Below are 47,574 nucleotides of genomic sequence, written 5' to 3'. Positions count from 1 at the left end.
GGCCGCCGGGCCGCCGCGCCGCCGGGCCGCCGCGCCGCCGGGCCGCCGCGCCGCCGCGCGGCTGGTGCCCGGGCGCCGTTCGTCGGCCTGCGCCGCCGGGGCGCGGGTGGCAGCTACCGGTCAGTGGCGGGCGTAGCGCAGCAGCAGGGTGCCGTCGTCGGCGTGTAGGACGTGGCGCAGTGGCAGCTGGCGTGCCGGGCTCGGCCCGCCGGCGGTGATCCGGCCGGCGCCGGCGCCGGCGAGCAGCGGAGCCACCGACAGGCACACCTCGTCCACCAGGTCGGCGGCGGTGAGCGCGCCGAACAGCAGCGGGCCGCCCTCGCAGAGCACCTGGTCGAGCCTGCGCCGGTGCAACTCGGCGAGACCGGCGGCCAGGTCGACCCGACCGCTGCCGCAGCGCACCACATCGGCCACGGCCGCCAGGTCGGGTGCTGCCGGTGCGTCGTCGCGGGTGAGCACCACCGGGCGTACCGGCGCGTCGGCGAAGGCGGCCTGGGCGGGGTCGAGGTCGAGGGTGCCGGAGACCACCACGAGCGTCGGATATTCGGCCAGCCCGTGCGCCCGCCGCCAGGCGCGGCGTCGGTCGTCGAGCCGGACCGCCCGGTAACCCTCGTGGCGTAGCGTGCCGGCGGCCACCAGCAACACGTCGCAGAGCATCCGCAGCAGCCCGAAGACCCGCTTGTCCGGCTCGCCGGACAACCCGGCGGAGTAGCCGTCGAGACTCACCGCGCCGTCGACACTGGTCACGAAGTTCATCCGCAGGTGCGGGCGGTCGGCCCGGCGGTAGAGCGTGGTGAGCGTGTCGTCGTCCAACGGTGTGGGCGACGGTTCCGGCCAGAGGACGGAAATCGGCGTTCTGTCGTTCATTCGCCGGCCGGACCGGTGACCGGAGGGGTGGGTCGGGGGGTACGGTGCTGGCAGTCGCACCAGTTCCGGCCCGGGCAGTCGTCGTGCCGCCGCGTCCGGCACGCTCGGCAGATCATGCTCGCAGCCTATGCCGAGGGAGGACGGGACAGCATGCCGCGTCAGATCTTCCAGTTGAGGATCTCCCTGTCCGGGGTCCGTCCCACGATCTGGCGTCGGGTGCTCGTTCCCGGCGGCTACACGCTGGATCGGCTGCACCGGGTGGTGCAGCACGCGATGGGTTGGCGCGACTGCCACCTGCACTCGTTCGAGATCGACGGTGTGCAGTACGGCGAGCCGGACCCCGACGGCGACCTGGCCCTGCACGACGACCTGACCCTGCACGACGAGTTGGACGTGCGGCTGGACGCGGTGGCGGGCAAGGGCAGCCGGCTGCACTACACGTACGACTTCGGCGACTGGTGGGAGCACGACCTGCTGGTGGAGGACGTCGTCACCGCCGATGCCGACGAGCGCTATCCGACCTGTCTGGACGGCGAGCGAGCCGGCCCGCCGGAGGGTGTCGGGGGCCCGCAGGGCTACCTGTTGTTGCTCGCCGCCCTCGCCGACGCGGGCCACCCGGAGCACGCGGCGATGCGGGAGTGGGCCGGCGCGGGCTTCGATCCGGCGGCCTTCGACGCCGGTCGGGCGACCACCTTGCTGCGCCGCTTCTGCTGATCGCCGCCGTTCTCCGGGCCGGCGGGCCCGCCCGTCGGCCCGGTTTTCGGCTGGGGTAACCGGCGCTGCGGTAACGATCTGGGAACGCTCCCAACGGCCTATTGACACTCCTGATACCTCCCGGCAATCTCATGGGAGCGTTCCCAAGAGGCGTGGATCACAATCCCGCGCCCAGGGCGCCGAGACCCGGCTGACCAGCCGGTTGCCGGCAGACGCTGCGGCACCCCCCACCACGTAAACCAGCCTCACATCGAAAGAGGGGTCAGGATGAACCTCACCACCCGGCGTACCCGCCTGGCGGCGGCCGCCCTGGCGGCGGTCGTCGCCGTCGGTGGCCTCGCGGCCTGCGGTAACGACGACGACACGCCGGCGGAGGGCGAGAAGCCCGCCAAGCTGGTCGTCGACACCTTCGGCGAGTTCGGCTACGAGGAACTCGTCAAGCAGTACGAGCAGCAGACCGGCATCAAGGTCGAGCTGCGCAAGACCGCCCAGCTCGGTGACTACCGCCCCAAGCTGGTCCGCTACCTGGCCACCGGCCGGGGCGCGGCTGACGTGACCGCCCTGGAAGAGGGCATCCTCAACGAGTTCAAGGCCAACCCGGGCAACTGGGTCGACCTCACTCCGCTGGTCGCCGACCACTCCAAGGAGTACCTGCCCTGGAAGTGGGAGCTGGGCAAGACGCCGGACGGCAAGCTGCTCGGCCTGCCGACCGACGTCGGCAGCCTCGCGGTCTGCTACCGCAAGGACCTGTTCCAGGCCGCCGGGCTGCCCACCGAGCGGGACCAGGTGTCGGCGCTCTGGCCGGACTGGAACTCCTTCCACCAGACTGGCCAGAAGTACAAGCAGGCCACTGGCAAGGGCTTCGTCGACTCGATCACCGCCGTCTCCAACGGCGTGTTGTTCCAGCAGGGTACGGACCTGTTCTACGACAAGGAAAACAACATCATCGCGGACACCAGCCCCGCGGTGAAGACCGCCTGGGAGACCGCGACCTCGATGGCGGACATCTCCGCCAAGGCGTCCACCTGGTCGCAGGAGTGGTTCGGCGGCTTCAAGCAGGGCACCTTCGCCGCGACCTTCTGCCCGTCCTGGATGCTCGGCATCGTCCAGGAGAACTCCGGTGAGGAGAACAAGGGCAAGTGGGACGTTGCGGCCGTGCCGGCCGGCGGCGGCAACTGGGGCGGCTCGTGGCTGGCCGTGCCGGAGCAGAGCAAGTTCCCGAAGGAGGCGGCCAAGCTCGCCGAGTTCCTGACCAGCGCGACCAGCCAGGTCGAGGCGTTCAAGGCCAAGGGCCCGCTGCCCACCAACCTGGAGGCGCTGCAGAACGAGGCCTTCCTCAGCTACACCAACGAGTACTTCAGCGGCGCGCCGACCGGAAAGATCTTCGGTGAGGGCGTTGCCAAGATCGAGCCGGTTCACCTCGGCCCGAAGCACCAGGCGGTGAAGGAGAACGCGCTCGAGCCGGCCCTGCGGTCGTTCGAGAACGGGCAGGCTAGCAAGCAGAAGGCCTGGGAGCAGTTCGTGAAGGACGCCGCGATCCAGGGTGCCTTCTGAGTGATTCCCAACCGGTGGCGTCCGGGGACTACCCCGGACGCCACCGGTCGGTCCCCCCTCCGCGTGACACCCCGCGCGAGGACCCCCGGGCCTCGCCGCCGGGAAAGGAAGTCGCATGAGCGAGCGTAAGCGAGCGAATCATCAATTCAGCGCCGTAGTGCCTCCTGCCGGCACGGAGCGCAGTGGAGTGTCGTCATGAGTCTGTCGGCCACGACGGCACCGCCGTCACACGTACCGCCGCCGCCCGAGGACGCGCCCCGGCGCCGAGGGCACTTGCTCAACCGCCTGGACCTCAAGTACTCCCCGTACCTGTACATCGCGCCGTTCTTCGTGCTCTTCGGCATCTTCGGGCTGTACCCGATGCTGCGTACCGCCTGGATGTCCCTGCACGACTGGGACATGATCGGCGACCGCTCGTTCATCGGCATCGACAACTACACCGAGCTGATCGCCGACGAGTATTTCTGGAACGCCCTGATCAACACGTTCGGCATCTTCGCGCTGTCGACCGTCCCGCAGATCCTGCTGGCGCTGTTCCTGGCAAACCTGCTCAACCGCACCCTGTTGCGCGCCAAGACCTTCTTCCGGATGGCCATCTTCGTCCCGAACGTGGTCTCCGTGGCCGCGGTCGCGATCGTCTTCGGCATGCTGTTCCAGCGGGAGTTCGGCGTCGTCAACTGGCTGCTCAGCTTCGTCGGTGTCGACCAGGTCGACTGGGACGGCCAGCGGTGGAGTTCCTGGACCGCGATCGCCACCATGGTCAACTGGCGGTGGACCGGTTACAACACGCTGATCCTGCTGGCCGGGATGCAGGCCATCCCCAAGGACCTGTACGAGGCCGCCTCGATCGACGGCGCCGGCCCGTGGCGGCAGTTCTGGCAGATCACCATCCCCATGGTCCGCCCCACCCTGATCTTCGTGGTCATCCTCTCCACGATCGGCGGCATGCAGCTCTTCACCGAGCCGCTGCTCTTCGGCAACGGCCGAATCATCGGTGGTGACCAGCGGGAGTTCCAGACCTTGGCCATGTACATGTACGAGAAGGGCATCGAGAACCTCAACACCGCCGGCTACGGTGCCGCCGTCGCCTGGGCGATCTTCATGATCATCGTGTTGATGTCGCTGCTCAACTTCCTACTCGTCCGCCGCTCGGCCAAGTGAGGAGAGATCGATGATCTCGGCTTCCCAGCGCCTGTGGCGCACCAGTCCACTGACCTACCTGGCCCTCGTCCTGGCGGCCCTGTTCTCGATCTACCCCTTCTACTACATGGTGGTGATCGGCACCCGCAGCCTGGACTCGATCAACGACGTGCCGCCGCCGGTGACCCCCGGCGGGGCCTTCGGGGCCAACTTCGGCCGGGTGCTCGACAACGACGCCGCCAACTTCCTCACCGGTCTGATGAACTCGATCATCGTCTCCTCGGTGGTGACCATCTCGGTGGTACTCACCGGCTCGCTGGCCGGGTTCGCCTTCGCCAAGCTGCGATTCCGGGGCCGCAACATCCTGCTGCTCGCGATCGTCGTCACCATGATGATCCCGACCCAGATGGGCATCATCCCGCTCTGGGGCATGATGCAGTCCCTCGGCTGGTACGACACCCTGTTCGCGGTCACCGTGCCGTTCCTGGTCAGCGCCTTCGGCGTGTTCATGATGCGGCAGTACGCCGCCCAGGCGATCTCCGACGAGCTGATCGAGGCCGGCCGGGTCGACGGGGCCAGCACCTTCCGGATCTACTGGAACATCGTGCTGCCCGCACTGCGGCCGGCGGCGGCCGTGCTCGGCCTGCTGACCTTCATGGAGACGTGGAACTCGTTCCTCTGGCCGTACGCGATCCTCACCCCGGAGAACCCGACCCTCCAGGTCTCGCTCTCCTTCCTTTCGTACGCCTACTACACGGACTACTCCCAGGTCTTCGCCGCCACGGCGGTCGGCACCCTGCCACTGGTCCTGGTCTTCATCGTGTTCGGCCGCCAGATCATCGGCGGGATCATGGAAGGTGCAGTCAAGTCGTGAGCAACCCTGCCACCCCACCCGCAGTCGGCGTCCTGGACGAACGTGCGCCGTTGACCTTCCCGCCGGGCTTCCTCTGGGGGGCGGCGACCGCCGCGTACCAGATCGAGGGGGCCGCGGCTGAGGGTGGGCGTACCCCGTCGATCTGGGACACCTTCAGCCACACCGAGGGGCGCACCGTCGCCGGGCACACCGGCGACGTGGCCTGCGACCACTACCACCGGCTCGGCGACGACGTACGGCTGATGGCCGAGCTGGGGTTGAAGTCGTACCGGTTCTCGGTCTCCTGGCCCCGGGTGCAGCCCGGCGGGTCCGGTCCGGCCAACGCCGAAGGGCTCGACTTCTACCGGCGGCTGGTCGACGAACTGTTGGCCCAGGGGATCGAGCCCTGGCTCACCCTCTACCACTGGGACCTGCCCCAGGAGTTGGAGGACGCCGGCGGCTGGCCGGCCCGGGACACCGCCGCCCGGTTCGCCGACTACTCCCAGCTCGTGGCGGACGCGCTGGGCGACCGGGTGAAGTACTGGACCACCCTCAACGAGCCCTGGTGCTCGGCCTTCCTCGGCTACGGCTCCGGGGTGCACGCCCCCGGCCGTACCGACGGGGCGGCGTCGGTCCGCGCCGGGCATCACCTGATGCTCGGGCACGGGCTCGCCGTGCAGGCGTTGCGCGCGGCGCTGCCCGACGCGCAACTCGGCGTGACCGTCAACCTCTACCCGGTCACCCCGGCCACCGAGTCGCCGGCCGACGCGGACGCCGCCCGGCGCATCGACGGGCTGGCCAACCGGTTCTTCCTCGACCCGCTGCTGCGTGGTGCGTACCCCGACGATCTGGTCGCCGACCTGGCGAAGGTGACCGATTTCGGGCACGTCCAGGACGGGGACCTGGCCACCATCGCCACCCCGCTGGACCTGGTCGGGGTGAACTACTACAGCCGGCACGTGGTGGCCGCGCCGCTGCCCGGCGAGGAGCCGGAGCGGTACTGGCGGGCCGCGACGAACTGGCCGGGCAGCGAGGACGTCCGGTTCGTCACCCGGGGCGTGCCGGTCACCGACATGGACTGGGAGATCGACGCTCCGGGCCTGGTGGAGACGCTGCGCCGGGTACACGAGGAGTACACCGATCTGCCGCTCTACGTGACGGAGAACGGGTCCGCCTTCGTCGACGCGGTGATCGACGGTCAGGTCGACGACGCCGAACGGCTGGCGTACTTCGACGCGCACCTGCGCGCCTCGCACGAGGCGATCGCCGCCGGCGTGCCCCTGCGGGGATACTTCGCCTGGTCGCTGTTGGATAATTTCGAGTGGGCCTGGGGCTACACCAAGCGGTTCGGCATGATCTACGTCGACTACGACAGCCAGACCCGCATTCCCAAGTCCAGCGCCAGGTGGTACGCAGAGGTGATCCGACGCAACGGTCTGGCCGCACAATAGGGCGACGGCCAGCCAGTAACAGGCGGCCCGGCACCGACGCTCAACCAGGTGCCGGTGCCGCCTGACGTCGGAGGAGCAGACGATGACAACGCAGCGCACCCGGTCACTCGGGCGCCCGACCCTTGACGCGGTCGCGGCGCGTGCCGGCGTTGGCCGTGGCACTGTCTCCCGCGTGGTCAACGGCTCCCCGCAGGTGAGCCCGGAGGCCCGCGCGGCCGTGCAGCAGGCCATCGCCGAACTGGGGTACGTGCCGAACCGGGCCGCCCGGGCGCTGGTCACCCAGCGGACCGACTCGGTGGCCCTGGTGGTCAGCGAGTCCGGTGAGCGGATCTTCGCCGAGCCGTTCTTCGCCGGCATCGTGCGGGGGATCAGCTCGGCCCTACTGGAGACACCCCTACAGCTCTGGCTGGCCATGGCGCAGTCCCCGCTCGAACGCGAGCGGGTCGAGCACCACCTGACCAACCAGCACGTCGACGGCGTACTGCTGCTGTCGCTGCACGACGACGACCCGCTACCCACCCTGCTGGAGGAGCGCGGCCTGCCGACGGTGCTCGGCGGCCGGCCGGCGCGGATGCTGCACCCCGAGGCGCAACCCGTCTCGTTCGTGGACGTGAACAACGCCGGCGGGGCACGCCAGGCCGTGGAGTATCTCGCCGGTCGGGGTCGGCGACGCATCGCCACCATCGCCGGCCCACAGGACATGGGCGCCGGCCTGGCCCGCCTGTCCGGTTACCGGGACGCCGTACGCGCCGCCGGGTTCGGCAGCAACCCCGACCTGATCGCGTACGGCGACTTCGGCGAGGAGAGCGGCGCGACCGCCATGCGGCAACTGTTGGACCGCTGCCCCGACCTCGACGCGGTGTTCGTCGCGGCCGACCTGATGGCGTTCGGCGCGATGCGCACGTTGCGCGAGGCCGGTCGCCGGGTACCGCAGGACGTGGCGGTGATCGGCTTCGACGACGCGCCTATCGCCCGGCAGACCGACCCCCCGTTGACCTCCGTCTTCCAACCGGTGGAGGAGATGGGCCGGCAGATGGCGCGGCTGCTGGTCGCCCGGATCCGCGGTGACGAGATCCCCGCCCCGCACGTCGTCCTGGACACCCAACTGGTCGAGCGCGCCTCCGCCTGACGTGCAAGGAAGGGCCCCTTGTTAACGCCTGCGGTATAGCAGGGGCCCCTTCTTAACGCGACGAACCCGGGGCGGGGCTTTCCCAGCGGCGCAGCTCGCGTCTGGCGAGGCTGGCCCGGTGCACCTCGTCGGGGCCGTCGGCGAGGCGGAGCGTACGAGCCTGGGCCCAGAGCGCGGCCAGCGGGGTGTCCTGGCTGACCCCGGCGGCGCCGTGCGCCTGGATGGCCTTGTCGATCACCCACTCCGCCATCGCCGGGGTGGCGATCTTGATGGCCTGGATCTCGGTGTGCGCACCCCGGTTGCCGACCGTGTCCATCAGCCAGGCGGTCTTGAGCACCAGCAGCCGGGCCTGTTCGATGCGGACCCGGGACTCGGCGATCCACTCCCGCACCACGCCCTGCTCGGCGATCCGGCGGCCGAACGCGATCCGTTCGCTGACCCGCCGGCAGAGCAGCTCCAGCGCCCGTTCGGCCATGCCGACCAGACGCATGCAGTGGTGGATGCGACCCGGGCCGAGCCGGGCCTGGGCGATGTCGAAGCCGGCACCCTCGGCGCCGATCAGGTTCTCCGCCGGCACCCGTACGCCGGCGAAGTCGATCTCGGCGTGCCCGCCGTGCGGGCCGTCGTGGTAGCCGAACACCGTCATGCCCCGGCGGACGGTGACGCCCGGGGTGTCGCGGGGCACCAGGATCATGCTCTGCTGACGGTGCCGGTCGGCGGTGGGGTTGGTCTTGCCCATCACGACGAAGACCTGGCAGGCCGGATCCATCGCCCCGGACGACCACCACTTGCGGCCGTCGATCACGTAGTGGTCGCCGTCCCGGCGGATCGAGGTGGCGATGTTCGTCGCGTCGGAGGAGGCCACTTCCGGCTCGGTCATGCAGAAGGCGGACCGGATCTCGGCCGTCAGCAGCGGTGTCAGCCAGCGTTCGCGCTGGGCGGGGGAGCCGAACTCGGCCAGCAACTCCATGTTGCCGGTGTCCGGTGCGGCGCAGTTGAGCGCCTCCGGGGCGAGGTACGGGCTGCGCCCGGTCAGCTCGGCCAGCGGGGCGTACTGGAGGTTGGTCAGCCCGGCACCGTAGCGCGGGTCGGGCAGGAAGAGGTTCCACAGGCCACGCCGCCGGGCCTCCGCCTTCAGCTCGGTCAGCACCGGCGGACGGGTCCACGGGTCACCGGCGGCGGCCACCTGAGCGGCGTACACCGCCTCGGCCGGGTAGACGTGCTGGTCCAGGAAGTCCGTCAGCTCCGCGCGTAGCTGCTCGGTGCGCGCGTCGTACCCGAAGTCCATCACGTCTCCCTTGCCGCGGCCAGCCCATGGGCGATCAGCGGCGCCACCATGTCGCCGATGGTGTCGAAGCCCTCGCCGAGGGTCTGCCCGAGGGTGTGCCGGTAGTGGATGCCCTCGCAGATCACGGCGAGTTTGAAGCAGCCCAGCGCCCGGTGCCAGTGCAGCGGGCCGATGTCCACGGCGCTGCGGCCGGCGTACCGTTCGATCAGCTTCGCGCCGCTCGGGAACCCGGCTCGCGGGCCAAGACCGTCGGCGACCGGGTTGCCGTGGGCGACGTCGCTGCCGTCGGTGACGTCGCTGCCGTGGGTGACGTCGTTGCCGCCGAGCACGTCCCAGTAGGTCAACAGCAGCCCGAGGTCCGCCAGCGGGTCGCCGAGGGTGGCCATCTCCCAGTCCAGTACCCCGGAGACGGCGACCGGATCGACGGTGGCGAGCAGGTTGTCCAGCCGGTAGTCGCCGTGCACGATGCGGCCCGGGTACCGGCCCTCGGGCGCGGTGGCGGCGAGCCGGTCGCGGAGTTCGTCGATGCCGGGCAGGGGCCGGCTGCGGGAGCGGTCCAGCTGCCCGGCCCAGCGGCGCACCTGTCGGGCGAGGTAGCCGTCGGGGCGGCCGAAGTCGGCCAGGCCGACCGCTTCGGGCTCGACCGCGTGCAGCGTGGCGAGGGTGTCCATCATCGCCATGGCCAGCCCTTCGCGCTGGTCGGCGGTGAGCCGGTCGGTCTGCTGCCGGCTGCGGAACACCTCGCCGGGCACCCGGCGCATCAGGTAGAAGGGCGCCCCGATCACGTCCGGGTCCGGGCAGAGCAGCACGGCGTGCGGTACCGGGACGTCGGTCGGAGCCAGGGCCGAGATCACCCGGAACTCCCGGGACATGTCGTGCGCGGTGGCCAGTACGTGCCCGAGCGGTGGCCGGCGCAGCACCAACTCCTGCCCGCCGGCCCACAGCAGATAGGTCAGGTTGGACCGGCCGCCGGTGATCAACTCGGCTCGTAGCGGGGCGGTGGCCAGGTCGGGCCGCCGGTCGGCCAGGTAGCGGCCGAGCCGGCCGAGATCCAGGCCGGCGGGGGAGTCGCCGACGGCCCGCTCCGGCGCGGGCTGGCGGGCGCCCGGATCGGTCATCCGGACAGTCCATGGCAGCTCGGACGGGTTGTCAAGGTCAGGTTTGACCCTCGGGACATGCCGCCGCAACAGGGACGAAATGGTCAACTGCCAGGCTGGGGATCAGCCTGCCGGCCCGTGTGCCGGCCCGCCGAGCGGAGGGGTTCAGATGTTGCTGCGCGTACGGGTCACCCTGCCGGACCGCCCGGGCACGCTCGGCCAGGTGGCCCGCACCCTCGGCGTGTCGGGCGCGGACATCGTCCAGGTGGTGGTGCTGGAACGCCTCGGTGGGCGGGCGGTCGACGACTTCACCGTGGTGTGGCCCGGTGCCGCCCGGGTGGAACGCCTGCTGGCCGGCCTGGCGGCGATCCCCGGCGTACGGGTGGACGGGGTCTGGCGGGCGATCGGCGCGCCCACCACCACCGGCCAGGACGCCGAGCTGCTGGCGCAGGTTGCCGCCAACCCGGCCGACGGGCTGGCCACCCTGGTCGACGCGGTACCCGGGCTGCTCGCCGCCGAGTGGGCGGTGGCGGCCGTGGTCCCGGTCGACTGGGCCAGCCGGACCGGTGGCGGCGGGGCCACGGTCGGGCATGCCAGCTGGCGTACGCCCGTGCCGCCGCGGCTGCCGGAGGTGACCCCGCTGCGGGCCCGGTCGATGACCATGGCCGACGGCGGGCACTTCGCGATCGCGCCCTTCGGCCGGGCCGGGCTGGTCCTGGTGGTGTGCCGGGAGCACAGTGCGGCGCTGACCCCGGCGACCTTCCACTCGACCGAGGTGGACCGGTTGGCGCAGCTGGTCCGGGCCAGCGCGGTGATCCTCGGTGACCGGCTGGACCTGGTCGGGACCCCGCCCGTCAGCGCCACCCAGTGATGCCCCCCGACCAGCTGTGACGTAGACCGCAGCGCTGGTCGCGGCCCGACACGGCGAGGCAACCGGCCGGCAACAGCCGGGAGCGAGGGTGGCATCGGAAGGGAGGCAACGATGACGCTGTGGCGGATCCGGGCCACCGTGGACGACCGGCCGGGCTACCTGTCGGTGCTCACGGCGAGCCTCGCGTTGCGCGGAGTCAACATCCTCACCGTGCAGGTGCACACCACCGAGCGGGGTGCCATCGACGACTTCCTCGTCGACGCCCCGGACACCCTCGACGAGGCGGACCTCATCGCCGCCGTGGAGCGGGGGCGGGGACGGGACTGCTGGGTGGCGCGCAGCGAGGCGCGTGGCCTGGCCGACCAGCCGACCCGGGTGCTCGGGCTGGCGACCCGGTTGGTCCGCGACCCGGACGCGACCGGGGAGGTGCTCCGGGCCCTGCTCGGCGCGGACGAGGTGACCTGGCGACCCGCACCCGACGTCATCAGGTCCGGCATCGACGACGTGACGATGCTGCTGGCCGACCCCAACGGCGGGGCGTACCACCTGCGCCGGGTCGCGCCGAGCTTCACCCCGGCGGAGTACGCGCGGGCACAGGCGCTGCTGGAGTTGGCGGCCACCGCGACCCGCCGTTGCGCGGAGCAGGTCACCGTGGTCCTGCCCGACGGCGCCGAGTTGACCGTACGCCCGGCCGTCGCGGACGACCTGGCTGCGGTGATCGAGTTGCACGAGTCCTGCTCGGCCCGCACCCGCCAGCGGCGCTACCTTGGTGCGGCCGTGCCCACACCGGCCCGACTGCGGCAGTTGCTGGAGCCGGCCCGTGGGCTGACCCTGGTCGCCGTCACCACCGGCTCCGACGGGGCGGCGGAGTCGGTGGTGGCGATGGCGAACCTGCTCGGCGAGGGCGACGAGGCCGAGCTGGCGCTGCTGGTACGCGACGACTGGCAGCGGCGCGGGCTGGGCTCGACCCTGCTACGGCGGCTGACCCGGCAGGCCGAGTCGACCGGGTACGCGGCCATGGTGCTGCACGTCCAGGCCGACAACACCCCGATGCTGCGTACGCTGCGCCGGCTGTACCGCCCGACCACCGTCGAGCGGGATGCCGGACTGTTGACCCTGACCGTACCCCTGGCCGTGGAGGTGCCGACGCCGGTGCAGAGCAGCGGCTGACGGGGATTCAGACGACCGACCTCCGGTGCGGAGGACGGTGAGGTGGGCAGGACTCCCGGTGCGGGGGTCCTGCCCACCGCCTGTTGGTGCGGCCATCCAGAAAGTCGGGACGGCCGCCGGAGGGACACCGGCGGCCGTCCCCTGGGTGGTGGCGGGTCAGCTGGTGAAGGTGATCCGGTCGCGTCGGCGACGCAGCGCCAGCAGGGCGACGCCTCCGCCGACCAGCCCAACCCCGGCGAGGGCGATGCTGGTCACGGCCGCGCCGGTGAGCGGCAGGTCGCCGCCACCGCCGCCGTCCGGGGTGCCGGAGGGCACCGGCGACGCGGAGGGCACCGGGGACTCGGACGGGACTGGCGACTCGGACGGGATCGGCGACTCGGAGGTCGACGGGGACTCCGACGGGATCGGCGACTCGGAGGTCGACGGGGACTCCGACGGGACCGGGGACTCGGAGGTCGACGGGGACTCCGACGGCACCGGCGACTCGGAGGCCGACCGGGTCGGCGACGGTGCCAGCGTGGGGGACGGTGAGGTCGGCGTGCCGGCGCAGGTGTGGCTCAGGTTGAACCGTTCGGCGGTACCGCTGATCGTGGCGCCACCGTTGACCAACGTCCAGCCCGCCGGGGTGAACAGGTAGGCGTGGATGAGCCGGCCGTTGGCCGCGTACAGCGCGTCCGGGTAGGCGTCATCGCTGTCGGGCACGGTGACGGTGACCGTGCTGCCGGCGGCGTCGAAAGTGAGGGTGAGCTTCTCGAATCCCCCTGCCGACTGCCCGCCGGGCAGGACGAAGTGCCAACCGTCGTGGTCGGCCGGGCGGTTGGCGAACCGCTCGTCGCGGCACTCCTGGGTGAAGTCCGCCGCCGTGGCGCCACGGTGGGCCGAGTGCAGTGGGACGTCGCTGCCCGCCCAGGCCGGCGCGGCCAGGGCGAGAATGGTGGTGCCGGCGATGCTGGAGACAGCCACGCGTGCCACGCACCGGCGCTGTGCCATGAGCTTCCTCCGGTCTTGATCGAACAGACGGCACATGTTCGCACCCGGCAGCCGTGTCCTGATCTCGGGCGAACGGTCCGACCTGCGCGGACGGGAGGGCTCGATGCCAGGTCGGAGCGGGGGTCAGGGGCGGTCCGTGGGCGTGTCGGTGTAACGCCGAAGGCGGTGGTGACGCTGGGACGGCACCCGGTCGGTTCGGCCTTCCCAAGCCCTCGTCGGTCGCATTACATTGTTGACTATCCATGGGAGCGCTCCCGGCTCTCATCGGATCACCCCACCACCTTCGGCAGCCGTCTTTCCCGGCGCGTCCGTCCCCGGGTTCGACCGGTGCTGCCCGCCCGCACCGACAGGAGCAGTCATATGCACCACATCGGATGGTCGCGCCGGGTCGGCGCCGGCCAACCTCGACCCCGTCCCGCTGGCGTCGATCAGCGCTGGTCGTGGCCGGCCGGCGAGCGCCGGCACCGGCCGCGTCGGCTGTTGGCCGCCGGTACCGCGCTGGTCGCCGGGCTCGCGCTGGCGATCGGCGTACCCGCGACGGGATCCGTCGCCGCCCCGACCGTCGGGGCCGCCCCGACCGCCGCCGCGCCGGCCTTCAACTACGCCGAGGCGCTCCAGAAGTCGCTGCTGTTCTACGAGGCGCAGCAGTCCGGCAAGCTGCCGGACTGGAACCGCGTCTCCTGGCGTGACGACTCGGCGCTGAGGGATGGCGCGGACGTCGGGCTGGATCTCACCGGTGGCTGGTACGACGCCGGTGACCACGTCAAGTTCGGCTTCCCGATGGCGTTCAGCGCGACCATGCTCGCCTGGGGTGCGGTGGAGTACCGGTCCGGCTACGCCGCCTCCGGTCAGCTCACCCACCTGCTGAACAACCTGCGGTACGTCAACGACTACTTCATCAAGGCGCACCCCTCGCCGAACGTGCTCTATGGCCAGGTGGGCAAGGGCGACGACGACCACAAGTGGTGGGGTCCGGCCGAGGTGATGCCGATGGCGCGGCCCGCGTACAAGATCGATGCGAGCTGCGGCGGCGCGGACCTGGCGGGGGAGACGGCGGCGGCGATGGCCGCGTCGTCCATGGTGTTCCGGCCCACCGACGCCGCGTACGCCGACCGGCTGCTCACCCACGCGCGGCAGCTCTACACCTTCGCCGACACCGTGCGTAAGAGCTACCACGAGTGCATCACCGACGCGACCAGCTTCTACCGCTCGTGGAGCGGCTACCAGGACGAGCTGGTGTGGGGCGCGATCTGGCTGTACCGGGCCACCGGCGACGCCGCGTACCTGACCAAGGCGGAGAGCGAGTACGACCGGCTCGGCACCGAGCCGCAGACCACCACCCGCTCCTACAAGTGGACGGTGGCCTGGGACAACAAGCAGTTCGGCGCGTACGTGCTGCTGGCCAACCTGACCGGCAAGCAGAAGTACGTGGACGACGCGAACCGGTGGCTGGATTTCTGGACCGTCGGGGTGAACGGGGAGCGGGTCCGCTACTCGCCCGGCGGGATGGCGGTGCTCGACTCGTGGGGCGCGCTGCGCTACGCGGCCAACACCGCGTTCGCCGCTCTCGTCTACAGCGACAAGACCACCGACGCGACCCGCAAGACCCGCTACAAGGACTTCGCCGTCCGGCAGATCAACTACGCGCTCGGCGACAACCCGCGCAACTCCAGCTACGTGATCGGCTTCGGCGCCAATCCGCCGCGCAACCCGCACCACCGCACCGCGCACGGCTCCTGGTGGGACAGCATGACCGTACCCACCGAGACCCGGCACACCCTCTTCGGCGCCCTGGTCGGCGGGCCCTCGTCCCCGAACGACGCGTACACCGACAGTCGGTCCGACTACGTGATGAACGAGGTCGCCACCGACTACAACGCCGGTTTCACCTCCGCGCTGGCCCGGCTCACCCAGGAGTTCGGGGGTACGCCGTTGGCCGGCTTCCCCGGCGTCGAGCGGCCCGACATCGATGAGCTGACCGTGGAGACCACGGTGATGCAGAACGAGACTCGGGCCACCGGACTCAAGGCGATCATCTACAACAAGTCGGCCTTCCCGGCGCGGGCGCTCACCGACGCGAGGTTCCGCTACTACTTCCGCACCGACGGCGCCGGGTCGGTGCAGGTCACCCCCGGCTACACCCAGGGCTGCCCGTCGCCGTCGACGGCCCGACAGGTGAGCGGTGACCTCTGGTACGTCGAGGTCGACTGCACCGGACACACCATCGCCCCGGCTGGCCAGTCGCAACACCGGATGGAGGTGCAGTTCAAGATCGGGGTGCCGGAGGGTGGTAGCTGGAACCCGGCCAACGACCCGTCGTACCAGACCACCGCCGGTCCGAACCGCAACGTGCCGCTCTACGTCGGCGGAACCCGGGTGTGGGGGCAGGAGCCGACGTCCACCCCGGACACCACCCCGCCGACCGTCCCCGGCACCCCGGTGGCCTCCGGGCTCACCTCCCGATCGGTGACCCTGACCTGGCCGCCGTCCACCGACACCGGCAGCGGGATCGACGTCTACAACGTGAGCATCCGCATGATCGGCAGCGACGCGATCTTGATCCGCAACAGCAGCACCAACTCGCTGACGATAAGTGACCTGATCCCCGCCCGGACGTACGTGTTCAGCGTGCTGGCGCGGGACAAGGCCGGCAACAGCTCGACCGCGTCGCCGTCGTTGACGGTGACCACTCCCGCCGTCGACGAGGGCGACACCACCCCGCCGACCGCGCCCGGCGGGTTGACGGCGTCGGCGATCACCTCGACCGGAGCGACGCTCACCTGGACCCCGTCGACCGACAACGTGGGCGTCACCGGTTACCGGATCTACCGTACGGAGCTGGGTGAGGTCCTGCTCGGCACGGTCGCCGGCACCAGTTACCCGGTGACCGGGCTGCGCCCGCAGTCGACAAACTATTTCTACGTGGTCGCCATCGACGCGGCCGGTAACGCCTCGCCGCCGTCGGCGATGGTGACCGTGACCACGCCGGCGTCACCACCCACCTCGTCCTGCCGGATCGGGTGGAGCACGAACGACTGGAGCACCGGCTTCACCGCCAACATCACGATCACCAACAGCGGCACGACGGCGATCAACGGCTGGACGCTGGCCTTCACCTTCCCGAACTCCGCGCAGCGGGTCGGTCAGGGCTGGGGGGCGACCTTCCAGCAGACCGGTACGGCGGTGACCGCGACGAACCTCTCCTACAACGGCAGCCTGGCGCCCGGCGCGTCGGTGAGCATCGGCTTCAACGGCACCCACACCGGCACCAACCCGAGGCCCACCGCGTTCACGCTCAACGGCGCCACCTGCACCACCTCCTGATCAATCCACGCAGGTGGGGGCGGTTGGTTCACTCCTGGCCGCAGGTGTGAGAACGTCCATCCGCCCCGACCGTCCCGGCCCGGCCTTCCGTACCCCTCGACACCCGTGTCGAGGGGTACGGAAGGAGCTGGATCATGAACGGACGTCGGATTCGAACAGGTGGGAGACGGTTGCCGGCCTTCGTGGCCGCCGCGGTGGTGGCGGTGGCCGGGTTGGCGGTCGCACCGCTGACGTTCGCTGCCGAGGCGCCCCGGAACACCTGCCCGGAACTGGAGATCATCGGTGCTCGCGGCACCACCGAACGGCCCGGCCTCGGCGTCGTACTCACGCCGCTGGCCCAGCAGATCACCCGCGAGGTGCCACAGACCGTACGGACCACCGCGCTGGACTACCCGGCCTCGGCCAACTACACCGCGAGCGTGCGGCAAGGTGTCGCCGAGGTGCAGCGGGTCCTCGCGGCCACCGCCGCGACCTGCCCCGACACCCGATTCGTGCTGGCGGGCTACTCGCAGGGCGCCGACGTGATGGGCGACGCACTGGTCGGTGGCGGCAGCCGACTGGCCCCCGGGGCCGCGCTGCCCGCCGACCTCGCCGCCCGGGTCTCCGCCGTGCTGCTCTTCGGCGACCCGACGTTCACCGCCGGTGAGCCGTTCAACGTCACCGACGGTCGGCGCTCCGGCGTGTTTCCGCGTGGCTCCGGGCGACTGAACGCCTTCGCCGACCGCACCCAGTCGTACTGCAACGCCAACGACCGGTTCTGCCAGGGCGGCTTCAGTCTCGCCGCGCACCTGAACTACCGGGGCTTCCACGGCCAGGCCACCGCCTTCGTCGCCGCCCGCACCACCACCCCCACCCCCCGCCGCTGACCCCCCGGCCAGCTTGACCCCCCGCCCAGCTTGACCCTGTTGATCAAGACGTTTTGGTCGGGATCCGGCGCCGATTTGACCAAAACTTCTTGATCATCTCTGCGGGCGCGGGCGCGGGCGCGGGCGCGGGCGTGGGGGTGGGCGTGGGCGTGGGGGTGGGGGTGGGGGTGGGGGTGGGGTGGGGTGGGATCAGGTGGGGAGGTCGGTGGCGAGGAGGTCCATGAGGAGGCCGTCGTGCCAGCGGCCGTCCGCGCCGCGCTCGTAGCGGCGTAGCACGCCGACCGGGCGGAAACCGACCTTGGCGTACGCCCGGATCGCGGCGGTGTTCGCCGCCGCCGGGTCGATGGTGAACCGGTGGTGCCCGTGGGCGTCGATCAGGTGCCGGACCAGGGTGCGGATGGCGTCGCCGCCGAGCCCAGCACCGCGTACCGACGGGTCGAGGAAGATGTCCAGGCTGGCGTGCCGGTAGTCCGGGTCCTCCTCGGCGTACCACTGGATCGCGCCGACCACCCGTCCGCCGTGCTCGATGGCGTACACGGTCAGGTCGTCGTCGGCGAGGTCCGCCTCGACGGCGGCTGCCAGGTCGTCGCCGCCACGCCACCAGCGGCGTACCTCCGGTTCGGCGCGGATGGCCGCGAGGGCCGGCACGTCGGCGGCGCCCGCCGGGCGCAGCGTCACCGCCTCCCCGCGCAGCAGCATGTCAGCCTCGCGTCTCGCCGTGCTCGACGCAGGTCGCCGACCAGCCGACCGGCAACACCTGCACCTTCATCCGCCGCCGGCAGCGCGCGCAGTACCGGGGCGGCTCCAGCGCCCGGGCCGCCGCGCACCCCTCGTGCGCTCCGGTCCCGGTGGCCTCGCCGCACCTGTCGCACCACGGCCCGCCGGCGGCGGCAGCCGTCGGTGTCAGCGCGTCGCCCGGGTGTGTCACAGCGTCGCCGAGAGCGCCTTGACCGGCATCTTCAAATCGTCGAGCAGCTTCAGGTCGTCGGTCGCCGGCCGGCCGAGGGTGGTCAGGTAGTTGCCGACGATCACCGCGTTGATGCCGCCGAGCAGCCCGTCGCGGGTGCCCAGGTCGCCCAGGGTGATCTCCCGGCCGCCCGCGTACCGCAGGATGGTGCGCGGCATGGCCAGCCGGAACGCGGCGATGGCCCGCAGCGCGTCCTTGCCCTCGACCACCGGGCGGTCACCCAGCGGGGTGCCGGGACGGGGGTTGAGGAAGTTCAGCGGCACCTCGTGCGGGTCCAGCTCGGCGAGTTGGGCGGCGAACTCGGCCCGCTGCTCCACCGTCTCGCCGAGGCCGAGGATGCCGCCGCAGCAGACCTCCATGCCGGACTCACGAACCATCCGCAGGGTCTCCCAGCGCTCCTCCCAGGAGTGCGTGGTGACCACGTTCGGGAAGTACGAGCGGCAGGTCTCCAGGTTGTGGTTGTAGCGGTGCACACCCATCTCGACCAGCTCGTCGACCTGCTCCTGGGTGAGCATGCCCAGCGAGGCGGCGACCTGGATGTCGACCTCCGCCCTGATCGCGGCGACGCCCTCGCGCATCTGCTTCATCAGCCGGGCGTCCGGGCCGCGCACGGCGGCCACGATGCAGAACTCGGTCGCGCCCGTGGCGGCGGTCTGCTTGGCCGCCTTGACCAGCGAGGGGATGTCCAGCCAGACCGACCGTACCGGCGAGGTGAACAGGCCCGACTGCGAGCAGAAGTGGCAGTCCTCCGGGCAGCCGCCGGTCTTCAGCGAGACGATGCCCTCGACCTCGACCTCCGGGCCGCACCAGCGCATCCGTACCTCGTGGGCGAGCTGGAGGGTGGCGGTGATGTGCTCGTCGGGAAGGTTCAACACCGCGAGGACGCCGGCCTGGTCGAGGCCGACGCCGTTCTCCAGCACCTGGGTCCGGGCCTGGTCGAGGATCTCTGGCATGGCTCGTACCCTACAAGGCCGGTCAGCGGGCGGAAACGAGCGCGGGCGGGCCGCCCGCACGCGCGGCGCGGGGCGTGCGGCGAGCCGTACGGCGCCGCGCCGCGGTACCCCGTACGGGTGGTAACTTCGCCCGGCGGAAGCGCCCGACCGGCGACGGCGTCCGACCGGACGACGACGGCGCGACGGGTGGTAACCGGCAGGGAAGGGACGTGGCGGTGGCGGACTGGCTGGCGGCGCTGGACCGCCGTGCCGAGCTGCGGGCGAAGGCGGGGCTCACCCGCCGGTTGCATCCGCGTACCGCCGGTGACGCCGTGGTCGACCTGGCCGGCAACGACTACCTGGGGTTGTCCACGCATCCCGAGGTGCTCGCCGCCGCGGCGAAGGCGCTCTCGGAGTACGGGCTGGGCGCCACCGGGTCACGGCTGGTCCGCGGCTCCACCGACGCCCACCACGCCCTGGAGGACACCCTCGCCGGCTGGCTCGGCACCGACGGGGCCCTGGTCTTCTCCTCCGGCTACCTGGCCAACCTCGGTGCGGTCCGGGCCCTGGTCCGCCCGCGCACCCTGTTGGTCTCCGACGCCCACAACCACGCCAGCCTGATCGACGGTTGCCGCATTTCCGGCGCGGAGACCCTGGTCACCCCGCACGCCGACGTCGACGCGGTGGCGGCGGCCCTGGCGGCGGCGCCCGGACGACCGGCGGTCGTGGTCACCGAGTCGGTCTTCTCCGTCGACGGTGACCTGGCCCCGCTGGCCGACCTGCACGCGACCGCCCGCGCGTACGGTGCGCTGCTGCTGGTCGACGACGCGCACGCGCTCGGGGTCACCGGTCCGGCCGGTGCCGGTGCGGTGGCCGCCGCCGGGCTGACCGGCGCGCCCGACGTGGTGGTCACCGCCACGCTGTCCAAGGCGCTCGGCGGCGCCGGTGGTGTGGTGGCCGGCCCGGCCGAGTACGTCCGGCACCTGGTGGAGACCGCCCGGACCTTCATCTACGACACGGCCCTGCCGCCGGCCGTGGCCGCCGGGGTGCTCGCCGCCGTCGAGCTGGCCCGGGCCGGCGACGACCGGCGTGCCGAACTGGTCGAGCGGGCCGCCCACGCGGTGCGCCGGCTGCGCGCCGCCGGTCTCGACGTCTCCGCCCCCGACGCCGCCGTCGTCTCGGTCACCGCACCCGGTCCGGAGGCCGCGACCGCCTGGGCCGCCGCCTGCCGGGACCGGGGTGTGGCGGTCGGCTGTTTCCGCCCGCCCTCCACCCCGGACAGCCGGTCCCGGCTGCGGCTGACCATCGGCACGGGGGTGCCCCGGGCGGATTTCGAGCATGCCCTGGAGGTCATCGTGGAATGTGCGCCATGACGGATCAGTGGCGGGGACCGGTGCTGGTCACCGGGACCGACACCGAGGTCGGTAAGACGGTGGTGACCGCGGCCATCACCGCTGCCGCGCAGGCGGCCGGGCTGCGGGTCGCGGTGGTCAAACCCGGCCAGACCGGTACGGCCACCGGCGAGCCCGGTGACGTCGAGGCGATCACCCGGCTGGCCGCCCCGATGACCGGCCGCACCCTGGCCAGCTTCCCCGACCCGCTGGCCCCGCTGGCCGCCGCCCGGGTGGCCGAACTGCCGCCGTTGGAGCTGTACAACGCCGTCGACGCGATCCGCGACGAGGCCGACAAACACGACCTGGTGCTGGTCGAGGGGGCCGGTGGGCTGCTCGTACCGATGGGGTTGCGACCCTCGGGCGAGCCGTGGACGGTGGCCGACCTGGCGGTGTCGCTGGGCGCCCCGGCGGTGGTGGTGGCTCGCGCCGGGCTCGGCACCCTCAACCACACCGCACTCACCCTGGAGGCCCTCGACCGGCGGGCCGTGCCGGCCGGAGTGGTGATCGGCGCCTGGCCGGCCGAACCGGAGCTGGTGCACTGGGCCAACCTCAGCGACCTGCTGCCGAAGATGCTCGGCGCGCTGCCGACCGGCGCGGGGGCGATGGACCCCGGGGTGTTCCGGCGGTCCGCGCCGGGCTGGCTGACCCCGGCGCTGTACGGCGTGCTCGACGACTGGCGTGCCTGGGCCGACGAGATCAGCTGACGGCTGCTCAGCGGCCGACGAGATCAGCTGACCGCTGCCCAGCGGCCGACGGGATCAGCTGACCGCCGCTCAGCGGCCGACGAGATCAGCTGAGCAGTGCGCTGCTCAGCGGCGGACCAGGAAGGTGTCGGGCATCCGGAAGGTCAGGTTGTCCGGGCACCAGGGCGCGCGGAGTACGCGTACCCCGGCCAGCAGCGACGCCGTCTCCGTCACCACCGTGGCGGCTTCCATCCGGGCGAGATGGTCGCCGACGCAGCGGTGCGCGCCCGCCCCGAAGGCCAGGTGCCGGCGCGACCCGCGTTGCCCCGGCCGGAACCCGTCGGGCACCTCCACCACCGCCGGGTCCCGTCCGGCGCGGGCCAGCCACAACACGATGCTGGTGCCCGCCGCCACCGCCGTACCGCCCAGCGTGGTGTCCACCGCGGCCACCCGGCGCCAGGTGACGATCGGCGGCTCCAGCCGTAGCCCCTCCTCGACCACGTCGGCGGCGGCGACCGAGCCGTCGCGCAGCCCGGCGAGCACCGCCGGCTCGCCGGTGAGCCGGTGCATCAGCAGGGTGAGGAACTGCGAGGTGGTTTCCTGGCCGGCGACCAGCAGGAAGAACAGCGCGCCGACGACCACGTCGGGTGGGTGCCCGGCGGCCCGCAGCGACCCGGCGAGCCCGCCGCCGGTGGCCGCGAACTCCCGCAGCACCCGGTGGAAGCGGCCCACCTCGGCGGCGAGGGCCTGCTGCCGGTCGGCGTCCAGCGGGGCCCAGAACAGCTCCAGGGCCGCGCGGGCGAAGTTCTTCACCGCCGCGACCGGGGCGTCGGGCAGTTCGACCAGCCGGGCCAGCACCAGCAGCGGCAGGTCGGCGGCGAGGTCGGCGTACAGGTCGACGGGCGTACCCGTGTCCAGGGTTTCGGTCAGCGTGGCCACCCGCTGGCGGACCAGCGCAGCCAGCCAGTCCCGCTGGTCGGCCACCCGCTTCGGGTGCAGGGCGTCCGCGACCATGGCCCGCAGGCCCGGATGGCTGGCACCGCCGTTGTTGGCCAGCGTCGGCGGCAGCCGGAACCGGTGCGCGGCGAGGACCCGCAGCGCGGCCACCGGCATCGGGGTGACCGCGTCCAGGGCGTTGTCCGGTCGGTACGTCTGCGGGTCGGTCAGCACCTGCCGGACCAGCGCGTGCCGGGTCACCAGCAGGTGTTCGGTGCCCACGTGGTCGGCGACCCGGGCCACGCCACTGCCGGCCCTGGCACCTTCGGTCGCCGCCGGGGCCTGCTCCCAGCTGCGGAACAGCACGGCGCCACGCTAGCCGGCCGCCTCCGGCCGCCCCGCGCGTAGCTGCCACACCGTGGTGCGCTTCACGCGTACGCTCTCCAGCGCCTCGCTGACCGGCACGTCGTAGCTGGCGAGTTCGTCGAAGCGGTCCCGGGGCAGGAAGGCCCGTCCGGGGTCACCGACGTACACCTGCGCCCCGCCGCGCGCGGCGCGCAGCAGGAACCGCAGCACCCGGTTGGCCATGGCCGCGCTGTAGAAGACGTCACCGGCGAGGACCACCTCGGCGTCAGCGTCGCCGTCGAGGATGTCGGCGAGTTCGGCGTCGACGGGTACCCCGTTGGCCTCGGCGTTGAGTGCGATCGCCGCGACGGCCAACGGGTCGACCTCCACCGCGCGTACGGCGGCGGCACCGGCCCGGGCTGCGGCGATGGCCACCAGACCGGAGCCGGACGCCAGGTCGAGCACCCGGCGCCCGGCGAACAGCTCCGGATGGTCGGTGACGTAGCGGGCGAGACCCTGCCCACCGGCCCAGGCGAAGGCCCAGAACGGTGGCGGCTGGTCGCTGCGGAACTCGCCCTCGGTCAACTCCCACAACCCGATCGGCTCGTCGGCCTGATGCAGCCGCACCTCGGGCACGAAGGCGACGGGTGCGAGCCGGGCGTGCAGCCGGACGAAAGCGGTGGAGAGCGCGGACACCCGGTGATTGTCCACCGGCGCGTTCCACGGCGTGTCGCGGGTCGCCGGTGAGCGGTTCAATACCGTACGTGAAAAGGGGCATCTTGCTTCCCAACCGGTGCGAACACACCCGTCTACCGGGTGGCCTCCCACGCTCCTAGCGTTGCCAATGGAGACGACCAACGGGAGGACGGATCGTGAAGAGGCTGTGGCGGAGCACGCTACGGATTGGTGTGGTGCTGGCCTGTCTCACCGGGGTGGACGTCGCCATGGCAGCACCCGCGCAAGCGGCGTTCGCCACCGAACTCAGCGGCCTGCCGGACCAGTTCACGGCGGGCGGGCGGGTGGCGACGGTTTCCGCTGTGGTGTCCCGCTCGGATCAGGGCGACTGCCTGAAGGTGCGCTGGTCGATGGTCCTCGCGGTACAGGGGCTGCGGCTGGACCAGGTGCGGGTGGACCGGATCGAGGAGACCGGCTCGTTCCCGATGGAGGTCCGCATCGACGGTGACGTGGCCCGGCTGACCGACCGCCAGTTGGATCCCGGCACGCTCTGCCCGGGGCGTACGGTGACCGCCCAGTACCGGATCGGGTTCGCCGCCGACGTCGAGCAGGGCAAGGTGAGCCTGGCCGCCGAGGCGTACGACCAGAACCTGCAACTGCTGTCGCGCCAGAGTGCGACGCGCGAGGTGGTCGGCCGGAACGCGGTGGCACCGCCCACCACGGCGGCGCCGACGCCGAGTTCGGTGCCGACGGTGGATCCGACCGAGGAACCGGCTGACACACCGACGGTGGATCCGGCCGACGAGGAGGCCGACGCCGCCGACGACGGGTACGCGGGTGGGGCGGCGGAGCCGCCGGCCGCCGATGCGGCCGGTAACCAGGTTTCCGAGTCCGGCGCCGGGATCGGCCTGACCGAGGCGGCTTTTCTGCTCGGTGGTCTGCTGCTCTTCCTCGGCGTGGGCCTGCTCATGCGGCTGCGCCAGTTGACCCGCGAACCGGAGGTGGCGGACGGTGTCGCCGTCGCGGCCGTCCCGACGGGGCCGGTCGGTGACTGGGAGCGGCCGACTGGCGAGTGGGAACGGCCGGCCGACCGGCGGCGGTGGCGGACCGTGCGCCGGTGAGCGGCCTCGCCGTCACGGGACCCAGTCGGGGTCGCGGCCGAAGGCGGCGATGAGGCGGTCCTGCTCGCTGGCGGCGGCGGGGACACCCACCCCGGTGCGGACCAGACCGTTGCGCTGGTAGTCGTCGACCTGCCCGGCGAACCAGCGGGCACACTCGGCGACCGCGTCGGCGTCCAGTTTCGGGTCGGCGCCGATCGCCACGGCGAGATCCCAGCCGTGCACGAGGTGCTCGGCGATCAGCTGGTGCAGGTACTCCTCGGCGGGGGTGTCGCCGGCCGACAGGTGCACGGTGCGTTCCCGCGCGCCGGGGTGGGTGGCGGCCAGCTCGGCCTGCGCTGCCGCGTCGCGGGCGGCCTCGACGGGGTCGGCGCCGAGTTGGTCACCGTCGTACCGGTCGCCGACCTCGGCGATGGTCCGGCCGGCGAGCAGGGCGACGCTCCAGCGGTCTTCGCCGACCACGTGGTTGACCAGCGTGCGGACGTCCCAGTCGGGGCACGGGGTGGGCGCCGACCACTGCCCGGGGTCGACCAGTTGCACCCGTTCGGTGAACTCGGCCACGCTGCGCCGGTACGTCTCCAGCAGGTCCATGGCGTCATTGTGGCCGGCAGGAGCGCAGCCGGTGACCGGTTCCCGGGAGGGCGTCGGGGGCTCAGTCCAGTTGTGCCGGATCGAGCCCGAGTTCCCGGGCGGTCACCAGGCGTACCCATTCGGCGAACTGCCGGCGGGAGATCACCCGGTCGTGCACCGCGAGCTGCACCGCCAGGCCGTCCATCACCGCGCTGATCCGCCAGGCCGCGCCGGCCGGGTCCGCACATTCGAAGACGCCGTCGCGCACCCCGTCGGAGATCACCGCGGCGAGGTCCTGCCGCCAGCGCAGGTCCAGCCGGCGGGACACCTTCTCCAGTTCCGGGGTACGCAGCGATTCCGACCACCCGTCGATCCACATCGACCAGGACGTGTGGCGCCCGGTCGGGGTGTAGAGCCGCAGCATGCGCCGCAGCTTGGTCAGCGGCGGGGCGCTGGACCGGGTGACCGCGTCCAGCCGGGCCAGATCCTGCTCGACGGCGTAGGCGAACGCCTGGGCGAGCAGCCGTTCCTTGGTGGCGAAGTGGTAAAAGACCAGCGCCTGGCTCACCCCGGCGGCCTGCGCCACGTCCGCCGTGCGGGTGTTCGCCAGCCCGCGCTGCGCGATCACGTCACACGCGGTGCGCAGCAGGGCATCCAGGCGGATTTCGGCCGCACGTCTCGTCACGTCCGTCACCGTAGCCCATCGAAGCGGATACGGCCTGTCACCAAAGCCCGGTTGATCCGTCTTGCGACAGTCGGAAGCCAGACAGTTGTTCGTGTGGAATTTTCCCGTTTGGGTTTCGCCTTCCGTGGGCTTCCCATCCCGCCGGCCGTTGCCTCGCGACCCACCCTCCTAGGAAGGTCTAGGGGAGGGATTTCCGGACGCGCCGAAGGGCGGTACCCGATTTGGCAACCGTTCCCTCGCTCGGCTAAAGTTCTCATCCGTCACCGGGAACAGCCGGGGGCGTGCGGACGTAGCGCAGCTGGTAGCGCATCACCTTGCCAAGGTGAGGGTCGCGGGTTCGAATCCCGTCGTCCGCTCGGAGCTGCCGCCACGCGTGACGGGGGCAACCTCGGTGGGGTGGCCGAGAGGCGAGGCAACGGCCTGCAAAGCCGTGTACGCGGGTTCAAATCCCGTCCCCACCTCGGTAAGAGCAAGGGCGATTGGCGCAGTGGGAGCGCGCTTCCTTGACACGGAAGAGGTCACTGGTTCAAACCCAGTATCGCCCACCAGTTTGATCGACCAGACGAAGCCCGTCACCGGTATCCGGTGGCGGGCTTCCTCGTGCCGCTCGGCCGTCATGGAACGGCCCACCTCCTTCGCATAACGTCGGCCGCCGGGTCGGTGATGGTCCCTTGACGCCCTTTAGTCAGTCCTGGATAGTCAGGACTGACTAAAGGAGGTGTCGTGGAGCGCCGTCGCAAGGTCCCCAACCCGCTGGCCCTGGCCGTGCTCGCCTGGCTGCTCTGGGAGCCGATGCATCCGTACGAGTTGGGGCGGCGGCTCAAGCAGAGCGGTCAGGACCGGCAGATCCGCTACACCCGCAGCTCGCTGTACATGGTCATCGAGCAGCTCACCCGGGCGGGCTTCGTCGCACCACAGGAGACGGTCCGGGACAGCGCCCGACCCGAGCGGACGGTGTACGCGATCACCGACGACGGTCGGCACGAGGTGCACGACTGGCTGCGTACGCTGCTCGCCCAGCCGCGCCAGGAGTACCCGCACTTCGCCGTCGCGCTGTCGCTGTTGAGCCTGCTGCCGCCCGACGAGGCCGTCGAGGTGCTGCGCCGCCGGTCGGCGGCGCTGGCCGGGCGGATCGAGGAGACCCGGACCACCGTGGCGGAGGCCCGCGCGGACGGTGTCGCCTGGATCTTCCTGGTCGAGGAGGAGTACAGCCTCGCCCTGCTGGAGGCGGAGCGACGGTTCGTCACCGACCTGGTCGAGTCACTGAAGCAGCCGGACTATGCGAAGTCCTGGCAGGAGACCATGGGGGACCGGACATGACAACTGCCCGTAGTGCGTTGGTCGTCGGCGGCGGCATCGCCGGGCCGGTGACCGGGATGGCGCTGCGCCGCGCGGGAATCGAGGCGACGGTGTACGAGGCGCACCCGTCGGCCGCCGACGGCGTCGGCGTCACCCTGACCCTCGCCCCCAACGGGCTGGCGGCGCTGCGCTGGGTCGACGCCGACCAGGCCGTACGCGATGTCGGCCTGCCGATGCGCCGGACCGTGGTCACCGACGGCCGCGGTGGGCGCATCGGCGCCTTCCCGCACGTCGACATCGAGCCGGTCACCGTCGGCCTGTGGCGCGTCGACCTGGCGCGGGCGCTGCGCGAACGGGCCGTGGCACAGGGCGTGCCGATCGTGTACGGCAAGCGCCTGGTCGACGCCGAGCAGCGCGCCGACGGGGTGCTCGCGCACTTCGCCGACGGCTCCACCGCCACCGCCGACCTGCTGGTCGGTGCCGACGGCATCCGCTCCCGGGTGCGTACCCTGATCGACCCGGCCGCGCCCGGCCCGCAGGTGCTGCCGCTGCTCAACCTCGGCGGCGCCGCCGAATACGCGGTGCCCGACGCCGACCCGGAGGCGATGTACTTCGTCTTCGGCTCCCGCGCGTTCTTCGGCTACTGGGTCCAGCCGGACGGCCGGACGGCCTGGTTCGCCAACGTCCCCGACCCGCGACCGACCAGCTGGGCGGAGGCGAACCGGACCCCGCCGCAGCAGTGGCTGCACCGGCTACGCGAGGTGTACGCCGACGACGTACCGGCCCGGCAGGTGCTCGCGCACACCGACCCCGCCGCCGTGGTGGCGATCGGGTCCATCGAGAGCATGCCGTCGCTACCGCACTGGCACCGCGACCGGCTGGTCCTGGTCGGCGACGCGGTGCACGCCCCGTCGCCCAGCTCCGGTCAGGGCGCGTCGCTGGCCGTGGAGAGCGCCGTGCAGCTGGCGCGCTGCCTGCGCGACTGCCCCGACCTGCCGGCGGCGTTCGCCGCCTACGAGCGGCTGCGCCGCCCGCGAGTGGAGAAGATCGTCCGGCGGGGCCGGCAGACCACCTCCACCAAGACGGCGGGGCCGATCGCGAAGCGGATGATGCGGCTCATGATGCCGCTGGCGCTGCGTACCTTCCTTGACCCGGAGCGGACCCTCGGCCCCGAACAGCGCTACCGCATCGACTGGCCCGCTTCGGTCAGCGAGGAGTTGGCGGGTACGCGCTGATCAGGACCCGGCCCGAGGCCGGTAGCGCGTCGTACACCGCAGGTAGTGGGGTTGCGGGGCACGACGGTGGCGGCCACCCCCGACCGGTGACCGCCACCGCCCACCCCGACGACCGATCAGCTCCGTCGGACGCCGGTCACAGCGGCGGAGCGACGTCCCGACGCTCCTCGACCCGGCGGTACTCCACCGGCTCCTCGGTCGTGGCCACCACCTGCCGGCGGCGCCCCCAGACGAGCGTGGTCATGATCAGGCCGACCACGCCGGCCGCCATCAGAATCCACCCGACCACGTTCAGGTCGAGACCGCCGATGCTGGCGTTGAGCGCGAAGGTGAGGATGGCGCCCACCGCGAGCAGAAAAATACTGGTGCCGATACCCATGACAGCCTCCTTTTCCCAGGGATGCGGTGTGCTGTCGAGGGAGGTCTGTACCCCGCCGGTGACCGGCGCAATCACCGGCGGCGTGGGGTGGTCGCCCGGGCGATCTTGTCATCGGGTACAGTTGGCCCGTCCCCGGCGGTGCTGGGGGCAGGCGGACGTAGCGCAGCTGGTAGCGCATCACCTTGCCAAGGTGAGGGTCGCGGGTTCGAATCCCGTCGTCCGCTCGCGATTTGCCCACCCGAATGCGGTGTGGCGGTCACCACGGGCGATTGGCGCAGTGGGAGCGCGCTTCCTTGACACGGAAGAGGTCACTGGTTCAAACCCAGTATCGCCCACCAAGCACCGTTGGCTCACGGGACATCGGACGTCCGTTCTGCCCTGCCTGCTGGGCAAATATTTCTCGCCGTTCCGTGGCCTGTGTCCGCGTACGGATTCCCAGGCAAAGTCAGGTACGCCAGACGTACAGAGGCAGGGTTGGCTGCCGCTTGGGCTACGGCTGTAGTGACCGGTTTCCGCTGCTCACACTCAGTTGCCGATCGAGTCGAGTTGGCGCCCGGATCGCGGCCAACTTCGTGCCCACCTGCACGGCCGGCAGGTTGGTCCATGACAGGAGTGCACGCCCTGTCGAGCTGAACCGATTGCGCTATCACGCGCCGCACCGTCACCGGCGGCCCCGCCAAACAAGCCCCGGACCGTGATCCGCCCGCGCCATCCTCGACAGCATCCCCACACCCCCAGGACGCCCCGGCACCCGCCGTAGCCGACGGAACACCACACAGGCACAGAACCGCCCGCCCTCGGCACCGTTTCGGCGGAATGGCGGTATCCCACACCCCCGGATCCCACCATTCCGCCGAAACCGAGTTGATCACCTGGGGCAACGCCCAGCGGGGCGGGCAGTCGGGCCGCCCGGCAACACAACGCGCGCTCTTCGGCAGTTCGGGAGGTCGTCGCCGCAGTGCTGACGGTGGTCTTCGGCGCTGTCGCGGCGGTGGTCGCGGTCTCGCGGGTTGTCCGGGCCCGTCGGGCCGCAGCGGAGCCGGACCAGCCTCAGCCGTTGATGGTCAGGGCGAGCAGGCCCTGATCCAGACCCACCAGCAGGGTGTCGCCGACGGTGCAGCAGGCCAGCGCCGGGTGATACACGGGGATGGTCCGTACCGTCCGGGCGGTCATCGGATCCCAGATCCGTACAGTCCGGTCGCGGCTGGTCGAGGCGATCAGATCCCGACCAGCAACCTGGATAAGGCTCAGTCCGGTGACCGCCGCGCTGTGCCCGGTGAACCAGTGGACCGGCTGGCCCCACTCGGCGTCCCACATCCGGATCGTGTGGTCGGCGCTGCCTGACACCAGCATCCGCCGGCCGGCCACGATGATCCCGCACAACGCGGTCACCGCATCCTGGTGGCCCTGCTGAACCCAGACCGGGGTGTCGCCGCCACCCCACAGCATCAGGGTGCCGCTCTTGTCCGCCGAGGCGAGCGCCTGGATGCCGGGCCAACTGACCGTGGCCAGTGCGGTGACCCAGGCGTGGGTGACATGCCCGAGCAGCACCTCCCGCGCGGCGCCGGTGCGCGGATGCCACAGCCGAATGGCTTGGTCGTCGCCGGCCGAGGCGACCAGCACCTGACCGTTGACGAGGATCGTGCAGACCGCCGCGACCTCGCCGTAGTGGCCGCGCATCTCGCCCGTTGGGGCACCGTCCGTGGTGTCCCACCAGGCGACCGAGCAGTCGTCCTGAGCCGTGTAGAGCAGCGACTCCTCGTCGTCGGCGACCACGCACATCGCGTTGACGGCGCCGCCTGCGGTATCGAACTCCAGCAGCCGCTCACCAGTGTCGGCGTTCCAGAGGCTCACGTGGCCGTCGGCGCCTGCCGAGGCGACCGTCGTCGGCCGCCGGCCTGGTACCTGGCACACTGCGTGCACCGCGCCGAACCGCTCCTGGGTGACGGTGTCAGGTTGGCCGCCCGCCGGATCCCAGAGCCGGACAGTGCCGTCGTCTCCGGCGGTGGCCAGCATCCGGTGGGTGGAGGTGCGCAGCTCACACACCGCACGGATCCAACTGGCGTGGCCGCGCAGGCTCGGTCGGCTGCTCCAGGTGGAGACATCCCAGAGCCGGATCAGACCATCCTCACCGGTGGAGGCCAGCAGAACTGCGTCGGCGGTGTCGACGGTGCAGAGATCGGTGATCGGCCCCTGGGTGTCGAGGACCCGCACCGCATGTCCGGTCAGCGGATCCCAGAGCCGGACTGTGCCGTCGTAGCCGGCCGAGGCGAGGAGCGTGCCGCCGGGAGCATGGACCGCGTACAGGGTGGTGACCCAGCCGTCGTGCCCGGTCAGGGTGAGCGTCGGCTGTTCGCCGACGGTCGGTTCCCAAATTCGGATCACGCCGTCGTAGCCGGTGGAGGCCAGCAGATGCCGGCCGGCAGCCGGCACGTAGGTCACGGCGGTCACCCAACCGGCATGCCCGGACAGGAGGTACCGCTGGGCACCAGTGACCGGATCCCACACCCGGACCGTCCGGTCATCGCCGGCCGAGGCGAGCAGGTCACCATCGGGCAGCGCAAGGGTGCAGATGTTGCGTACCCAGTCGCCGTGTCCGCGAAGTTCGTGCCGGCGCTGGCCGGTGCGTGGCTCCCACAGGCCCACCGTGCCGTCGTGACTGGCGGTGGCGATCAGCACCTCGTCGGTACCGGTGCGTACCGCGCACACGCCCCGGATGGTGTCGTCGTGGCAGGTGAAAACCGACTCGGCCTGGTTGGTCAGCGGGTCCCAGAGTCGTACGGTGCCATCGTCGCCGGCGGAGGCGAGCAGCGGCCGTCCGTCGACCTCGACGGCGGCGACGTCGTAGACGGCCTGCCGATGCCCGTCCAGGACGCTGCGTTCCTGCCGAGGCGGGGTGTGCGCCCACCGGGCTTGATACGGTGCCGCGTCGGCGGTGATGCCGCTGCCCAGCCCGTCGAGGCGATCGACCACCGAGAACAGCGCCGCCCGCTCGGCGGGTTGCGCGGCCACCGCCAGCGGGGTGCGTTGCAGCAGCCTCGCCCGGGCCTGCGCGAGCGGCTCCATCGGCGCCTGCTCGGCGTCGACCACCATCAGTAGCCGGTCCAGGTGCGCGTGCAGCAGGTAGTCCTCGTCGGCGAGCAGGTCTTCGACCAGCCCGGCACGCGCGGCGTGCTGGGGCAGCAGCCGCAGCAGGTACTCCGGCATGTTCGCCCAGCCGCCGTCGCGGGCAAGGCCGAGCCAGGCGGACACCAGCCGTCGCTGGTCCTCCCGCCGGTCGGCGTCCGAGTTGGCCAGCAGCGCCTCATTGAGAGCCTGGTGGAACAAGCGGTACGAGGGCTGCGCGCCGCCGCCCGTCTCTACCAGGAAGTTCGCCGCCGAGGTGCGAGCGAAGCCGCCGAGTTCCGTCGCGGTGACCGTGCCACCCAACGCGGTCACCGCAGCGTGCCACAGGGGCAGCGGCAGTCCTGGTGTCTCGGCGTACGCCAGGGCCGTCAGGGCGAGCCGGGCGGAGGTGGAACCCGCCGTCGGCAGCCCGGCGAGATACTCGTCCAGCGCATGGGCCACGGTGGCGGTGAACGACACCGAGGCCGGGTCGACCGGCTCGGTGTCTCGAAGCGCGTGTGCCCGCGCTACCAGGCCGGCGACGAGGAAGTTTCCCTTGGCCAGGGCGGCGATGCGCCGGGCGAGCGGGGCCGCTGTGGCCGGGTCGGCGTACGGGTTGCCCGGTCGGTCGGCACCGAGCAGTTGCAGGGTGGCCTGGGCGTAGTTGACCAGGTCGGATTCGGCGAAGTACTCGGGCGTGTCCAGGTCAATCAGTTCGGCCTCCTCGCCGAAGCATGCGATCAGATCCCCCTGATCGTCGCTGCGTCGGGTACCGACGACCACCCGCAAGCCGTATCGGCCGCACTCGCGAGCGAGCGGCAACAGCACGTCGTCGACGATCCGTCGGGCGTGGCCGGGACCGGCCGCCTCGTCGAGTGCGTCGATGACCAGGGCGAAACGGGTGTCGCGTCGGTCCAGTCGGTCTCGTACCGCCGGTGCCAGGTCGGCCGGAGTGACCGGCAGATCGACGGCGGCGGCGCGGGCGATCTCGGTCGCCACCTCGATGGCGGTCTTGCCCTTGACGTGTACGGCGCAGGAAACCGAGCCCACGGTGGCCCGCACGGCGGTGTCGTCCTTCGGCAGGCTTGCCCGGATCTGCGGGTCCGCGGTGGTGACGATCCGGCCCAGGGCGGCGGATTTGCCCACCCCGGGAGAGCCGGTGACCAGCAGCGGCCGGGTGATCGGGGGCGGCTGGTCGAGCCACTCGGCGATGCGGCGGAGGGCCACGGTGCGGCCCCGGAACCGGGCGCCGCCCTCGGTGTCCACGGCCACGCCACGGGCCCGGGGCAACCAGTGCCGGCCGGCCTCACCATCGGTGCGCAGAGTCCAGCCCCACGCGGAGAGCGCGCTGTCGTCGGCATCGGCGACCCGCCAGGCGGACAGCGTGCCCAGTTTCATCTCGGGCAGTTGTTCGTCGGCGTGGTGCAGGGTCACCGCCTGGCCCTTGCCCTTACCGTCCGCGGCGACCACGACGCCGATCACCGCCTGGTACTCGGGGGACCAGACTGGGCCGCCGCTGAATCCCTTGTTCAGCGCGCCGCCGACGCCACTGTCCATCATGATGTGTCCCCAGCCGCCGCTCTGGGTGACGGTGCCGGTGGCCGGGGTGCCGCCGGCAATTCCGACGGGAAAGCCGTAGGCCCAGAAAGGGCGCTCTACCAGCGGTTTGGGTTCCAGGCAGCGTAGCCGAGCCGGCGCGACCGTGGCCGGTACCGGCTCGACGAGTTCGAGGACGACCAGGTCGACGTGCGCGGCGCGGCGGCCATCGTGCAGACACTGGCGGACCTTACGCCGGTCGAAGTAGCCGACCTTCGACGCGAGGGGGAAGGCGACCCAGAGGTCGTTGTGCAGGCCACCATTGGCGGCGAAGGCCACATGGTGGCAGGTGAGTACGAGGTTCGTGTCGATGACGATGCCGGTGCCGACCGGGGTGTGCGGGTCGCCCTCCCGGTACAGGGCGACCGCCCACGGGCTCTCGTCAGGGGCTGCTGTCACGGGCCACCCCGTCAGCGCCGCAGGCCGGGGCCGCGCTCCGGTGGCGCGTCGGTCGACCAGGTGAGCGTGACCTCGAAGTTCGCCTCGCCGGCTGCCTTGGCGACCACCCAGTTCGCGGTGCCGGTCGCCTTGATCCCGAAACGCACCTCGACGGAGTCCGGAGCGACCTCCTTCACCTGCTCCAACACTTCTTTGGCGGCGGCGATCGCCGGGGCGGCCGATTCCCGTACCCAGCCGGCGACATCGCCCACTCCGGCGGGTTGGAATCCGGCCGGCGGCTCGACTTCGATCAACGCGACGGTTTTGTCATCGACCTGGTAGCGGACCACCTCAGACTGCACCGGTCACCTCCGTGGCGTTTACCCGAATGGGCAACAGGTCCCGCTGCCGGCCAATTACCGGCAGCCTCTGGCCGATCAGCCATGCTGCCTGCTGTTCTTGCCGTTTCGCAACGGCCGAATGCCGGGGGATCTGGTGCGGGACCGAACAGGTGTTTGAGTCACCCCGTCCACGCTGGACCGCTGAAGATCCACTTAACCATGCTGTCGGTTATTGGCAGCGACCTTGGTGACCTTGCGCTCGTCGGACGCCGTCGGCAGAATCGGCCCGGACGCGAGGCTGCCTCGTCGCTCAGTCCATCCCCTCCGAGTTTCGCTCATCACCGTCAACGTGGTGAAAGCTCGTGCCACAGAGGAGCATCCGCATGCCGGAAAAGGAACTGACGCTCGTTGACCGGTGCGTTCTCATCACGCTAATGATCAAAGCGGCCCCGCTGCCACAGACGTACTTCACCAACGTCGCGGGGATCAGCATCAAGCCCGAACACCGCCGTCGACTGGAGTCCCTCGATCTGATCGAGGTGACGCCAAAGCCAAGGATCGTCCTGGAATTGACTACCAAGGGCTGGGAGCGGGCCGTCGAGGAACTAGGGGCGGAAGCGCCGAAGAGGGCGGGCGCCTCGGGCGGAACGCTGTACGTTGCCCTGGACTTCCTGCGCCGGCTGATCGACCATTCGGGCACCCCTGCCGACGACCTGTTCCGGTTGCAGATCAAGGCAGACGAAATCGCCTTGGCGGTGCCGGCAACGGGCTTCGCCCCAACACCCCCGGCGGTCGACGCGGTCACCCGGGTGCGGCAGGCGTACCAGGAACTGGCCGGCCGCCCCGGCGACTACGTCATGCTCGCCGACCTGCGTACCGTGCTGGCGGACCTGCCCCGCGCGGAGGTCGACGCCGCCCTGCTCCAGCTCAACCGGGAACGCAACATCCACCTGGTGCCGGAATCCAACCAGAAGGTGCTCAAGCCGCAGGAGCGGGCAGCGGCGGTGAGCATCGGCAACCAGGACAAGCACCTGCTCGCCATCTCGTCATGACCACCGACGAGGAGCGGCGGGCCCTGACCGCGCTGCGGTTCAACTGGGCCCCGACCCCGGACGACGTCTGGAAGCCCGCACCGTTCCATGTCGAGGCGCTGCACCACGACGTACTCCGGACCGTGCTGGACAGCTTCGCCGAGGCGGACCGCAGCGTCGACTCCAGCCCGGTCGGGGTCGCCATCCTCGGTCAGCGGGGCACCGGCAAGACCCACCTGCTCGGCACCGTGCGCCAGGAGGTGCAGCAGCGCGGGGGATTCTTCTTCCTGGTCGAACTCCTGGAGGCGCGTGCCTTCTGGCACAGCACCGCGATGTCCATGCTCTCCGGCCTCGCCCGGCCGATGCCAGACGGAACGACCCAACTGCGTGCCTTCCTGCGTCAGCTGGCGGACCGGATCGACGCACCCCGGACGGTACGGCGGGCGGTCACCGGAGAGACCGAACTCAGCCGACCCGCCGTGGACGCCTTCGTCGACCTGGTCCGCAAGGCCAACCGCCAGATCGGGACCGAGTGCCAGGACACCCTGCGGGCGTTGGTCCTCTACGGCGCCGAGTCGTCGGCCTTGGAGGACATCGGCTACGACTTCCTCTCCTCCAGCGACGAGGAGGAGCCGGGTAGCCGGGCCGCCTGGGGTCTGCGACGCAGTCGGCGGGCTCCCCAGGAGGTGGTCCGTGACGTCTCCCGGCTGCTGGCCATGGTCGCCCCGACGGTGATCGCGGTCGACCAGATCGACCTGATGGTCGCCCAGTCCGTCAAGGCGACGAACCAGGAGGTCCGCGGCGAGGTCGACTGGCAGACGTCGCTGCTGCTGGAGCAGGTGGCCAGCGGTCTGATGGCGCTGCGCGAGACCACCAAGCGCTCGTTGTCGGTAGTCTCCTGCCTGCCGCAGACCTGGCGCGACGTCAAGGAACAGGCCACCGACACGGTGCAGGACCGCTTCCGGGAAGCGGCTCCGCTCAAGGAGATCCCGGCCGTGGCGGTCGGCCGGGAAATGGTCGAGAAGCGGTTCGCGGTGCTCTTCGACGAGATCAGCTTCGTGCCGCCGTACCCCACCTGGCCGGTCCACCCTGACGCGCTCACCGAGGTCGTCGGGTTCACGCCGCGGGAGCTGCTGCGCCGGATCGACACGCATGTCCGGGCCTGCCTGGCCGCCGGCGAGGTGCAGGAGCTGCGGCATCTGCTGCACTCGACCGCCGACGCGCCGGCCACTGCGGCCGCGGCCATGGCGGCGCGGGCGCCGGCCGCCGCGAGCCTGGCCGACGAGTTCGGCAAGATCGACGCACGGTACGCGGAACTCGTCGCCGGGGCCGACCCGGAGCCCGCCCTCACCCAGCAGTACGAGGACGTGCGGGTCCCGGAACTGTTGAAGGCGGGGTTGACCGCGTGGATCGCCGAGCAGGGCGTGGCCGTCGAGGAGTTCAGTCTCGACCCGATCCCAGCGGGCGGAAAGCCGGCCCTGCACGCCCGGCTGCGGCACAGCCTGGACGAGGAGAGCGAGGACGAGGAGCACTGGTCGTTCCGGGCGGTCTGTGCACCCCACCACATTGCCGCGCTCAACCGGATTCGCAATGCGGTCACCGCTGCCGGCCTCGCCGAAGGGATCGCCAAGCGGAAGCTCTTCTTGCTGCGTACCCCAGAGTGGTCGCGTGGTGCCCGTACCCGTGAGGTGCTGGATGCTTTCGAACGGGCCGGCGGCCAGACGATCTCCTTCCCCGCGGCGGACATCCGCCGCCTGACCGCCCTGGAACAGCTCATCCAGCACTTCGGGCTGGAGACCCTGCGGCCCTGGTTCGCTGGCCGGCGGCCCGCCTCCGACATCACCTGTCTGCGCGCGGCGCTGGGCAGCGGACCCGGCGCGACCGAGGCGACCCCGACGCCGCCCGGTCCTGCCGGTGTCGGGTTGGTCGCGGGGCCGACCGTCCTCGACGTGCCGACCCCGGCGTCGCCCGGGCCGGGCGGGTCGGCCGACGCCTGCCCAGCGGTGGCCGGGATCGATCCGGAGCAACTGGACATCGGCGTCGTGCCGGGCCGGCCGGACCCGGTGCGGGTCGGTCTCGAATCGCTGCGCCGGCACACGGTGATCTTCGCCGGTTCCGGCTCCGGTAAGACCGTCCTGATTCGGCGACTGGTCGAGGAGTGCGCACTGCGTGGCGTCTCCGCCATCGTCCTCGACCCGAACAACGACCTGGCCCGGCTCGGTGAGGGCTGGCCAGCAGCGCCGACCGGCTGGGGACCCGGCGACGCCGACCTGGCTGCGGCCTACCTGTCCGGCACGGATGTGGTGATCTGGACGCCGGGTCGGCAGGCGGGTCGGCCGTTGACCTTCCAGCCGTTGCCCCGGTTCGCCGACGTGCTCGACGACCCGGACGGGTTCACCGCGGCGGTCAACGCCGCCGTTGCCACCCTCGCCCCGCTCGCCCGGGTGGACGGTGGCACCGACAAGGCCCGCCTCGGGCGGGCCGTGTTGCGCGAGTCGCTGACCAGCTATGCCCGGACCGGAGCCCACGACCTGCACGAGTTCACCGAACTCCTCAACGATCTGCCCGACGGGGTGAGCCAACTCGACGGTGCGCCGAAACTGGCCGCCGGCATGGCGCAACTGCTCAAGGCGGCGCTGATCAACGATCCGCTCTTCGGTGGTGCCGGTACCCCGGTCGACCCCGGCGAGCTGCTCACTCCGCCGCCGGGTCGACGCGCCCGGGTGTCGGTGATCAGCTTCGTCGGCCTGCCCGAGGATCATCAGCGGCAGAGCTTCGTCAACCGGTTGCAACTGGCCCTGTTCACCTGGATCAAGCGGCACCCGGCCGGGGACCGGCCACTCGGCGGGCTCTTCGTGATGGACGAGGCCCAGACCCTGGCTCCGTCCGGCGCCGTCACGCCCTGCACGCAGAGCACCCTGGCCCTGACCTCGCAGGCCCGCAAGTACGGGCTGGGGCTGGTCTTCGCCACCCAGGCACCGAAGGGGCTGCACAACCAGATCCCGGGTAACGCGGCCACCCAGTTCTTCGGGCTGCTGACCGTGCCGGTGCAGATCGAGGCGGCCCGGGAGGTGGCCAGGGCCAAGGGCACCGACATCGCCGACGTCGGCAAGATGCGTACCGGGCAGTTCTACGCCGCGGTCGAGGGTGCCCGGTTCGTCAAGATGCAGGCTCCGATGTGCCTGAGCCACCACCCGCGAAGCCCGCTGACCACCGAGGAGGTCGTCGACCGGGCGGCCAACCCGTCGACCGCACGGTAGCCCGGCGCGGCGCCGGTTGGCAGGTCACCGGCCACCGGGTGGGTCACCGGGTGGTGCTGCCTGTCGCTGGTGGGGGTAGGGCGAAACGCCATCCGTGTGCCCGCAGCGGCGCGATGACGAGGTCGACGGCGTCGACGGTCTGGCGGCGATCGCCGCCCCCGTCGTGCAGCAGCACCACCGCGCCGGGGGTGACGCCGTCGGTGAGGCGACGGACCAGTTCGTCGGTGCCGGGTAGTGCCCAGTCGGTCACCGCCAACTGCCAGCCCATCGGCCGCATCCCCAACGCGGTCGCCACCGGCGGGGTCTGGCCCCAGGCGCCGTACGGGGCCCGGAAGTAGGGCACCCGGGCCTGCGGTACGGCCCGGCGGATGACCGCGTTGGTTTCCAGCAGGTCCGAGGCGATCCGGCCGGCGGGCCAGCCGCTCATGTCGTCGTGGTGCATGCCGTGGTTGCCCAGCGCGTGCCCGGCGGCGGTGATCCGGCGGACCAGATCGGGGTGCCGCGCGGCCTGGTCGCCCTGGAGGAAGAAGACGGCCGGGACATCGTGGGCGGCGAGCACGTCGAGCAGGCGCGGGGTGTGCACCGGGTGTGGTCCGTCATCGAAGGTGAGGCAGAGGACGTGGTCGGTGCCGATCGTCGTTTCGGGGCGTACGGCCGCGCCCGGCCCGGACGTCGTGTGCCGTGGGCTCGGCGGGGGAGATGTGCGAGCTGACATCGTGCTGACCTTCCGTGCCCGGGTACCGACTGTTAAGCAGGGGCCCTTCCTCTACCGCAGGCGTTAACAGGGTGCCCTTCCTTCACTCCTGGAGGTAGGTGGCGTGGTCGAAGTCGGCGTAGTGGCCGTCGCCGCCGATGTCCTGTACCCAGAGCCCGAGCAGGGAACCGGTGAAGCCCCAGGCGGCTGGTTCCCCGTCGACGATCTGCGCCGCGTGCTCGTCGGAGAGGATGGTGGCGTCGAGGGTGACGGGTAGCTGCTGCCAGCCGCCGCCGAGGTCGTACGCGAAGTGCAGGACCGGGCCGTCGAACGTCACCCGGAGCCCGACCCGGCGGGCGCCGTCGACGTCGACGGCGAGCCGGGGGTACGCGGTGCGTAGGCCGCTGTCGCAGCTGAGCAGTTCCAGCATCACCCGCCCGTCATCGGCGCGGGTGAGGTACAGGTAGTGCCAGTTCTGGGTGTTGTAGTAGCCGGTGATCCCGGCCAGGTGGCGGTGATTGCCGGGGTCGAACTCGACGACGGTCTCCAGTGAGCAGCGTGCCGCCCCGACCCGTCGGGCCACCAGGCTGGGAGTCTGCTTACCGACCGGTGACTGGCCACCGTAGACCCGTAGGTGCGACGGGCGGGACCGCAGGTCGATCCAGTCGTCGGTGGCCGGCCGGCGCAGCGTCGACCACCAGGTGGCCAGCTCCGGGGCGTTGAAGTGGTCGGTCGCCGGCTCGTCGGGCCAGGGGTGGGGTGGCAGGTCCGGGGCGGCGACCTCGTCGGCCGGGATCCGGCCCGGGATGCTCGGCCAGTCACCCGGCGACCATTCGACCTTCTGCAGCGCGGTCTCCCGGCCGAGGACGCAGTTGCCCAGCGGGGTGTAGGGGCGGGCGACCAGGTGGGCGACGTACCACTCGCCGCGCTGGGTGCGTACCAGGCTGCCGTGTCCGGCCTTCTGCAGGGTGAGGTCCGGCCGGCCGACCGAGGTGAGCAGCGGCCCGGCCGGGTCGACCTCGTACGGCCCGAACAACTCGCGCGAGCGAGCGACCGTGACCTGGTGCTCCCAGCTGGTGCCGCCCTCGGCGGTGACCAGCCAGTACCAGCCGTCGTGGCGGTAGAGGTGCGGCGCCTCGGTGAGGCCGACCTCGGTGCCGCCGAAGATGAGCCGGGCCGGTCCGACCAGTTGCCGGCGGACCGGGTCGTACTGCTGGATCTCGATGCCGCCGAAGCGGTCGCGGCCCGGTCGCCAGTCGGCGCTCATCGCCAGCAGCCATACGCTGCCGTCGTCGTCGTGGAACAGCGAGGCGTCGAAGCCGTGCGAGTGCAGCCGCACCGGGTCCGACCACGGACCGGTGATGGCCGGTGCGGTGGTGAGGAAGTTCTGTGCGTCCCAGTAGCCGCTGGCGAAGCTGGCCACGTCGCTGTAGACGAGGTGGAACAGCCCGTCGTGCCAGGTGAGGTCCGGTGCCCAGATGCCGTTCGAGTCGCCGCAGCCGCGCAGGTCGAGCAGTCGGCGTTCGGTGACGATGCCGCCCAGCGCCCGCCAGTGGACGAGGTCCTTGGAGTGGTGCACGCGCACGCCGGGGTACCACTCGAAGGTCGAGGTGGCCAGGTAGTAGTCGTCGTCGACACGCAGGATGGACGGGTCCGGGTGGAAGCCGGAGAGCACGGGGTTGCGGATCGACCGGGCGGTCGTCACGTCTGCGATCTCGGTCGACATGTTCGACTCCTTCAGGCTCCGGTCCCGGTGCACTTCCGGAAGTTTTGCCGGCGGAGGCGCCAGGATCGCCCACAGGTTATCGGCTGGAGTCTGCTTGCGACACCCCTCTTGACCGGGTGTGTCAACGCGTCGTAACGTGCCCGCCATCACCTCGAAAATACCGGCATTGGGCTGAAACTTTCGGGCTGCCGACTGGCCTGTCGCCGACTGTGGTGCTGCTCCGCGCGCAGGCAGATGGTTCTCGAAGGGATGGGTCATGACAGCGCAGTTCTCCCGCAGGTCGCTGCTCGGTCTGGCCGGTGCCGGAGCCGGCGCGTTGCTGCTCGGCGGCTGTGCGAGTGATGAGTCGAGTGGCCCCGACGGTCCCCAGCGGATCAGGTGGTGGCACATCCAGAACACCGATCCCATGCTGCCCGTGTGGGCCGAGATGGCGAGGGTGTACGAGACCCGGCACGACAACGTCACGATCCAGGTTGAGCCGCTGGAGAACGAGGTGTTCAAGGCCGAACTGGCCAGCGCCACGAAGGCCGGATCGCCGCCGGACCTGTTCCAGTCCTGGGGCGGCGGTCTGCTGCGGGAGCAGGTCGACGCGGGACTGGTCAAGGACATCACCGCGGAGGTGTCGCCGTGGATCGGCCAACTGCTGCCGGCCGCGTTGCAGCCGTACACCGTGGACGGCCGGATCTACGGCATCCCGTTCGACATCGGCATGATCGGATTCTGGTACAACCGGGATCTCTTCGCCGAGGCCGGCATCACCTCGCCGCCGAGCACCTGGGCCCAACTGCTGACGGCGGTCGGCAAGCTCAAGGCCGCCGGCATCGTGCCCATCGCGTTGGCCGGTAAGGACAAGTGGCCCGGCCACTACTACTGGGCGTACCTGGCGATGCGCATCGGTGGCCTGGGTGCGCTGCGGCGCGCGGCCGAGGACGGCAACTTCAACACCCCCGACTTCGTGGCGGCCGGCGAACGTTTCCGCGAACTGATCGCGCTTCAGCCGTTCCAGCCGGGCTTCAAGCGGGCGGAGTACGGCTCGTCGGACGGGCAGGCCGCGACGATGGGCAACGGTGAGGCCGCGATGGAACTGATGGGCCAGTGGGCCCCCTCCATCCAGGCGTCGTCGTCGACCAGCAAGCTGGGCATCGGCGGTCAGCTCAGCTTCTTCACCTTTCCGGTGGTGGAGGGCGGCAAGGGCGAGGCCACCGACGCCTTCGGCGGTGGTAACGGTTTCGCGGTCGGCCGCGACGCGCCTTCCGCCACTGTGGACTTCCTGCGTACGTTGCTGCGGGCGGAGAACCAGCGCCGGTCCGCCGAGACCGGTGCCGTGCTACCCACCAACCTGGCCGCTGTCGGCCGGATCAAGGACCCGAACAACCAGGTGGTGGCCGCTCACCTGGCCGTCGCGACCGGGTTCCAGCTCTACCTCGACCAGGCGTTCCCGCCAGCGGTCGGCGAGCAGATCAACAAGAGCGTCGCGGAGCTGATCGCCGGCTCCAAGCGGCCGGACCAGATCGTCAGGGACATCACCCGGGTGGCGAAGAAGCGGTAGCGAGGTCCGCTGACCGGCCGAGGGAAGATCGAGCAGAGGAGGGGCCGCGTGGCTGCCAACGACAACCGTACGGTGACCATCGCGGCGATCGCACGCCTGGCTGGGGTGTCGGTGCCGACGGTGTCGCGGGTGATCAATGGTCGTTCGGATGTGGCTCCGCAGACGCGTCAGCGGGTGGAGGAGTTGCTGACGCGGCATGGTTACCGGCGTCGGCCGCCGAGTATGCGGGCGAGTTCGGGTCTGGTGGATCTGGTCTTCAACGATCTGGACAGTCCGTGGGCGGTGGAGATCATCCGTGGGGTGGAGGATGTGGCCCACGCCGTCGGGGTGGGCACGGTGGTGTCCGCCATCCACCGCCGTACCTCGTCGGCCAAACAGTGGCTGGACAACATCCGTACCCGCTCCACCGAGGGGGTCATCTTCGTGACCTCCACCCTTGAGGGCCCGCAGCAGGCCGAGCTGCGCCGGCTCAACATCCCCGTGGTGATCGTCGATCCGGCCGGGGTGCCCGCCCAGGACGCGCCGACCATCGGTGCCACGAACTGGGCGGGTAGCCTCCGTGCCACCGAGTACCTGATCGGTCTCGGCCACCGGCGGATCGGCTTCATCGCCGGACTGCCGCAGTTGATGTGCAGCCGGGCCCGGATCGACGGCTATCGAGCCGCCCTGGAGGCCGCCGGGTTGCCCGTCGACGACCGGTTGATCCAGCCGGGCAACTTCTACCACGAGGCCGGCTTCTCCGGCGGTGCGCGGTTGCTGGGCTTGGCGGATCCACCGACGGCGATCTTCGCGTCGAGCGACCAGATGGCGTTGGGTGTCTACGAGGCGGTACGGCAGCGAGGGCTGCGGGTGCCCGGGGACATCAGTGTCGTCGGTTTCGACGATCTGCCGGAGGTGCGGTGGTGTTCGCCGCCGTTGACCACGGTGCGGCAGCCGTTGGCCGAGATGGGGATGCTGGCCGCGCGTACGGTGCTGCGGTTGGCCAAGGGGGAGAAGGTGGAGAGCCCTCGGCTGGAGTTGGCGACCGAGCTCGTCATCCGCGACAGCGCGGCAGCCCCGAAGGGCTGACCGCGCACCCCTCGCCCGATCGATCCGGCGGGTGAATGCTGGCCATCAACCCGGACGGCTATCGTGCGCTGGTCGTTGGCCGCGATGCCAACTCGGCCAACTACCGGTAGGCGGCTGGAATTTTCCAGCACTAGGGTAGGGGAGGCAGCCGGCAGCCCGTCCCGGCCGCTCCTCGTCGCCGCGCGGGCTGTCGCCGTACCGGTTGGGAGTGCTGTGGCTGCCAGAGAGACCCGCAAGGTGACCATTTCGGTGATCGCCGATCTGGCTGGGGTGTCGGTGCCGACGGTGTCGCGGGTGATCAATGGTCGTTCGGATGTGGCTCCGCAGACGCGTCAGCGGGTGGAGGAGTTGCTGACGCGGCATGGTTACCGGCGTCGGCCGCCGAGTATGCGGGCGAGTTCGGGTCTGGTGGATCTGGTCTTCAACGATCTGGACAGTCCGTGGGCGGTGGAGATCATCCGTGGGGTGGAGGATGTGGCCCACGCCGTCGGGGTGGGCACGGTGGTGTCCGCCATCCACCGCCAGAACACCTCGGCCGAACAGTGGCTCGACGGCATGCGCCGGCGCGGCACCGAGGGGGTCATCTTCGTGACCTCGATGGTGGAGCCCCCGCTCCAGGCCGAGCTGCGCCGGCTCGACGTCCCCGTGGTGATCGTCGACGCGGACGGACTGCCGGCACAGGAAGCGCCGACGATCGGCGCCACCAACTGGGCCGGTGGCCTGCGCGCCACCGAATACCTGATCGGCCTGGGCCACCGGCGGATCGGGTTCATCGCGGGGCCGCCGCAGTTGATGTGCAGCCGGGCCCGGATGGACGGCTACCGGGCGGCCCTGGAATCCGCCGGGATCGCCTTCGCCGAGGAACTGATCTGCCCCGGCGACTTCTACCACGAGACGGGTTTCTCCGGCGGAACCCGGCTGCTGGGCCTGGCCGAACCACCGACGGCGATCTTCGCGTCGAGCGACCAGATGGCGTTGGGTGTCTACGAGGCGGTACGGCAGCGAGGGCTGCGGATACCGGACGACATCAGCGTGGTCGGTTTCGACGATCTGCCGGAGGTGCGGTGGTGTTCGCCGCCGTTGACCACGGTGCGGCAGCCGTTGGCCGAGATGGGGATGCTGGCCGCGCGTACGGTGCTGCGGTTGGCCAAGGGGGAGAAGGTGGAGAGCCCTCGGCTGGAGTTGGCCACCGAACTCGTTATCCGCGACAGCGCCGCCCCGGCGGCGTAGAAAACTATCGATACTTTTCCGGAAGTTGTTGACCGCCGTGTCGGCGGGAGCCGACGATGGAGTTGGTCGCCCCGTTCGCCGAATGGGGCGGTCAGGTGGTCGCCCGCCGTGCCCGCGGCACCGCCGAACCCTGGCCCGCGCCGACCGGACAACTGAACGTCCGGCCGGCGCGGGCGCCCACGTTCTGCCCACGGCAGATCTGCCGACGGTGAACCGGACTCCCGTCCGGCGCCGGTCGACGGCAGGCTGACGAGATGCGATTGCTGATGCTGGGCGGGACCGGGTTCGTGGGCGGGGCCACCGTCGAGGAGGCCCTCCACCGGGGCTGGAGCGTCACCGTGTTCAACCGGGGGCGGCACGGGGCGCCTCCGGCAGGCGTACGCCGACTGGTGGGTGACCGCAACGCCCCCGACGGCCTGGCCGCGCTCACCGACGGCGAGTGGGACGTGGTCGTCGACACCTGGGACGGCGCGCCACGGGCCGCGCGGACCGTGGCGCGACTGCTCGCCGGCCGGATCGGCCACTACGTCTACGTCTCCAGCGGGTCCGTCTACGCCCCGCCGGTGCCGGCCGGGGTGACCGAACAGGCGCCCGTGGTCGACGCCGACCCGGACGCCACCGACGGCGACTACCCGCAGCTGAAAGCCGGTGCCGAGCGGGCTGTACGCGAAGTGTTCGGCGAAGCCGCGTTGCTGGCCCGCGCCGGCCTGATCCTCGGCCCCGGCGAGGACATCGGCCGGCTGCCGTGGTGGCTGACCCGCATCGCCCGAGGCGGCGACGTGCTGGCGCCCGGTCCCGCCGACCTGCCGGTGCAGTACATCGACGCCCGGGACCTGGCGATCTTCCTGCTCGACTCCGCCGCCGCACGGCGCGGCGGAACGGTCAACGTGGTCGGCCGGTCCGGGCAGGCCACCATCGGAGAGTTGCTGGACGCCTGCCTCGACGCCACCGGCGCCGACGCCCGGCTGCGCTGGGCCGATCCGGAGCGGATCCTCGCCGCCGGTGTGGTGCCCTGGAACGACCTGCCAGTGTGGATCCCGCCAGGGCACGACTGGCGGTGGATGCAGCAGATGGACGTCAGTCGCGCGTACGCCGACGGGCTCAGCTGCCGGCCACTGGCCGACACGGTGGCCGACACCTGGTCGTGGCTGCGCCACGTCGGCGAACCCCCGTCCCGGGCCGGTCGCCCGCCGGTCGGTCTCGACCCGGAACGCGAGGCCGCCCTCCTCGCCACGCTCGGCGACACCCCCACCCGGCTGCCCTGACGTCGCTTTCCCGTGACGGGGAAGCGGATGTCCGTGATGCCGAGGGCCTGGCCGCTGGCGGCCGGAGGTGTTTGCGTGGCGGCGGGGACGTGCGTGCTATGCCTGGTGGACCGGCAGGTCCAGTACTTCGTCGACGTGGCGGCGAGGGGTGGGCCAGCCGGGCTGGCCGTAGCCGATCCGCATCACCATCTGCGGGGCGCCGAAGCGGCCCAGCGACACGCGAAGCTGTTCCCGCGCCGACGGCACCTCGATCGGTTGGGACAGCATCGACACCGACAGGCCCGAGTCCGTGGCGGTGAGCAGTACCCGCTGCAACGCCTGACCGGCGACGACCTGGTCGACGGCGGTGTTGCCGGCCGAACCGAGCACCGCGACCAGCGGTTCGGGTTCGAAGTCGCGGCCCGGCGATCGGTGCTGGCCGCCGAAGCCCCGGGCCGGAAGCAGGTCCTGCGGTTCGCCCCGGGGGCCGCCGGCAGCGGCCGGTACGCCGTCGAGCGCGTGCTCACGGCGTACCCAGGACTCCCGCTCGGTCCGGTAGGCCGGGTCACGTTCGAGGACACGGTGCGCGCCGTGAGCGATCTCGGCGAACGCGTTGACCGCACTCACCCCGATCAGCAGTTCCAGCCAGCAATGCTCGGTGCGCGCCGCCTCGCCCAGCCGCCATCGCGCGTCGGCCGGGACAGGATCGGGCCAGAACGGGGCGCGGTTGCTGAACCGGCGGGGAATGGCCGCGTACAGACTCTGCTCGGCGGGGGTGGGCCGGCGTGGCACGTCCGGTAGCAGCCGCGCCACCACGTCCGGTTCCGCCGGGTACGGTCGCAGCCGAACCGTCGCCGGGGTCCCTGCCACCGTCAAGGCCAGCCGCAGGTTGAACAGGGCAGCTCCGGCGGCGATGCGCGCACCCCAGCCGCTGGGATCGGTGGCGGGTAGCCGGCGGCCCGAATCGACGAGGACCTCGATGCCGCCGTCGCGCAGCCGGAACCGCCACGGCTGGACGTTGTGCAGCGACGGCGCGCGGATCGCGTCGGTGGCCGCGGCCCGCAGTTGTTCGACGGTGTAGCCGATCTCCATGGTCGTGCCCCCCTCGCGCTCACCCGTTACACCCCCCACGGTGCGCCCCCAACACCCCCTCCCAGCAGGGCCACACGTCCCGACCTCCCCAGGCCCCCCGCGCCACCCCACCCCCCCTTGTCCGCCCCGCCTTGTCCGCCCCGCCTTGTCCGGCCCGCGTTGATCAAGACCCTTTGGTCGCGACTCCACCCAGATCCCGACCCAAACCTCTTGATCAACCACAAAGCCCCAAGGCCCGCGTTGATCAAGAGGTTTGCGTCGGGGTGCCGCGCGAAGGCCGACGCAAACTTCTTGATCAACCCGGGCGGGTGGGTCGGCCCGCGGTGATCAAGAGGTTTGGGTCGGGGTTCGGCCAAAGGTTGACGTAAACCTCTTGATCAACCACGTGGAGGGGGAGGGGAGGCGGGGGAGGGGTTGGGACTTTTGGCCCGTGTGGGGGGTGGGGTGGGCGGGGTAGAAACGGGGGATGATCCGGGTGTTCTTGCTTGACGACCATGAGGTCGTACGTCGTGGCCTCGCCGATTTGCTGCACGCCAGTGGTGACATAGAGGTGGTCGGTGAGTCCGGCTCCGCGCCGGAGGCGGCTCGGCGGATCCCCGCGCTGCGGCCCGACGTGGCGATCCTTGACGCTCGGCTGCCGGACGGTAACGGCATCGACGTCTGCCGTGACATCCGGGCGGTGGACTCCTCGATCAAGGGACTGATCCTGACCTCGTACGAGGACGACG

40 protein-coding genes and 5 tRNA genes (1 of these 45 cut by a window edge) are annotated in these 47,574 nt (G+C 71.3%); 28 read left to right on the top strand and 17 right to left on the bottom strand.

Features of this window, described 5'->3' with window-relative positions:
* Positions 1-120 precede the first annotated feature (120 nt).
* Positions 121-867 (bottom strand): pyrimidine reductase family protein, encoded by a 747-nt coding sequence (locus tag E0H26_RS24725; protein WP_131307751.1) that lies wholly within the window; start codon positions 865-867, stop codon positions 121-123.
* Between the two features lie 150 nt (positions 868-1,017).
* Here E0H26_RS24725 and E0H26_RS24720 point away from each other — a divergent pair, with 150 nt between their 5' ends.
* From E0H26_RS24720 to E0H26_RS24695, 6 genes are all read left to right on the top strand, one after another.
* On the top strand, positions 1,018-1,581 hold the full coding sequence (locus tag E0H26_RS24720) for a plasmid pRiA4b ORF-3 family protein (protein WP_131307749.1): 564 nt from the start codon (positions 1,018-1,020) through the stop codon (positions 1,579-1,581).
* 267 nt (positions 1,582-1,848) lie between these two features.
* Positions 1,849-3,135 carry an ABC transporter substrate-binding protein gene (locus E0H26_RS24715; protein ID WP_131307747.1) on the top strand — a complete coding sequence of 429 codons (1,287 nt, stop codon included), beginning with the start codon at positions 1,849-1,851 and terminating at the stop codon, positions 3,133-3,135.
* Positions 3,136-3,330: 195 nt separating this feature from the next.
* Positions 3,331-4,296 carry a carbohydrate ABC transporter permease gene (locus E0H26_RS24710; protein ID WP_131307745.1) on the top strand — a complete coding sequence of 322 codons (966 nt, stop codon included), beginning with the start codon at positions 3,331-3,333 and terminating at the stop codon, positions 4,294-4,296.
* A 10-nt stretch (positions 4,297-4,306) separates the two neighbouring features.
* Positions 4,307-5,149, top strand: coding sequence for a carbohydrate ABC transporter permease (locus E0H26_RS24705; RefSeq protein ID WP_131307743.1), 843 nt, complete (start codon positions 4,307-4,309; stop codon positions 5,147-5,149).
* Positions 5,146-6,579, top strand: coding sequence for a GH1 family beta-glucosidase (locus E0H26_RS24700; RefSeq protein ID WP_131307741.1), 1,434 nt, complete (start codon positions 5,146-5,148; stop codon positions 6,577-6,579). Before E0H26_RS24705 ends, E0H26_RS24700 begins: the two co-directional genes overlap by 4 nt.
* Positions 6,580-6,661: 82 nt before the next feature.
* Entirely contained in the window at positions 6,662-7,708 is a 1,047-nt protein-coding gene (locus E0H26_RS24695) for a LacI family DNA-binding transcriptional regulator (RefSeq protein WP_131307739.1), read from the top strand.
* Between the two features lie 52 nt (positions 7,709-7,760).
* Here E0H26_RS24695 and E0H26_RS24690 read toward each other — a convergent pair whose 3' ends face one another.
* Both E0H26_RS24690 and E0H26_RS24685 read right to left on the bottom strand, forming a co-directional pair.
* On the bottom strand, positions 7,761-8,996 hold the full coding sequence (locus tag E0H26_RS24690; RefSeq protein ID WP_131307737.1) for an acyl-CoA dehydrogenase family protein: 1,236 nt from the start codon (positions 8,994-8,996) through the stop codon (positions 7,761-7,763).
* Complete coding sequence (locus E0H26_RS24685; protein WP_131307735.1) at positions 8,996-10,114, bottom strand: phosphotransferase family protein; 1,119 nt, start codon at positions 10,112-10,114, stop codon at positions 8,996-8,998. Before E0H26_RS24685 ends, E0H26_RS24690 begins: the two co-directional genes overlap by 1 nt.
* Before the next feature lie 148 nt (positions 10,115-10,262).
* On the opposite strand from E0H26_RS24685, the gene E0H26_RS24680 reads away from it, so the two are divergent.
* Positions 10,263-10,964: an ACT domain-containing protein gene (locus E0H26_RS24680; protein ID WP_131307733.1), complete on the top strand. Its 702-nt coding sequence runs from the start codon at positions 10,263-10,265 to the stop codon at positions 10,962-10,964.
* A 111-nt stretch (positions 10,965-11,075) separates the two neighbouring features.
* Positions 11,076-12,134: a GNAT family N-acetyltransferase gene (locus E0H26_RS24675; RefSeq protein WP_131307731.1), complete on the top strand. Its 1,059-nt coding sequence runs from the start codon at positions 11,076-11,078 to the stop codon at positions 12,132-12,134.
* A 156-nt stretch (positions 12,135-12,290) separates the two neighbouring features.
* Here E0H26_RS24675 and E0H26_RS24670 read toward each other — a convergent pair whose 3' ends face one another.
* Complete coding sequence (locus E0H26_RS24670; RefSeq protein ID WP_240742347.1) at positions 12,291-13,106, bottom strand: LPXTG cell wall anchor domain-containing protein; 816 nt, start codon at positions 13,104-13,106, stop codon at positions 12,291-12,293.
* 378 nt (positions 13,107-13,484) lie between these two features.
* On the opposite strand from E0H26_RS24670, the gene E0H26_RS24665 reads away from it, so the two are divergent.
* Both E0H26_RS24665 and E0H26_RS24660 read left to right on the top strand, forming a co-directional pair.
* Positions 13,485-16,448: a glycoside hydrolase family 9 protein gene (locus E0H26_RS24665; protein ID WP_131307727.1), complete on the top strand. Its 2,964-nt coding sequence runs from the start codon at positions 13,485-13,487 to the stop codon at positions 16,446-16,448.
* 134 nt (positions 16,449-16,582) lie between these two features.
* Positions 16,583-17,314 (top strand): cutinase family protein, encoded by a 732-nt coding sequence (locus E0H26_RS24660; protein ID WP_131307725.1) that lies wholly within the window; start codon positions 16,583-16,585, stop codon positions 17,312-17,314.
* 189 nt (positions 17,315-17,503) lie between these two features.
* Here E0H26_RS24660 and E0H26_RS24655 read toward each other — a convergent pair whose 3' ends face one another.
* Genes E0H26_RS24655 through bioB form a run of 3 tightly spaced genes read right to left on the bottom strand, consistent with a single transcriptional unit; the run spans position 17,504 to position 19,234 of the window.
* Positions 17,504-18,013 (bottom strand): GNAT family N-acetyltransferase, encoded by a 510-nt coding sequence (locus E0H26_RS24655; protein ID WP_420812877.1) that lies wholly within the window; start codon positions 18,011-18,013, stop codon positions 17,504-17,506.
* Position 18,014: 1 nt separating this feature from the next.
* On the bottom strand, positions 18,015-18,242 hold the full coding sequence (gene bsaP, locus E0H26_RS24650) for a biotin synthase auxiliary protein BsaP (RefSeq protein WP_240742346.1): 228 nt from the start codon (positions 18,240-18,242) through the stop codon (positions 18,015-18,017).
* Positions 18,239-19,234, bottom strand: coding sequence for a biotin synthase BioB (gene bioB, locus E0H26_RS24645; RefSeq protein WP_131307723.1), 996 nt, complete (start codon positions 19,232-19,234; stop codon positions 18,239-18,241). The genes bsaP and bioB overlap by 4 nt, the downstream gene beginning before the upstream one ends.
* A gap of 215 nt (positions 19,235-19,449) precedes the next feature.
* On the opposite strand from bioB, the gene E0H26_RS24640 reads away from it, so the two are divergent.
* Positions 19,450-20,586 carry an 8-amino-7-oxononanoate synthase gene (locus tag E0H26_RS24640; protein WP_131307764.1) on the top strand — a complete coding sequence of 379 codons (1,137 nt, stop codon included), beginning with the start codon at positions 19,450-19,452 and terminating at the stop codon, positions 20,584-20,586.
* Positions 20,574-21,311, top strand: coding sequence for a dethiobiotin synthase (gene bioD / locus E0H26_RS24635; protein WP_131307721.1), 738 nt, complete (start codon positions 20,574-20,576; stop codon positions 21,309-21,311). The genes E0H26_RS24640 and bioD overlap by 13 nt, the downstream gene beginning before the upstream one ends.
* Positions 21,312-21,416: 105 nt before the next feature.
* On the opposite strand, the gene E0H26_RS24630 is transcribed toward bioD, so the two are convergent.
* Positions 21,417-22,589: a cytochrome P450 gene (locus E0H26_RS24630; protein WP_240742349.1), complete on the bottom strand. Its 1,173-nt coding sequence runs from the start codon at positions 22,587-22,589 to the stop codon at positions 21,417-21,419.
* A gap of 12 nt (positions 22,590-22,601) precedes the next feature.
* Entirely contained in the window at positions 22,602-23,267 is a 666-nt protein-coding gene (locus E0H26_RS24625; RefSeq protein WP_131307717.1) for a class I SAM-dependent methyltransferase, read from the bottom strand.
* 176 nt (positions 23,268-23,443) lie between these two features.
* Here E0H26_RS24625 and E0H26_RS24620 point away from each other — a divergent pair, with 176 nt between their 5' ends.
* Positions 23,444-24,367 (top strand): hypothetical protein, encoded by a 924-nt coding sequence (locus E0H26_RS24620; protein WP_131307715.1) that lies wholly within the window; start codon positions 23,444-23,446, stop codon positions 24,365-24,367.
* A gap of 12 nt (positions 24,368-24,379) precedes the next feature.
* Here E0H26_RS24620 and E0H26_RS24615 read toward each other — a convergent pair whose 3' ends face one another.
* Both E0H26_RS24615 and E0H26_RS24610 read right to left on the bottom strand, forming a co-directional pair.
* Entirely contained in the window at positions 24,380-24,955 is a 576-nt protein-coding gene (locus E0H26_RS24615; RefSeq protein ID WP_131307713.1) for a TIGR03086 family metal-binding protein, read from the bottom strand.
* 61 nt (positions 24,956-25,016) lie between these two features.
* Positions 25,017-25,619, bottom strand: coding sequence for a TetR/AcrR family transcriptional regulator (locus E0H26_RS24610; protein WP_131307711.1), 603 nt, complete (start codon positions 25,617-25,619; stop codon positions 25,017-25,019).
* A gap of 283 nt (positions 25,620-25,902) precedes the next feature.
* Here E0H26_RS24610 and E0H26_RS24605 point away from each other — a divergent pair.
* The 5 genes from E0H26_RS24605 to E0H26_RS24585 all read left to right on the top strand — a co-directional run bounded on the left by E0H26_RS24605 (position 25,903) and on the right by E0H26_RS24585 (position 28,153).
* Positions 25,903-25,975, top strand: a tRNA-Gly gene (locus E0H26_RS24605).
* A 34-nt stretch (positions 25,976-26,009) separates the two neighbouring features.
* A tRNA-Cys gene (locus E0H26_RS24600) sits at positions 26,010-26,080 on the top strand.
* A 12-nt stretch (positions 26,081-26,092) separates the two neighbouring features.
* Positions 26,093-26,167 (top strand) — tRNA-Val (locus E0H26_RS24595).
* 175 nt (positions 26,168-26,342) lie between these two features.
* Positions 26,343-26,939 carry a PadR family transcriptional regulator gene (locus tag E0H26_RS24590; RefSeq protein ID WP_131307709.1) on the top strand — a complete coding sequence of 199 codons (597 nt, stop codon included), beginning with the start codon at positions 26,343-26,345 and terminating at the stop codon, positions 26,937-26,939.
* Positions 26,936-28,153, top strand: coding sequence for an FAD-dependent oxidoreductase (locus E0H26_RS24585; RefSeq protein WP_131307707.1), 1,218 nt, complete (start codon positions 26,936-26,938; stop codon positions 28,151-28,153). Before E0H26_RS24590 ends, E0H26_RS24585 begins: the two co-directional genes overlap by 4 nt.
* Positions 28,154-28,289: 136 nt before the next feature.
* On the opposite strand, the gene E0H26_RS24580 is transcribed toward E0H26_RS24585, so the two are convergent.
* Positions 28,290-28,532, bottom strand: a complete 243-nt coding sequence (locus tag E0H26_RS24580; RefSeq protein ID WP_131307705.1) for a DUF6458 family protein — start codon at positions 28,530-28,532, stop codon at positions 28,290-28,292.
* A gap of 151 nt (positions 28,533-28,683) precedes the next feature.
* On the opposite strand from E0H26_RS24580, the gene E0H26_RS24575 reads away from it, so the two are divergent.
* Both E0H26_RS24575 and E0H26_RS24570 read left to right on the top strand, forming a co-directional pair.
* Positions 28,684-28,756: transfer RNA gene (locus E0H26_RS24575), tRNA-Gly, on the top strand.
* Positions 28,757-28,795: 39 nt separating this feature from the next.
* Positions 28,796-28,870 (top strand) — tRNA-Val (locus E0H26_RS24570).
* A gap of 712 nt (positions 28,871-29,582) precedes the next feature.
* Here E0H26_RS24570 and E0H26_RS24565 read toward each other — a convergent pair.
* Together E0H26_RS24565 and E0H26_RS24560 are read right to left on the bottom strand one after the other, a co-directional pair.
* Positions 29,583-33,632 (bottom strand): trypsin-like peptidase domain-containing protein, encoded by a 4,050-nt coding sequence (locus tag E0H26_RS24565; protein WP_131307703.1) that lies wholly within the window; start codon positions 33,630-33,632, stop codon positions 29,583-29,585.
* 11 nt (positions 33,633-33,643) lie between these two features.
* Positions 33,644-33,973: a CU044_2847 family protein gene (locus tag E0H26_RS24560; RefSeq protein WP_131307701.1), complete on the bottom strand. Its 330-nt coding sequence runs from the start codon at positions 33,971-33,973 to the stop codon at positions 33,644-33,646.
* Between the two features lie 413 nt (positions 33,974-34,386).
* Between E0H26_RS24560 and E0H26_RS24555 the strand changes: the two genes are divergently transcribed.
* Both E0H26_RS24555 and E0H26_RS24550 read left to right on the top strand, forming a co-directional pair.
* The gene (locus E0H26_RS24555) at positions 34,387-35,004 is read left to right on the top strand and encodes a hypothetical protein (RefSeq protein WP_240742345.1); all 618 of its coding nucleotides are present in this window, start codon (positions 34,387-34,389) and stop codon (positions 35,002-35,004) included.
* Positions 35,001-38,243, top strand: a complete 3,243-nt coding sequence (locus tag E0H26_RS24550; protein ID WP_131307697.1) for an ATP-binding protein — start codon at positions 35,001-35,003, stop codon at positions 38,241-38,243. The genes E0H26_RS24555 and E0H26_RS24550 overlap by 4 nt, the downstream gene beginning before the upstream one ends.
* A 43-nt stretch (positions 38,244-38,286) precedes the next feature.
* Here the strand turns inward: E0H26_RS24550 and E0H26_RS24545 are convergent, their stop codons facing one another.
* A complete protein-coding gene (locus E0H26_RS24545) occupies positions 38,287-38,958 on the bottom strand; it encodes a polysaccharide deacetylase family protein (protein ID WP_131307695.1) in 672 nt (223 codons plus the stop codon).
* 82 nt (positions 38,959-39,040) lie between these two features.
* Entirely contained in the window at positions 39,041-40,663 is a 1,623-nt protein-coding gene (locus tag E0H26_RS24540) for a glycoside hydrolase family 43 protein (protein WP_131307693.1), read from the bottom strand.
* Positions 40,664-40,919: 256 nt separating this feature from the next.
* Between E0H26_RS24540 and E0H26_RS24535 the strand changes: the two genes are divergently transcribed.
* The 5 genes from E0H26_RS24535 (at position 40,920) to E0H26_RS24520 (ending at position 45,775) form a co-directional block, all read left to right on the top strand.
* Positions 40,920-42,212 (top strand): extracellular solute-binding protein, encoded by a 1,293-nt coding sequence (locus E0H26_RS24535; RefSeq protein WP_131307691.1) that lies wholly within the window; start codon positions 40,920-40,922, stop codon positions 42,210-42,212.
* A 48-nt stretch (positions 42,213-42,260) separates the two neighbouring features.
* The gene (locus E0H26_RS24530; protein ID WP_131307689.1) at positions 42,261-43,280 is read left to right on the top strand and encodes a LacI family DNA-binding transcriptional regulator; all 1,020 of its coding nucleotides are present in this window, start codon (positions 42,261-42,263) and stop codon (positions 43,278-43,280) included.
* Between the two features lie 213 nt (positions 43,281-43,493).
* Positions 43,494-44,510, top strand: coding sequence for a LacI family DNA-binding transcriptional regulator (locus E0H26_RS24525; RefSeq protein ID WP_131307687.1), 1,017 nt, complete (start codon positions 43,494-43,496; stop codon positions 44,508-44,510).
* A 56-nt stretch (positions 44,511-44,566) separates the two neighbouring features.
* Entirely contained in the window at positions 44,567-44,722 is a 156-nt protein-coding gene (locus tag E0H26_RS29435; protein ID WP_165521973.1) for a hypothetical protein, read from the top strand.
* Positions 44,723-44,764: 42 nt separating this feature from the next.
* Positions 44,765-45,775 (top strand): NAD-dependent epimerase/dehydratase family protein, encoded by a 1,011-nt coding sequence (locus E0H26_RS24520; RefSeq protein WP_131307685.1) that lies wholly within the window; start codon positions 44,765-44,767, stop codon positions 45,773-45,775.
* A gap of 96 nt (positions 45,776-45,871) precedes the next feature.
* On the opposite strand, the gene E0H26_RS24515 is transcribed toward E0H26_RS24520, so the two are convergent.
* The gene (locus E0H26_RS24515) at positions 45,872-46,846 is read right to left on the bottom strand and encodes an Acg family FMN-binding oxidoreductase (RefSeq protein WP_131307683.1); all 975 of its coding nucleotides are present in this window, start codon (positions 46,844-46,846) and stop codon (positions 45,872-45,874) included.
* Positions 46,847-47,312: 466 nt separating this feature from the next.
* Here E0H26_RS24515 and E0H26_RS24510 point away from each other — a divergent pair, with 466 nt between their 5' ends.
* On the top strand, positions 47,313-47,574 hold the 5' portion of the coding sequence (locus E0H26_RS24510; RefSeq protein ID WP_131307681.1) for a response regulator. Its footprint extends 377 nt past the window's final position; only the first 262 of its 639 coding nucleotides appear in the window; its start codon is at positions 47,313-47,315; its stop codon lies beyond the right edge, outside the window.

It is taken from the genome of Micromonospora zingiberis, assembly GCF_004331455.1.
Lineage (GTDB): Bacteria > Actinomycetota > Actinomycetes > Mycobacteriales > Micromonosporaceae > Micromonospora > Micromonospora zingiberis.
This window is presented reverse-complemented; position numbering and strand designations above follow the sequence as displayed.

What these genes read in the sequence shown, in the direction of transcription:
- E0H26_RS24725 (WP_131307751.1), bottom strand. Translation starts at nt 867, where the DNA reads ATGAACGACAGAACGCCGATTTCCGTCCTCTGGCCGGAACCGTCGCCC.
- E0H26_RS24720 (WP_131307749.1), top strand. Translation starts at nt 1,018, where the DNA reads ATGCCGCGTCAGATCTTCCAGTTGAGGATCTCCCTGTCCGGGGTCCGT.
- E0H26_RS24715 (WP_131307747.1), top strand. Translation starts at nt 1,849, where the DNA reads ATGAACCTCACCACCCGGCGTACCCGCCTGGCGGCGGCCGCCCTGGCG.
- E0H26_RS24710 (WP_131307745.1), top strand. Translation starts at nt 3,331, where the DNA reads ATGAGTCTGTCGGCCACGACGGCACCGCCGTCACACGTACCGCCGCCG.
- E0H26_RS24705 (WP_131307743.1), top strand. Translation starts at nt 4,307, where the DNA reads ATGATCTCGGCTTCCCAGCGCCTGTGGCGCACCAGTCCACTGACCTAC.
- E0H26_RS24695 (WP_131307739.1), top strand. Translation starts at nt 6,662, where the DNA reads ATGACAACGCAGCGCACCCGGTCACTCGGGCGCCCGACCCTTGACGCG.
- E0H26_RS24690 (WP_131307737.1), bottom strand. Translation starts at nt 8,996, where the DNA reads ATGGACTTCGGGTACGACGCGCGCACCGAGCAGCTACGCGCGGAGCTG.
- E0H26_RS24685 (WP_131307735.1), bottom strand. Translation starts at nt 10,114, where the DNA reads ATGACCGATCCGGGCGCCCGCCAGCCCGCGCCGGAGCGGGCCGTCGGC.
- E0H26_RS24680 (WP_131307733.1), top strand. Translation starts at nt 10,263, where the DNA reads ATGTTGCTGCGCGTACGGGTCACCCTGCCGGACCGCCCGGGCACGCTC.
- E0H26_RS24675 (WP_131307731.1), top strand. Translation starts at nt 11,076, where the DNA reads ATGACGCTGTGGCGGATCCGGGCCACCGTGGACGACCGGCCGGGCTAC.
- E0H26_RS24665 (WP_131307727.1), top strand. Translation starts at nt 13,485, where the DNA reads ATGCACCACATCGGATGGTCGCGCCGGGTCGGCGCCGGCCAACCTCGA.
- E0H26_RS24660 (WP_131307725.1), top strand. Translation starts at nt 16,583, where the DNA reads ATGAACGGACGTCGGATTCGAACAGGTGGGAGACGGTTGCCGGCCTTC.
- E0H26_RS24655 (WP_420812877.1), bottom strand. Translation starts at nt 18,013, where the DNA reads ATGCTGCTGCGCGGGGAGGCGGTGACGCTGCGCCCGGCGGGCGCCGCC.
- bioB (WP_131307723.1), bottom strand. Translation starts at nt 19,234, where the DNA reads ATGCCAGAGATCCTCGACCAGGCCCGGACCCAGGTGCTGGAGAACGGC.
- bioD (WP_131307721.1), top strand. Translation starts at nt 20,574, where the DNA reads ATGTGCGCCATGACGGATCAGTGGCGGGGACCGGTGCTGGTCACCGGG.
- E0H26_RS24615 (WP_131307713.1), bottom strand. Translation starts at nt 24,955, where the DNA reads ATGGACCTGCTGGAGACGTACCGGCGCAGCGTGGCCGAGTTCACCGAA.
- E0H26_RS24585 (WP_131307707.1), top strand. Translation starts at nt 26,936, where the DNA reads ATGACAACTGCCCGTAGTGCGTTGGTCGTCGGCGGCGGCATCGCCGGG.
- E0H26_RS24580 (WP_131307705.1), bottom strand. Translation starts at nt 28,532, where the DNA reads ATGGGTATCGGCACCAGTATTTTTCTGCTCGCGGTGGGCGCCATCCTC.
- E0H26_RS24555 (WP_240742345.1), top strand. Translation starts at nt 34,387, where the DNA reads ATGATCAAAGCGGCCCCGCTGCCACAGACGTACTTCACCAACGTCGCG.
- E0H26_RS24550 (WP_131307697.1), top strand. Translation starts at nt 35,001, where the DNA reads ATGACCACCGACGAGGAGCGGCGGGCCCTGACCGCGCTGCGGTTCAAC.
- E0H26_RS24545 (WP_131307695.1), bottom strand. Translation starts at nt 38,958, where the DNA reads ATGTCAGCTCGCACATCTCCCCCGCCGAGCCCACGGCACACGACGTCC.
- E0H26_RS24540 (WP_131307693.1), bottom strand. Translation starts at nt 40,663, where the DNA reads ATGTCGACCGAGATCGCAGACGTGACGACCGCCCGGTCGATCCGCAAC.
- E0H26_RS24535 (WP_131307691.1), top strand. Translation starts at nt 40,920, where the DNA reads ATGACAGCGCAGTTCTCCCGCAGGTCGCTGCTCGGTCTGGCCGGTGCC.
- E0H26_RS29435 (WP_165521973.1), top strand. Translation starts at nt 44,567, where the DNA reads ATGGAGTTGGTCGCCCCGTTCGCCGAATGGGGCGGTCAGGTGGTCGCC.
- E0H26_RS24520 (WP_131307685.1), top strand. Translation starts at nt 44,765, where the DNA reads ATGCGATTGCTGATGCTGGGCGGGACCGGGTTCGTGGGCGGGGCCACC.
- E0H26_RS24515 (WP_131307683.1), bottom strand. Translation starts at nt 46,846, where the DNA reads ATGGAGATCGGCTACACCGTCGAACAACTGCGGGCCGCGGCCACCGAC.